Genomic DNA, 56,605 nt, shown 5'->3' on the forward strand with positions numbered 1-56,605 from the left:
TTCCAGGCGGCGATGCAAAAAACAGCCGTCATTGTAGCCGCCCAAGGCGGAGTTATCCACACGGCGCAGAGCAGATGGCCAAGTAAAATCAAAGCCTTATTGGCATTCATCAGGCTTATCAGGGCCATGTCCAAGCTTGTGGATAAGGCCCCGTGAAGTCGTTGCAAAAGCCTGGGGACAGGACAGCGGATAACCTGCCTGTGGGTAACCCGGCAGATTGCCCCCAGCCTGTGCGCAGGGAACACACAGGCCCGGCACCGTTTCCTGACAACCTTATCATCCCGGCAAGGCCACGGATGGCGGGCGCTGCGGGCAGTTCTCCACAGAAGGAAGCCGGCCTAATCATTATCAACATAGAAAAAGAGCTTTAAACCTTTCCTTCTTTCTATTCCTATTTGGCGAAAAGGCTGGTTGGAAATTGACCTGCCGCGCGGCTTTCTCTAGAATTGCCGGTCTCTTTAAACCAGGGTCATTCCGACCCTAGTCGATCACCCAGGTAACGCACCATGAAACGCACTTTCCAACCCAGCACCATCAAGCGCGCTCGTACCCACGGTTTCCGTGCCCGCATGGCCACCAAGAACGGCCGTGCCGTCCTGTCGCGTCGTCGCGCCAAGGGCCGCAAGCGTCTGACTGTCTAATTCATCCAGACAGGTGGTGAGTCGAGGCTTCGGCCGGGAAAAGCGTCTGCTGACCCCCCGGCAATTCAAGGCAGTCTTCGACTCCCCAAGCGGCAAAGCTCCGGGCAAAAGTGTCCTGCTGCTAGCGCGCGACAACCAGCTCGATCATCCCCGCCTGGGTCTGGTGATCGGCAAGAAGAGCGTCAAGCTCGCCGTCGAGCGCAACCGCATCAAGCGTCAAATCCGCGAGTCCTTCCGCCTGAACCAGGACGACCTGGTCGGCTGGGACATAGTGGTGGTCGCCCGTAAGGGCCTCGGCGATCTGGAGAATGGCGAACTCGCTCAGCAGTTCGGCAAGCTCTGGAGACGCCTGGCCCGTAGCCGGCCCAGTCGCGACGCACATGCCTCCCCCGGGACAAGCGACAATCCCCATGCGTAAAGCGGCCCTAGCCTGTATCCAGGTGTATCGCTACGCCATCAGCCCGCTGATGGCCAGTCATTGTCGCTTCTATCCCAGCTGTTCCTGCTATGCCTACGAAGCCATCGAGCAACATGGCTTCCTGCGTGGCGGCTGGCTGGCGGCTCGCCGGCTCGGTCGCTGCCACCCCTGGAATGCCGGCGGCTTCGACCCGGTGCCTCCCGTGAAAACCTCCCGTTCCCCTTCGATGGCCGAATAATCATGGATATCCAACGTTCGATCCTGATCGTCGCCCTGGCAGTCGTGTCCTACCTCATGGTCCTGCAATGGAACGAGGACTACGGCCAGGCCGCCCTGCCGGCCGAGGTACAGTCCTCGACCGCCGCGACGCCCGCCCTGCCGGACACTCCGGCCAATGCCGCAACCGCCGGCGACGACATCCCCACTGCCGTGGCCGAACCCAGCGCCGCTGCCGTTGCGCCGACTGCCGCCGCCAGCGACGAGCTGATCCGCGTAAAGACCGACGTGCTGGATCTGGCCATCGACCCGCGCGGTGGCGATATCGTGCAGCTGCGCCTGCCACAGTACCCGCGCCGCCAGGATCGCCCGGACGTGCCCTTCCAGCTGTTCGACAACGGCGGCGAACGCACCTACCTGGCGCAGAGCGGCCTGATCGGCCAGAACGCCCCGGACAAGTCCAGCGGTCGCGCCCTGTGGTCGAGCGAGAAAACCAGCTACGCGATGGCCGACGGCCAGGACAGCCTGGTGGTCGACCTGACCTACAGCGAGAACGGCGTCAACTACATCAAGCGCTACAGCTTCAAGCGCGGCCTCAACCCGCAGTGCTCGGCGCGTGAGCAGCAGCTGAAGAAACCCGGTTGCGTGGACCCCTCCGCCTATCAGGTCGACGTGCGCTACCTGATCGACAACCAGAGCGATCAGGCCTGGAGCGGCAACCTGTTCGCCCAGCTCAAGCGCGACAGCAGCGGCGATCCGTCCTCCACCACCGCCACCGGTACCGCCACCTACCTGGGCGCGGCGCTGTGGACCAGCGAGGAGCCGTACAAGAAGGTGTCGATGAAGGACATCGACAAGCAGCCCTTCAAGGAAACCGTGCAGGGCGGCTGGGTCGCCTGGCTGCAGCACTACTTCGTCACCGCCTGGGTGCCGAGCAAGGACAGCACTAACCTGGTGCAGACCCGCAAGGACAGCCAGGGCAACTACATCGTCGGCTTCACCGGCCCGGCCGTGCAGGTCGCCGCCGGCAGCCAGGGCGAGACCGGCGCCATCCTCTATGCCGGCCCCAAGCTGCAGGAGCACCTGGGTACCCTGTCCCCGGGCCTGGAGCTGACCGTCGACTACGGCTTCCTGTGGTTCCTCGCCCAGCCGATCTTCTGGCTGCTGGAAGTGATCCACGGCCTGCTGGGTAACTGGGGCTGGTCGATCATCGTGCTGACCATCATCATCAAGCTGATCTTCTTCCCGCTGTCGGCCGCCAGCTACCGCTCCATGGCCCGCATGCGCGCCGTGTCGCCCAAGCTGCAGGCGCTGAAGGAGCAGTTCGGCGACGATCGCCAGAAGATGTCCCAGGCGATGATGGAGCTGTACAAGAAGGAGAAGATCAACCCGCTGGGCGGCTGCCTGCCGATTCTGGTGCAGATGCCGGTGTTCCTCGCCCTCTACTGGGTGCTGCTGGAATCCGTGGAGATGCGTCAGGCCCCGTGGCTGCTGTGGATCACCGACCTGTCGATCAAGGATCCGTTCTTCATCCTGCCGATCATCATGGGCGCCACCATGTTCATCCAGCAGCAGCTCAACCCGACGCCGCCGGACCCCATGCAGGCGCGCGTGCTGAAGCTGATGCCGATCATCTTCACCTTCTTCTTCCTGTGGTTCCCGGCCGGTCTGGTGCTGTACTGGGTGGTCAACAACATCCTGTCCATCGCCCAGCAGTGGTACATCACCCGCAAGATCGAAGCAGCAGCGAAGATAGCTAGCGCCTGATTGGCCAAGGCTTCCCAGTTGCAAGCAGACGCCCCATGATTGGGGCGTTTTGCTGTCCACCCTCCCTGTAGGAGCGCGGGGCGCCCAGTCCCCCGCTCGCGAACCCTGGCCCCGGCCAATCACCGAGTAAATGCCATGCCCCTTGCCCGAGACACCATCGCCGCCGTCGCCACCGCCCAGGGTCGCGGCGGCGTCGGCATCGTGCGGGTGTCCGGACCGCTGGCCGGACAGCTGGCCCAGGCCATCTGCCGACGCGAGCTGAAGCCGCGCTTCGCCCACCACGGCCCGTTCTTCGGCGAGCAACAGCTACCGCTGGACGAAGGCCTGGCCATCTACTTCCCCGGGCCGAACTCCTTCACCGGCGAAGACGTGCTGGAACTGCAAGGCCATGGCGGCCCGGTGGTGCTCGACCTGCTGCTGCGCCGCTGCCTGGAGTTGGGTGCCCGCCTGGCCCGCCCCGGCGAGTTCAGCGAGCGCGCCTTCCTCAACGACAAGCTCGACCTGGCCCAGGCCGAGGCCATCGCCGACCTGATCGAGGCCAGCTCCGAGCAGGCCGCACGCAATGCGCTGCGTTCGCTGCAGGGCGAGTTCTCCAAGCGGGTGCATGCGCTGACCGAATCCCTGATCCAGCTGCGCATCTACGTCGAGGCCGCCATCGATTTTCCCGAGGAGGAGATCGATTTCCTCGCCGATGGCCATGTGCTGAGCCAGCTCGACGGCGTGCGCGCAAACTTATCCACAGTGCTGCGCGAGGCCGGCCAGGGTGCCCTGCTGCGCGACGGCATGACGGTGGTCATCGCCGGCCGGCCCAATGCCGGCAAGTCCAGCCTGCTCAATGCCCTGGCCGGACGCGAGGCGGCCATCGTCACCGAGATCGCCGGCACCACCCGCGACGTGCTGCGCGAACATATCCACATCGACGGCATGCCGCTGCATGTGGTCGACACCGCCGGCCTACGCGATACCGATGACCAGGTGGAACGCATCGGCGTGGAGCGCGCGCTCAAGGCCATCGGCGAGGCCGACCGGGTGCTGCTGGTGGTGGACTCCACCGCACCGGAAGCCGCCGATCCCTTCGCCCTGTGGCCGGAATTCCTCGAACAGCGCCCCGATCCGACGCGGGTCACCCTGATCCGCAACAAGGCCGATCTGTCCGGCGAGAGCGTGGCGCTGCAGACCTGCGCCGACGGCCACGTCACCCTCAGTCTGTCGGCCAAGTCGGCGGATGGCCTGGAGCTGCTGCGCGAGCACCTGAAGGCCTGCATGGGTTATCAACAGACCGCCGAGAGCGGTTTCAGTGCACGGCGTCGGCATCTGGAAGCACTGCACCAGGCCGAGCAGCACCTCGAGCACGGCCGCACCCAGCTGACCCTGATGGGCGCCGGCGAACTGCTCGCCGAGGACCTGCGCCTGGCCCAGCAGGCCCTGGGCGAGATCACCGGCGCCTTCAGCTCGGACGATCTGCTGGGGCGCATCTTCTCCAGCTTCTGCATCGGTAAATAGCAAGGCGCCGCTGCCCTTCGTAGGAGCGGATTCGTCCGCGGAAAGGGCGTCAAGCTTGCGAATAAAGGCCAGGGGCTCCCTTCGCTCCTGCCACTGCGCGCCTCGCGTTCATCCCTTGAACCTCGATCTCCCCCGGATTTCGTCCGGGCTACGCGCGCTCGTCTGCAACCTGGGGAGCTGTTGTCGACTTACTCAGAGCCCAATTAAACCCTGTGGAAAACCGCCCCTAAGCCCTGCCCATAACCGGCTGACAAAGCTGGGCGTAAATCACCCTGTGTATAACCTGCCATTTCATCCACAGCGGATGACCAGCTTTCCCAGTGGAACCCTGCAGGAACGGCACAGCCTTATCATTGGCTGTACCGCAGCAATGGCAAGGGCTACAGCCTGTTATCCACAGAAAGGGCGTGCGCTATACATAAACATAAAGAACAAGCTTTATAAAAAATCTCTCTTTCTTTTCTTTATAAGCTCACAGCGCTCAAAGCCAAGCGGGACCGGTGAGAGGCGATAGGCATCTGCACCCAACCGGCTGCAATCGGACTGGCTATTTTTTGTGCAGAAGGCTTCATTCAAGAGGCCGAAGTCCCTATACTTGCCGCCTTTCTAAAAGACCCCCTTTCTCAACAGGCACGAGGTGCGTGGTGGATTTCCCTTCCCGTTTTGACGTGATCGTGATCGGCGGCGGTCATGCCGGTACCGAGGCAGCCCTGGCTGCCGCACGCATGGGCGTGAAGACCCTGCTGCTCACCCACAATGTCGAGACCCTTGGCCAGATGAGCTGCAACCCGGCCATCGGCGGGATCGGCAAGAGCCACCTGGTCAAGGAAATCGATGCCCTCGGCGGGGCCATGGCCACCGCTACCGACAAGGGCGGCATCCAGTTCCGCGTGCTCAACAGCCGCAAGGGCCCGGCGGTACGCGCCACCCGCGCCCAGGCCGACCGCGTGCTGTACAAGGCGGCAGTGCGCGAGATTCTGGAGAACCAGGCCAACCTGTGGATTTTTCAACAGGCGGCCGACGACCTGATTGTGGAAAACGCCCAGGTCAAAGGCGTGGTCACCCAGATGGGGCTCAGGTTCCACGCGGATTCCGTGGTGTTGACCACAGGCACCTTCCTCGGCGGACTTATCCACATCGGTCTGCAGAACTACTCCGGCGGCCGCGCCGGCGATCCGCCTTCCATCGCCTTGGCCCAGCGTCTGCGCGAGCTGCCTCTGCGCGTCGGTCGGCTGAAGACCGGCACCCCGCCGCGCATCGATGGCAGATCAGTAGATTTTTCGCTGATGACCGAGCAACCGGGCGACACCCCAACGCCGCTGATGTCCTTCCTCGGTAAGCGCGAGCAGCAGCCCAAGCAGATCAGCTGCTGGATCACCCACACCAACGCGCGTACCCACGAGATCATCGCCGCCAACCTCGACCGTTCGCCGATGTACTCGGGCGTGATCGAAGGCGTGGGCCCGCGTTACTGCCCGTCGATCGAGGACAAGATCCACCGCTTCGCCGACAAGGACAGCCACCAGGTGTTTATCGAGCCCGAGGGCTTGACCACCCACGAGCTGTATCCCAACGGCATCTCCACCTCGCTGCCGTTCGACGTGCAACTGCAGATCGTGCGCAGCATCCGCGGCATGGAGAACGCCCATATCGTGCGTCCCGGCTACGCCATCGAATACGACTACTTCGATCCGCGCGACCTCAAGTACAGCCTGGAGACCAAGGTCATAGGCGGGCTGTTCTTCGCCGGCCAGATCAACGGCACCACCGGCTACGAAGAAGCCGGTGCCCAGGGCCTGCTGGCCGGCTGCAACGCCGCGCTGCGCGCCCAGGGCAAGGACGCCTGGTGTCCGCGTCGCGACGAGGCCTATATCGGCGTGCTGGTCGACGACCTGATCACCCTCGGCACCCAGGAGCCGTACCGCATGTTCACCTCGCGCGCCGAATACCGGCTGATCCTGCGCGAGGACAACGCCGACCTGCGCCTGACCGAGAAGGGCCGCGAGCTGGGCCTGGTGGACGACGAACGCTGGGCCGCCTTCGAGGCCAAGCGCGAAGGCATCGCCCAGGAAGAGCAGCGCCTGAAGAGCACCTGGGTGCGCCCGGGCACGCCGCAGGGCGATGCCATCGCCGCGCGCTTCGGCACGCCGCTGACGCACGAATACAACCTGCTCAACCTGCTGGCGCGTCCCGAGATCGACTACGCCACCCTGGCCGAGGTGACCGAGTCCCCGGCTGTGGATAACCAGGTGGCCGAGCAGGTCGAGATCAAGACCAAGTACGCCGGCTATATCGATCGCCAGCAGGACGAGATCGCCAAGCTGCGCGCCAGCGAGGACACCAAGCTGCCGCAGGACCTGGACTACGCCGCCATCTCCGGGCTGTCCAAGGAGATCCAGTTCAAGCTGGGCAACACCCGCCCGGCGACCCTCGGCCAGGCCTCGCGCATTCCCGGGGTCACTCCGGCGGCGATCTCCCTGCTGCTGATTCATCTGAAAAAGCGCAGCGCCGGGCAGAAGCTGGAGCACAGCGCCTGATGTCGGTCACTCAGCATCACGCCGAAGAACTGCTGCAGGGCGCCCGCGAACTGGGCATCGAGCTCAGCGAGCGGCAGCAGGAACAGCTGCTCGCCTACCTGGGCCTGCTGATCAAGTGGAACAAGGCCTACAACCTCACCGCCGTGCGCGATCCCGACGAGATGGTGTCGCGCCACCTACTCGACAGCCTGTCGGTGGTGCCCTTCGTCGCCGAGCTCGGCGACAACTGGCTGGACGTCGGCAGCGGCGGCGGCATGCCCGGCATTCCGTTGGCCATCCTGTTCCCCGAGCGGCGTTTCACCCTGCTCGACTCCAACGGCAAGAAGACCCGCTTCCTGATCCAGGTGAAGCTGGAGCTGAAACTCGCCAACCTCGAAGTTGTCCACAGCCGGGTCGAGGCGTTTCAGCCCGAGCGGCCGTTCGACGGCATCAGCTCGCGAGCCTTCAGCAGCCTGGAAGACTTCAGCACCTGGACCCGCCACCTCGGCAGCGCCGACACCCACTGGCTGGCGATGAAGGGCGTGCACCCGGACGACGAGCTGCAGGCGCTGCCGGCGGACTTCCGTCTCAGTGCCACCCATGTGCTGCGGGTTCCCGGTTGCCAAGGCCAGCGCCATCTGTTGATACTGCGTCGCTCGGTCTAAGGGGAAAGAAGATGGCCAAGGTATTCGCGATCGCCAACCAGAAAGGCGGGGTGGGCAAGACCACGACGTGCATCAACCTGGCCGCCTCGCTGGTGGCGACCAAGCGCCGGGTGCTGTTGATCGACCTCGACCCGCAGGGCAACGCGACCATGGGCAGCGGCGTCGACAAGCACGGCCTGGAGCACTCGATCTACGACGTGCTGATCGGCGAATGCGATCTCGGCCAGGCCATGCAGTTCTCCGAGCACGGCGGCTACCAGCTGCTGCCGGCCAACCGCGACCTCACCGCCGCGGAGGTCGCCCTGCTCGAGATGAAGATGAAGGAGAGCCGCCTGCGTTACGCCCTGGCGCCAATCCGCGAGAACTACGACTACGTCCTCATCGACTGCCCGCCTTCGCTGTCGATGCTGACCATCAACGCCCTGGTCGCCGCCGACGGCGTGATCATCCCCATGCAGTGCGAGTACTACGCGCTCGAGGGCCTCTCGGACCTGGTCAACAGCATCCAGCGCATCGCCCAGCTGCTCAATCCCAAGCTGCAGATCGAAGGCCTGCTGCGCACCATGTACGACCCGCGCATCAGCCTGACCAACGACGTCAGCGCCCAGCTCAAGGAACACTTCGGCGACAAGCTGTACGACGCGGTGATCCCGCGCAACGTGCGCCTGGCCGAGGCGCCGAGCTTCGGCATGCCGGCGCTGGTCTACGACAAACAATCCCGTGGCGCCATCGCCTACCTGGCGCTGGCCGGCGAACTGGTGCGCCGTCAGCGCTCCGCCGCGAAAACCGCTACCGCTTAAGGAACCCCCGCATGGCTGCGAAGAAACGAGGTCTGGGACGAGGCCTGGACGCCCTGCTCGGCGGCACCAGTGTCGCCGCCCTGCAGGAAGAGGCCGCCCAGGTCGACAATCGCGAACTGCAGTACGTGCCGCTGGAGCTGATCCAGCGCGGCAAGTACCAGCCGCGCCGCGACATGGACCAGACCGCTCTGGAAGAGCTGGCCGCTTCGATCCGCGCCCAGGGCGTGATGCAACCCATAGTCCTACGCCCCATCGGCGGCGGTCGCTTCGAGATCGTCGCCGGCGAACGGCGCTGGCGGGCCAGCCAGCTGGCCGGTCAGGACAAGATCCCGGCCATGGTCCGCGAACTGCCGGACGAAGCCGCCATCGCCATGGCGCTGATCGAGAACATCCAGCGCGAAGACCTCAACCCGATCGAGGAAGCCGTGGCCCTGCAGCGCCTGCAGCAGGAGTTCGAGCTGACCCAGCAGCAGGTCGCCGATGCCGTCGGCAAGTCGCGCGTCACCATCACCAACCTGCTGCGCCTGATCGCCCTGCCGGAGGAGATCAAGACCCTGCTGTCGCACGGCGACCTGGAGATGGGCCATGCCCGTGCGTTGCTCGGTTTACCCCTGGAACAGCAGGTGGAAGCGGCGCGACACGTTGTCGCACGCGGCCTCACCGTTCGTCAGACCGAAGCCCTGGTGCGCCAGTGGCTGACAGCCAAGCCGGCGCCGACCAAGGCCAAGGCCGATCCGGACATCAGTCGCCTCGAACAGCGCCTGGCGGAGCGTCTAGGCTCGCCTGTGCAGATAAAACACGGCAGCAAGGGCAAGGGTCAGCTGGTGATCCGCTACAACTCCCTCGACGAATTGCAGGGCGTGCTCGCCCATATCCGCTGAAACAATTGGCCACATCTGGCCATGTAGCGCACGGTCGGAAATCACTACCCGGCAGTTGAATGGGGGGGATAGGCCCCCTATACTCTGCGCGCAATTTTGTTGGCACTTTTTATGCCAATTCATTGAGTTAAAGCGGTCGAGAGTCGAGGAACCCAGTTGATGGAACGCCGTATGCCGAAGCGCCGGCCCTTCCATCGTTTACCGGTGTTCCCGGTTCTGCTGGCACAGTTGATCGTGCTGCTGTTGGCCGCATTGGTGGCGTGGCAATCGCTGGGGAGCGTTGCCGGTTATTCGGCGTTGTTGGGCGGCATGATCGCCTGGTTGCCGAATCTGTATTTCGCCCACAAGGCGTTCCGCTTCAGCGGCGCGCGGGCGGCTAGAGAGATCGTCCGTTCGTTCTATGCGGGCGAAGCGGGAAAACTGATTCTGACGTTCGTGCTGTTCGCACTGACGTTTGCGGGCGTGAAACCCCTGGAGGCACCGGTTCTGTTCGGTGTCTACCTGCTGACCCTGCTGGTCAGCTGGTTCGCCCCGTTGCTGATAACAAAATTTTCACGACCTTAAAGCGTTCGAGGCAAATAATGGCAGCAGATACCGCTTCGGGTTACATCCAGCACCACCTGACGAACCTGACCTTCGGTCAGCATCCGGTGAATGGCTGGAGTTTCGCCCACACCGCAAAGGAAGCCCAGGAAATGGGTTTCTGGGCCTTCCACGTCGATACCCTGGCGGTGTCGGTGGTGCTCGGCCTGATCTTCATTCTTCTGTTCCGCCTGGCGGCGAGGAAAGCGACGTCCGGGCAACCGGGCGGCTTGCAGAACTTCGTCGAAGTGCTGGTGGAGTTCGTCGACGGCAGCGTCAAGGACACCTTCCACGGGCGTAACCCGCTGATCGCCCCGCTGGCCCTGACCATCTTCGTCTGGGTCTTCTTGATGAACTTCATGGACCTGATCCCGGTCGACTGGCTGCCGATGCTGGCCGCCACCATCGCCGGCGACCCGCACCTGTACTTCCGCGTGGTACCGACTACCGACCCGAACGCCACCCTGGGCCTGGCCCTGTCGGTGTTCGCCCTGATCCTGTTCTACAGCGTCAAGGTCAAGGGCATCGGCGGTTTCCTCGGCGAGCTGACCATGCACCCGTTCAGCTCGAACAACATCGCCATGAAGATCCTGCTGATCCCGGTGAACTTCCTGCTCGAGTTCGTCACCCTGATCGCCAAGCCGGTGTCCCTGGCCCTGCGTCTGTTCGGCAACCTGTATGCCGGCGAACTGATCTTCATCCTGATCGCCATCATGTACAGCGGCGGCCTGCTGCTCGGCGGTCTGGGCGGTGTGCTGCAGCTGGCCTGGGCCATCTTCCACATCCTGATCATCGTGCTGCAAGCGTTCATCTTCATGATGCTGACCATCGTCTACCTGTCGATGGCGCACGAAGATAACCACTAAGCCGTAACAAGTTCCGCGGCGTCGCCCCAGGCGGCGCCTGCCAGGACAAACCCTGCGGCTACGGCCTCGGGGCAGCTGTAAACAAACGATTTCGCTTTACCGCTTCAACAAAAACCTTAACCAATACGACTGTAAGTCGGGAGGAAAAATGGAAACTGTAGTTGGTTTGACCGCTATCGCCGTTGCACTGCTGATCGGCCTGGGTGCCCTGGGTACCGCCATCGGTTTCGGTCTGCTGGGTGGCAAGTTCCTGGAAGGCGCCGCGCGTCAGCCGGAAATGGTTCCGATGCTGCAAGTGAAAATGTTCATCGTCGCCGGTCTGCTCGACGCCGTGACCATGATCGGTGTTGGTATCGCACTGTTCTTCACCTTCGCGAACCCCTTCGTTGGTCAAATCGCAGGCTGATTCACTCGCTTCCGAGTGAATTGGTGTGACGGACAACGAACGAGCGAGGTGTTGGCGTGAACATTAATGCAACCCTGATTGGCCAGTCCGTTGCCTTCTTCATCTTCGTGCTGTTCTGCATGAAGTTCGTATGGCCTCCGGTCATTACGGCTCTGCAGGAACGCCAGAAGAAGATCGCAGACGGCTTGGACGCTGCCAACCGCGCGGCTCGTGATCTGGAGCTGGCCCACGAGAAAGTGGCCCAGCAACTGCGCGACGCCAAAGGTCAGGCTGCCGAAATCATCGAGCAGGCCAAGAAGCGCGCGGCGCAGATCGTCGACGAAGCCCGTGATCAGGCCCGTGGCGAAGCTGACCGTGTGAAGGCTCAGGCTCAGGCCGAGATCGAACAGGAAATCAACGGCATCAAAGACGCCCTGCGCGCCCAAGTGGGCAGCCTGGCGGTCAGCGGTGCAGAGAAGATCCTGGGCGCATCCATCGACCAAAGCGCGCATGCGGAGCTGGTTAATAAACTGGCAGCCGAAATTTAAGCGAGGGCGCGATCATGGCAGAACTGACCACGCTGGCCCGACCTTACGCTAAGGCTGCCTTCGAGCACGCCCAGGCCCACCAGCAACTGGCCAATTGGTCAGCCATGCTCGGCCTGGCTGCAGCGGTGTCGCTCGACGACACCATGCAGCGCGTGCTCAAGGCCCCGCGTCTGACGAGTACAGAAAAGGCCACCGCCTTCATCGAGGTGTGTGGCGACAAGTTCGACGCCCAGGCACAGAACTTCATCCATGTCGTCGCCGAGAACGACCGTCTGGCCCTGTTGCCGGACATCTTCGCCCAGTTCGAGCTGTACAAGGCCGAGCAGGAGAAGTCGATCGACGTGGATGTCACCAGTGCCTTCGCATTGAGCGATGAACAGCAAGACAAACTCGCCAAGGTTCTCAGTGCACGGCTCGGCCGAGAAGTGCGTCTGCACGCCGCGGAAGATGCCACCTTGATCGGTGGTGTACTGATCCGCGCCGGCGACCTGGTTATCGATGGCTCAGTTCGCGGCAAACTCGCGAAGCTGGCCGAAGCATTGAAATCTTGAGTTTGAAGGGGCAGCAGAGCTATGCAGCAACTCAATCCTTCCGAAATTAGTGAAATCATCAAGGGGCGCATCGAGAAACTCGACGTCGCCTCCCAAGCCCGCAACGAAGGCACCATCGTTTCCGTCTCCGACGGCATCGTGCGCATTCACGGTCTCGCCGACGTCATGTACGGCGAAATGATCGAGTTCCCGGGCGGCGTCTACGGTATGGCGCTGAACCTGGAGCAAGACTCCGTCGGCGCCGTCGTGCTGGGTGCTTACACCAGCCTGGCCGAAGGCATGAGCGCCAAGTGCACCGGCCGCATCCTGGAAGTCCCGGTTGGTCCGGAACTGCTGGGCCGTGTGGTCGATGCCCTGGGCAACCCGATCGACGGCAAAGGCCCGATCAATGCTCAAGCCACCGACGCCGTCGAGAAAGTCGCTCCGGGCGTGATCTGGCGTAAGTCGGTCGACCAGCCGGTGCAGACCGGCTACAAGTCGGTTGACGCCATGATCCCGGTCGGCCGTGGCCAGCGCGAGCTGATCATCGGCGACCGTCAGATCGGCAAGACCGCCCTGGCCGTCGACGCCATCATCAACCAGAAGAACAGCGGCATCCGCTGCGTCTACGTGGCCATCGGTCAGAAGCAATCGACCATCGCCAACGTGGTGCGCAAGCTGGAAGAAGCCGGCGCCCTGGCCAACACCATCGTGGTGGCGGCTTCGGCTTCGGAATCGGCGGCCCTGCAGTTCCTCGCGCCGTACGCCGGCTGCACCATGGGCGAATACTTCCGCGACCGCGGTGAAGACGCCCTGATCGTGTACGACGACCTGTCCAAGCAGGCCGTGGCCTACCGTCAGATCTCCCTGCTGCTGCGCCGTCCGCCGGGCCGCGAAGCCTACCCGGGCGACGTGTTCTATCTCCACAGCCGTCTGCTGGAGCGCGCTTCCCGCGTTTCCGAAGAGTACGTCGAGAAGTTCACCAATGGCGCCGTGACTGGCAAGACCGGTTCGCTGACCGCTCTGCCGATCATCGAAACCCAGGCTGGCGACGTTTCCGCGTTCGTTCCGACCAACGTGATCTCCATCACCGACGGTCAGATCTTCCTGGAATCGGCCATGTTCAACTCGGGTATCCGTCCGGCGGTCAACGCCGGTATCTCGGTATCCCGTGTGGGTGGTGCCGCGCAGACCAAGATCATCAAGAAGCTCTCCGGTGGTATCCGTACCGCCCTGGCTCAGTACCGTGAACTGGCGGCCTTCGCCCAGTTCGCCTCTGACCTGGACGAAGCCACCCGCAAGCAGCTCGAGCACGGTCAGCGTGTCACCGAACTGATGAAGCAGAAGCAGTACGCGCCCATGTCGATCGCCGACATGTCCGTATCGCTGTACGCTGCCGAGCGCGGCTTCCTGACCGACGTGGAAGTGAACAAAGTTGGCGCCTTCGAAGCGGCCCTGCTGGGCTACTTCAATCGTGAGCTGGCCGATCTGATGGCCAAGATCAACGTGAAAGGTGACTTCAACGACGAAATCGACGCCGGCATCAAGGCTGGTATCGAGAAGTTCAAGGCCACCCAAACCTGGTAAGCCGCAGCGGGCGTCGCGAGACGCCCGCCTGCTAACCCGATAGGTGTCAAATGGCAGGCGCAAAAGAGATTCGCAGCAAGATTGCGAGCATCAAAAGCACGCAGAAGATCACCAGCGCCATGGAAAAGGTGGCGGTCAGCAAGATGCGCAAGGCACAACAGCGCATGGCAGCTAGCCGTCCCTACGCGGAGCGTATCCGCCAGGTGATTGGTCATCTGGCCAACGCCAACCCGGAGTACCGCCATCCCTTCATGGTCGAGCGCGAAGTAAAACGTGCCGGTTATGTGGTGGTGAGCAGTGACCGCGGTCTGTGCGGTGGTCTGAACACCAACCTGTTCAAGGCCCTGGTCAGGGACATGGCGAAAGATCGCGAGCAAGGCGTGGAGATCGATCTCTGCGTGATTGGCTCCAAGGGCGCGGCATTCTTCCGCAACTTTGGTGGCAATGTGGTTGCTGCGATCAGCCACCTCGGCGAGGAGCCGTCGATCAACGACCTGATCGGTAGCGTCAAGGTCATGCTCGATGCCTACCTCGAAGGGCGTATCGACCGTCTGTCCGTGGTCTCGAACAAGTTCATCAACACCATGACGCAGAAGCCGACGGTGGAACAGTTGATTCCGCTGGTGGCCGATCCGGATCAAGAGCTCAAGCATCACTGGGACTATCTGTACGAGCCCGATGCCAAGGAGCTGCTCGACGGTCTGATGGTTCGCTACGTCGAATCGCAGGTGTACCAGGCGGTGGTCGAGAACAACGCGGCCGAGCAGGCTGCGCGGATGATCGCGATGAAGAACGCCACCGACAACGCCGGTGAACTGATCAGCGATTTGCAGCTGATCTACAACAAGGCGCGTCAGGCAGCGATCACCCAAGAGATTTCGGAAATCGTCGGCGGCGCTGCCGCGGTTTAAGAACGGTTCAAATATTCAGAGGAACCAAAGATGAGTAGCGGACGTATCGTTCAAATCATCGGCGCCGTTATCGACGTGGAATTCCCGCGTGATCAGGTGCCAGCCGTATACGAGGCGCTGAAAGTAGTCGGCGCCGAAACCACCCTGGAAGTCCAGCAGCAGCTGGGCGACGGCGTGGTGCGTTCCATTGCGATGGGTTCGACCGAAGGCCTCAAGCGTGGCCTGGACGTCACCCGCACCCACAAGGCCATCTCGGTACCGGTCGGTAAAGCGACCCTGGGCCGAATCATGGACGTGCTGGGCAACCCGATCGACGAAGCCGGCCCGATTGGCGAAGAAGAGCAGTGGGAAATCCACCGCGCTGCGCCGAGCTATGCCGAGCAAGCCGGCGGCAACGAGCTGCTGGAAACCGGCATCAAGGTGATCGACTTGGTCTGCCCGTTCGCCAAGGGCGGTAAGGTCGGTCTGTTCGGTGGCGCCGGCGTCGGCAAGACCGTGAACATGATGGAACTGATCCGTAACATCGCCATCGAGCACAGCGGTTATTCCGTGTTCGCCGGTGTGGGCGAGCGTACCCGTGAGGGTAACGACTTCTACCACGAGATGAAGGACTCCAACGTTCTCGACAAGGTAGCCCTGGTCTACGGTCAGATGAACGAGCCGCCAGGTAACCGTCTGCGCGTGGCGCTGACCGGCCTGACCATGGCCGAGAAGTTCCGTGACGAGGGTCGTGACGTACTGCTGTTCGTCGACAACATCTACCGTTACACCCTGGCCGGTACCGAAGTATCCGCACTGCTCGGCCGTATGCCGTCGGCAGTGGGTTACCAGCCGACCCTGGCCGAAGAGATGGGCGTTCTGCAGGAGCGCATCACCTCCACCAAGAAAGGCTCGATCACCTCGATCCAGGCCGTCTACGTACCTGCGGACGACCTGACCGACCCGAGCCCGGCGACCACCTTCGCCCACTTGGACGCCACCGTCGTACTGTCCCGTGACATCGCTTCCCTGGGTATCTACCCGGCCGTTGACCCGCTGGACTCCACCAGCCGTCAGCTGGACCCGAACGTCATCGGCAACGAACACTACGAGACCGCTCGTGGCGTTCAGTACGTGCTGCAGCGTTACAAGGAACTGAAGGACATCATCGCCATCCTCGGTATGGACGAGCTGTCCGAGTCGGACAAGCAGCTGGTATCGCGCGCTCGTAAGATCCAGCGTTTCCTGTCCCAGCCGTTCTTCGTGGCCGAAGTCTTCACCGGTTCGCCGGGCAAGTACGTGTCCCTCAAGGACACCATCGCCGGCTTCAGCGGCATTCTCAAGGGCGACTACGACCACCTGCCGGAACAAGCGTTCTACATGGTTGGCGGCATCGAAGAAGCCATCGAGAAGGCGAAGAAACTGTAATCACCCTATGCGCCCGGCGACGGGCGCATCAGGTTGTGGATAAACTTGTCCACAGCCTGTCACGTGAGGCAAGCGTATGGCTATGACAGTCCATTGCGATATCGTCAGCGCGGAAGCGGAGATCTTCTCCGGCCTGGTCGAGATGGTGATTGCGCACGGCAACCTGGGTGATCTGGGTATCGCTCCGGGCCACGCGCCGCTGATCACCGACCTCAAGCCGGGTCCGATCCGCCTGATCAAGCAGGGCGGCGAAGCCGAGGTGTACTACATCTCCGGTGGCTTCCTCGAAGTGCAGCCGAACATGGTCAAGGTTCTCGCCGACACCGTGCAGCGTGCTGCCGATATCGACGAAGCCGCCGCCCAGGAGGCCCTCAAGGCTGCCGAGAAGGCCCTGCACCAGCAGGGCGCGGAATTCGACTACGGTTCCGCCGCTTCTCACCTGGCGGAGGTCGCGGCCCAGCTGCGTACCGTCCAGCAGCTGCGCAAGAAGTTCGGCGGCTAACGTCGGCGGCTTCAACCGCGTTGGGAGAAAGGGTAGCCTTGGCTACCCTTTTTCTTTGTCCGCCGTTTTTACCTTTGTCAGTCAGTAGCCCGGATGCAATCCGGGACGATCACCCCCGGACCTGATCCGGGCTACAGATAGGATCTGCTTCCATGTCGCTCGATATCGTTATCCTCGCCGCCGGTCAGGGCACGCGCATGCGTTCCGCCCTGCCCAAGGTCCTGCACCCGGTCGCCGGCCAGTCCATGCTCGGCCATGTGATCGCCACCGCCCGTCAGCTGCAGCCGCAAGGCATCCACGTGGTGATCGGCCATGGCGCCGAGCGGGTACGCGAGCGTCTGGCTGCCGACGACCTCAACTTCGTCCTGCAGGCCGAGCAGCTCGGCACCGGCCATGCCGTGGCCCAGGCGCTGCCGGCCTTGAGTGCCGAGCGCGTGCTGATCCTCTACGGCGACGTGCCGCTGATCGAAGCCGAGACCCTGCAGCGCCTGCTGGCCAAGGTAGCCGACGAGCAACTGGCCCTGCTCACCGTCGACCTGGTCGACCCCACCGGCTATGGCCGTATCGTCCGCGACGCCGCTGGCGTGGTGCAGGCCATAGTCGAGCACAAGGACGCCACCCCCGAGCAGCGGCAGATCTGCGAGGGCAATACCGGCATCCTCGCCGTGCCCGGCAAGCGCCTGGGCGACTGGCTCGGCCGCCTGTCCAACAGCAACGCCCAGGGCGAGTACTACCTCACCGACGTGATCGCCATGGCCGTGGCCGACGGCCTGCTGGTGGCCACCGAGCAGCCTCAGGACGCCATGGAAGTGCAGGGCGCCAACGACCGCATCCAGCTCGCCGAGCTGGAGCGCCACTACCAGCAGCGCGCCGCGCGGCGCTTGATGGCCCAGGGCGTGACCCTGCGCGACCCGGCGCGTTTCGACCTGCGTGGCGAGGTGACGGTGGGCCGCGACGTGCTGATCGACGTCAACGTGATTCTCGAAGGCCAGGTGCTGATCGAGGATGACGTACAGATCGGCCCGAACTGCGTGATCAAGGACTCGACCCTGCGCAAGGGCGCCATCGTCAAGGCCAACAGCCACCTGGAAGGCGCCGAGCTGGGCGAGGGCGCCGACTGCGGTCCGTTCGCCCGCCTGCGCCCTGGCGCCAGACTGGGGGCCAAGGCCCATGTCGGCAACTTCGTCGAGCTGAAGAACGCGGTGCTCGGCGAGGGCGCCAAGGCCGGCCACCTGAGCTACCTGGGCGACGCCGAGATCGGCGCGCGGACCAATATCGGCGCCGGCACCATCACCTGCAACTACGACGGCGCCAACAAGTTCCGCACGGTGATGGGCGAGGACGTGTTTATCGGCTCCAACAGCGCGCTGGTAGCGCCGGTTACCCTCGGCGACCGCGCCACCACCGGTGCCGGCTCGACCATCACCGCCGACGTGCCGGCCGACACCCTGGCCGTCGGCCGAGCCAAGCAGCGCAATATCGAAGGCTGGAAGCGGCCGACCAAGAAGACCTGACGGAGCCGGCAAGGATGCCACCAGGCAAACGCTGGATAGTGCCCGGGCTGCTGCTGCTCTGGGCCTTGCTGCCGGAATGGCCGCGGGTTCCGGTGGACGGCGCCAGCGCCCGGGACTGGAATCCGCAGACCTTCTGGTTCGAGCCCTGGGGACGCTCCGGCGTGCACAAGGGCATCGACATCTTCGCCAGGCTCGGCACGCCGGTGCGCTCCAGCAGCTACGGCCTGGTGCTGTTTCGCGGCGAGATCGAGCAGGGCGGCAAGGTGGTCGTCGCCCTGGGGCCGAAGTGGCGCATTCATTACTACGCCCACCTGCACAGCGTCGAGGTCTATCCGGGCCAGCCGCTGCTGACCGGCAGCGTGCTGGGCTCGGTCGGCGACAGTGGCAACGCCCGTGGCAAACCGGCGCATCTGCACTACTCGATCGTCAGCCTGCTGCCGCTGCCCTGGCGCGTGGACGACTCGACCCAGGGCTGGAAGAAGATGCTCTACCTCGACCCCAACGCGATCCTGCCGACTCGTTGAGCGAGCGGGCCGGGCAGGGCGCCGCCTCGTCCGGCACCCCCGGCGGACCAGTCCGCGACCTGCGCGCCCTACGTCGATTCGCGCTTGACTGGAAAGCTTCGTTAGGTTTTGATTCGCGCCATTATCTTTCGAATCGAAACTTAAGCATGTCGAAGCGCAATACGCCGCAACGTCGCCACACCATTCTCGCCTTGCTCGCCGAGCAGGGCGAGGTGAGCGTGGACGCCCTGGCGCAGCACTTCGCCACCAGCGAAGTGACCATCCGCAAGGACCTCGCTGCGCTGGAGAAGAACGGCCTGCTGCTGCGCCGCTACGGCGGCGCGGTGCCGGTGCCGCAGGAGCTGATCGGCGAGCCGACGCAACCGCTTTCCCCGCACAAGCAGGCCATCGCCCGTGCTGGCGTGACGCGCATCCGCGAGCACGCGCGGATCATCATCGACAGCGGCACCACCACCGCGGCGATGATTCCCCTGCTCGGCCACCGGCCCGGCCTGGTGGTGATGACCAACTCGCTGAACGTGGCCAACGCCCTGCGCGAACTAGAGCACGAGCCGGTGCTGCTGATGACCGGCGGCACCTGGGACCCGCACTCGGAGTCTTTCCAGGGCCAGGTGGCCGAGCAGGTGCTGCGTTCCTACGATTTCGACCAGTTGTTTATCGGCGCCGACGGCATCGACCTGGAGCGCGGCACCACCACCTTCAACGAGCTGCTCGGCCTGTCGCGGGTGATGGCCGAGGTGGCCCGCGAGGTCATCGTCATGGTCGAGAGCGACAAGATCGGCCGGCGTATCCCCAATCTCGAGCTGCCCTGGGGCAGCGTGCATACCCTGATCACCGATTCGCGCCTGGATGCCCAGGCGGCCGAACAAATACGCGCGCGCGGCATCCAGCTGATTCTCGCGCCGCTGGAAACTTGAGGAGACAAGCATGTGTGGAATCGTCGGCGCCATCGCGGAGCGCAATATCACCCCTGTTCTGGTGGAAGGCCTCAAGCGCCTGGAATACCGCGGCTATGACAGCGCCGGGGTGGCGCTGCTGACCGAGCAGGGCGCACTGGATCGCCGCCGCCGCGTGGGCAAGGTCAGCGAACTGCAGGCCGCCCTGCAGGCCGAGCCGCTGGCCGGGCGTCTGGGCATCGCCCACACCCGCTGGGCCACCCACGGCGCGCCGAGCGAGCGCAATGCCCACCCGCACTTTTCGGGTCATGAGTTGGCCGTGGTGCACAACGGCATCATCGAGAACCACGAAGAGCTGCGCGAGCGCCTCACGGGCCTGGGCTACCTGTTCAGCTCCGATACCGACACCGAAACCATCGTCCACCTGCTCGAGCACAAGCTGCAGCAACTCGGCGACCTCACCGCCGCGCTCAAGGCCGCGATTCCCGAACTGCACGGTGCCTACGGCCTGGCGGTGATCAGTGCCAAGCAGCCCGACCGTCTGCTCGCCGCCCGCAGCGGCAGCCCGCTGGTGATCGGTCTGGGCCACGGCGAGAACTTCCTCGCCTCCGATCAACTGGCGCTGCGTCAGGTCACCGACCGCTTTATCTACCTGGAAGAGGGCGACATCGCCGAGATTCGCCGCGACAGCGTGCAGCTGTGGGACGCCGCCGGTCAGCCGGTGCAGCGCGAGGCGGTGCAGTACCACGAAGGCGCCGAGGCCGCCGACAAGGGCGAATACCGCCACTTCATGCTCAAGGAAATCCACGAGCAGCCCAAGGTGGTGCAACGCACCCTGGAAGGCCGTCTGGGCAGCGACCACGTGCTGGTGCAGGCCTTCGGCCCGCAGGCCGCCGAGCTGTTCGCCAAGGTGAAGAACGTGCAGATCGTCGCCTGTGGCACCAGCTACCACGCCGGCATGGTCGCCCGTTACTGGCTGGAAGAGCTGGCCGGCATCCCCTGTCAGGTCGAAGTGGCCAGCGAGTTCCGCTACCGCAAGGTGGTGGTGCAGCCGGACACCCTGTTCGTCAGCGTGTCGCAGTCCGGCGAGACCGCCGACACCCTTGCCGCGCTGCGCAACGCCAAGGAGAAGGCGCCGGGCCAGGGCGGCTACCTGGCCAGCCTGGTGATCTGCAACGTCGGCACCAGCTCGCTGGTGCGCGAGTCCGACCTGTGCCTGCTGACCCAGGCCGGCCCGGAAATCGGCGTGGCCTCGACCAAGGCCTTCACCACCCAGCTGGTTGGCCTGATGCTGCTGACCCTGGCCCTCGGTCAGGTGCACGGCAACCTGGACAAGGCGCTGACCGCCGAGCTGGTGGAAGAGCTGCGTCGCCTGCCGACCCGCCTGGGCGAGGCGCTGGCGATGGACAAGACAGTCGAGAAGATCTCCGAGCTGTTCGCCGAGAAGCACCACAGCCTGTTCCTCGGCCGCGGCGCGCAGTACCCGGTGGCCATGGAAGGGGCGCTCAAGCTCAAGGAAATCTCCTATATCCACGCCGAGGCCTACCCGGCCGGCGAGCTCAAGCACGGGCCGCTGGCGCTGGTCGACGCCGACATGCCGGTGGTCACGGTGGCGCCGAACAACGAGCTGCTGGAAAAGCTCAAGTCCAACCTGCAGGAAGTGCGCGCCCGCGGCGGCGAGCTGATCGTCTTCGCCGACCAGCAGGCCGGCATGCGCAACGGCGAGGGCACCCACGTGGTGGCCATGCCGCATATCCACGACCTGCTCGCGCCTATCCTCTACACCGTGCCGCTGCAGCTGCTGTCCTACTACGTCGCCGTGCTCAAGGGCACCGACGTCGACCAGCCGCGCAACCTGGCCAAGAGCGTCACGGTCGAATAAGGCCGCTGGCGAAGAAAAGCCCGTCCATCTGGACGGGCTTTTGCGTTTCTATCACGCCGAAATCTTGCTCAGGTGCAGCTCTTCGGGGCGCAGCGTAAGCACGCGTACGCCGTCTCGGGTGACCGCCACGGTGTGTTCGAATTGCGCCGAGAGCTGGCCTTCGCAGGTCACCACCGTCCAGCCGTCGCGCAGGGTGCGTACATCCGCCTTGCCCTGGTTGAGCATGGGTTCGATGGTGAAGGTCATGCCTTCGCGCAGCGTCAGGCCGGTGCCGGCTTTGCCCCAGTGCAGCACTTCGGGTGGCTCGTGCATTTCCCGGCCAATGCCGTGGCCGCAGTAGTCGCGAACCACCGAATAACCGTGGGCGCGAGCGTGCCGTTCGATGGCGTGGCCGATATCCCCGAGCCGGGCGCCCGGCCTCACGGCTTCGATGCCCTTGCACATCGCTTCATAGGTAATCCGGGTGAGCTGACGAGCCTGGTCCGACACCTCACCAATCAGGTAGGTCTTGCTCGAATCGGCGATGTAGCCGTTCTTTTCCAGGGTGATGTCGAAATTCACCAGATCGCCGCTGCGCAGAATCTCGTCAGCGCTGGGTACGCCATGGCACACCACCTCGTTGCGCGACGTGTTCATGGCGTAGGCGAAACCGTACTGCCCCTTGCTTGCCGGGCGCGCCTTGAGTTCACCGACGATGTAGTTATCCACAAGGTCGTTGACCTGCAGGGTGGACATGCCGAGCAGATCCAGGCGGTCCAGATAGGCGAACACCGAGGCCAGCAACCTGCCGGATTCCGCCATCAGTGCGATCTGCTGCGGCGTCTTGCTCATGAGGCGTCCGCCATGCGCGGCGGGACCACTACGCCGGCTGCGCGCAGCTCGGCGGCCATCACCTCGTTGAAACTCAGCGTCGGGTTCATCTCGCAGAGCATGCCGATGCGAATCCAGAACCCTGCCTGGGCATTGATGGAACGGCCCGACACGCTGCTCGCCCGGCGGATCTGGTCGTGCAGCTCATCATCGATATTGACGATACCCATGCTGGTTTCCTTTATATGTTTCGTATATGAAGCATATATAAGCATGGATAGGTTTAGTCCACCAGCGCCAGTAGCAGGGCAAAGGAGGCTCACTCATCCCTTACACTAGTGCCAGGCATGCAGGCAGGCTGGGCCCCTGACTCAGGCAGGAACAGGAGAGCGGATGAAGCGCGCAGATGTGAAACGCAGAACGGCCGAGGGCGTTCTGTTCGATACCCAGATCATGGTCAACCCGGCCAATACCACGGAGTGGATCGTGTTGTTCAAGAAAGACGCGGGCCGCAGCTTCTTTCTGGTGGATGAAGACGAGCAGGTGCAGACCTTTGCCAGCCTGGATGCACTAATGCCGGAGCTGCGGGCTCTGGGTATCAAGCGGGTCGAGGTGCAGCTGTGAGCCGTTGCCCACAGTTGCCGGGGATCAACTTGTGGATATCCTCGTGATACCTGGCTAAAGCCCTGATAGATTGGGTCTTTCAGCGACTTGTACAGAAACTGCACGCCTGCATGCCCACTATCCACAGAGCACCTGGATAACAGGCTTTCTATCCTGTTGATAAGGCTCTGGAATCCAGAGATAGCAAGGCTTCCAGCGCTTTGTTCGGTTTTTCGCCAAGCTCAATCGGTGCCGGGACGGTAGAGATGACGATGCGCCGCGTCGTACAGCGCCGATTCGGCGAAGGCGCCCGGATCTAGCACGCGGCCGACCAGGATCAGCGCAGTGCGGCGAAAGTCCTTGGCGGCGACCTTGGCCTCGATATCGGCCAAGGTGCCCTGTACCCAGTCCTGATCGGGCCAGCTCGCCCTGTGGATAACCGCGATGGGGCAGTCGGCGCCATAGTGCGGCAGCAGCTCGCCGACTATGGCCGGCAGCTGACGCACGCCGAGGTGGATGGCCAGGGTCGCGCGGTGCCTGGCCAGGTCATGCAACTGCTCGCCCTTGGGCATCGGCGAGGTGGTGCCGTAGCGGGTAAGGATCAGGGTCTGCGACACGCCGGGCAGGGTCAGCTCGCTTTCCAGCAGGGCCGCGCAAGCGGCGGTGGCGGTGACGCCGGGGACTATCTCGAAGGGGATGCCGAGGGCGCGCAGCTCGCGAATCTGCTCGCCGATGGCACCGTACAGCGAAGGGTCGCCGGAATGCACGCGGGCCACGTCCTGGCCGCGCTTATGGGCCTGATGCAGCAGGTTGACGATTTCTGCGAGATTCAGCTCGGCGGTATTCACCACCCGTTCGGCGCTATGGCCCTGCAGCACCGCTTCGGGCACCAGCGAGCCGGCGTAGAGGATCACCGGGCACGAACGGATCAGGCGCTGGCCCTTGACGGTGATCAGCTCGGGGTCGCCGGGGCCGGCGCCGATAAAGTAGACGGTCATGCTGCGGGCTCTCTCTCGAAAGTGGCCAGCGCACAGGTGGCGTTGGCCGTGCGGTTTTTCTCGCCGAGCAGACGAGGCGTGGCGCCCAGGCGGGCGGCCAGGGCCAGGGCACAGGGCTCGGCCACCGCGGGGCTGCCGGTGACGGACTGGACCAGGGCGCTGCCGCCGGTGGCCGACTGCTGAGGCGCGAGTTCTTCGCTGCTGAAGAACTGCAGCCTCAGCTTCAGCTGCTCGGCCAGTTCCTGCAGTGCCGTTTCCTCGCGCTTGTGGGCGATGCTGGCCAATCCGGCCAGGTTATCCACAGTCAGCTCATGCTGGCTCAGGCTGTGGATAAGCAGGGCTTTCAGCTCGTCCAGGCTGCAGCCACGGCGGCAGCCCAGTCCGGCCACGACCTGCGGCGGCGATGCTGAGCGGCATGTGGAAGAGGCGGGCAGCATAAGCGGTATTCGGGCTGAGTGGCGGCGTAGCTCAACATGGCGCCCCCCACCGGTCAACCGCGATTGACCGAGCGCCGCGGCCTGCGTAGCCTTCTCGCGTTCGAGGTTCTTCCCGGCAGTGCCGCCGGGAAGCTAAGAGGGAACAGGGTCGATGCCCTGGCTGCCCCCGCAACTGTAAACGGTTATGCCCTTCGTTAGACCACTGCCAACCGGCGGGAAGGTGAAGGGATGCGCGCCGCGCAACCCGTGAGCCAGGAGACCTGCCTCGTTTCGTCAGCCAACTGTTCGGACGGGGTGATCCGACGCGGCCAGCACGCTCGCGCCTGCCTGCCTGTCTGCCCGTCCCCGTCCGCCGAATTTATCGTCGCCACGGGGCCATCCATGAAAACCCTCGCCAAACTGCCCGTCACCATCGTCACCGGTTTTCTCGGTGCCGGCAAAACCACCTTGTTGCGCCATCTGCTGGCTCACGCCGAGGGGCGCCGTATCGCGGTGATCGTCAACGAGTTCGGCGAGCTGGGCATCGACGGCGAGATCCTCAAGCAGTGCGCCATCGGCTGCAGCGAGGAAGAGGCCATGGGCCGCGTCTTCGAGCTGGCCAATGGCTGCCTGTGCTGCACCGTACAGGAGGAGTTCTTCCCGGTGATGCGCGAGTTGGTGGCGCGGCGTGACGATCTGGACCATATCCTGATCGAGACCAGCGGCCTGGCCCTGCCCAAGCCGCTGGTGCAGGCCTTCAACTGGCCGGAAATCCGCAACGCCTGCACCGTCGATGCGGTGATCACCGTAGTCGACAGCCCGGCTGTGCTGGCCGGCACCTTCGCCGCCTTCCCCGAGCAGGTGGACGCGCAGCGCCAGCTCGACCCCAACCTCGACCACGAATCGCCGCTGCACGAGCTGTTCGCCGATCAGCTGGCCAGCGCCGACCTGGTGATCCTCAACAAGGCCGACCTGCTCGACGCCGAGGCGCTGGCCGCGGTGCGCGCGGAGGTGGCCGAGGAATTGCCGCCAGCGATCAAGGTGATCGAGGCGCACGGCGGCGAGCTGCCGCTGGACGTGCTGCTGGGCCTGAACAGCGAAACCGAGCTGCATATCGACAGCCGCCGCACCCATCACGACGATGAAGACGACGACCACGATCACGAAGAATTCGCTTCGTTCCACGTGGAACTACCCGAAGCCGAGGAGGCGCGCCTGCTGCCCGCGCTGAAGGACGCGGTGGGCAAACACGGCATCCTGCGGGTCAAGGGCTTCGCCGCCATCCCTGGCAAACCGATGCGTCTGTTGGTCCAGGGTGTCGGCCAGCGCTTCGACCGCCACTTCGACCGCGCCTGGCAGGCCGACGAGCCGCGCCTGAGCCGCCTGGTGCTGATCGGCCAGCAGCTCGACCGCGCGGCCATCGAAGCCGAGCTGCAAGCGGCGCTGGTTTGATGGTGATCGCCGGCAAGCCGGCTCCTACACATCCCGCAGGAGCCGGCTTGCCGGCGATTTATCGGGACCTCTGATGCACCTTCTACGCACCCAGCCCGGCGCCCAGCTACCGGCCGACAGCATCGCCGACCTCGGCCAGACCCCGGCCGAGCTGGTGATCCTGTGCACCGGCGATTCGCACCTGTCCTTGCTGGCCGAGGCCGCGCGGCAGCTGCCGGACGATTACCCCAGCCTGCGCCTGGCCAGCCCGGCGCAGCTGAGCAACCACGCCTCGGTGGACTACTACGTCGAGCAGGTGCTGCAGCACGCCAAGGTCATCCTGATCTCGGTGCATGGTGGCGTCAGCTACTGGCGCTACGGCGTCGAACGCCTGGTGGAGCTGGGCGCGCGCGGCGCCAGGGTGATCATGGTGCCGGGCGACGACAAGCCCGACCCTGAGCTGAGTGCGCTCGGCAATGTCGCCGAGGAGGACAGCCAGCGCCTCTGGCAGTACCTGCGCCAGGGCGGGCTGGACAACGCCCGCCAGCTGTTTCGCTGCATCGGCAGCCGCTGGCTGGGGCGCGCCGACAGCTGGCGGGAGCCACAGCCGCTACCGCGTGTCGGCCTCTATCACCCGCAGCACAGTCCGGCCAAGCTGGCCGCCTGGCGTGCGCAGTGGCAACCCGGCGCGCCCGTGGTGGCGCTGCTGTTCTACCGCAACCATGTGCAGTCGGCGAACACCGCCTTCGTCGATACCTTCTGCCAGCATTTGCAGGCCCAGGGCCTCAACCCGCTGCCGATTGCGCTGGCCAGCCTCAAGGAGGCCGTCTGCCTGGAGCAGGTACAGGCCTGGCTGGATGAGACGGATACCGCGCTGATCATCAACACCACCGGCTTCGCATTATCCAACCCCGAGGCGCCGCAGGCGCGGGTGTTCCGTCGCGATATCCCGGTGCTGCAGGCCATCTGCGCGCTGGACAACCAGGCGCAGTGGCAGGCCAGCGCCCAGGGCCTGGGGTCGCGCGACCTGGCCATGCACGTGGTGCTGCCGGAGCTGGATGGCCGGCTGATTGGCACCGCCATCAGCTTCAAGGGCCTGGCCTGGCGCAGCGAGCGCAGCCAGAGCGATGTGCTGTGCTACCAGGCGCATGAATCGGGCATGGCCTTCGTCGCCGAGCTGGCACGTAACTGGTGCAAGTTGGCGCTTAAAAGCAACAATCAGAAGCGAATCGCGCTGATCCTGGCCAATTACCCGACCCGTGACGGCCGCATCGGCAACGGCGTCGGCCTGGATACCCCGGCCGCCGCGCTGAATGTCCTCCGCGCGCTGCAACAGCAGGGCTACCCGGTGGATAAGCTGCCGGACAGCGGCACCGCACTTGTCCACAGCCTGCTCGGTGGCGTCACCAACGATCTGTATGGCCTGGACTCGCGCCCCTGTGCGCAGAGTCTGGCACTGGATGACTATCTGCGGTTCTTCCACAGCCTGCCGGCGGCCAACCAGCAGGCGGTGCGCGAACGTTGGGGCGAGCCGCAGCAGGATCCGATGTTCCGCAGCGGGCGGATGATGGTGGCCGGCCTGCGCTTCGGTCTCACCTTCGTCGGCATCCAGCCGGCGCGCGGCTACCAGCTCGACCCGGCGGCGGTATACCACGACCCCGATCTGGTGCCGCCGCACGGCTATATCGCCTTCTACGCCTGGCTGCGCACGGCCTTCGCCGCCGATGCGCTGATCCACGTTGGCAAGCACGGCAACCTGGAATGGCTGCCGGGCAAGAGCGTCGGCCTGTCCGAGGGTTGCTGGCCGCAGGCGCTGCTCGGCCCCTTGCCGAATATCTATCCCTTTATCGTCAACGACCCGGGCGAAGGCGCGCAGGCCAAGCGTCGTACCCAGGCGGTGATCATCGATCACCTGATGCCGCCGCTGACCCGTGCCGAGAGCTACGGCCCGCTGCGCGACCTGGAGCGCCTGGCCGACGAATATTTCGAGGCCAGCCAGCTCGACCAGCGCCGCGCCGTGGAGCTGCGCGGCGAGATCCTGGCCAAGGTGCGCGAGGCCAGCCTCGACCGCGAGCTGGGCCTGCAACTCAACGACGATGCCGACAGCTGGCTGCCGCAGCTCGACGCCTACCTGTGCGACCTCAAGGAATCGCAGATCCGCGACGGCCTGCACGTGTTCGGCGAGTCGCCGGCCGGCCAGCTGCGTCGCGATACCCTGCTGGCGCTGCTGCGCATTCCCCGTGGCGATGGCCAGGGCGCCAATGCCAGCCTGCTGCGCGCGCTGGCCCGTGGCCTGGAACTGGGCCTCGATCCACTTGACTGCGATATGGGCCAGCCCTGGGACGGGCTGCGTCCACAGGCGTTGCAGGCTGTGGATAACAGCCTGTGGCGCACGGTCGGCGACACCCGCGAACGCCTGGAGTTGCTGGCGCTGAGGCTGATCGAACAGCGCCTGGCGGGGGACCGAAGCGAAGCCTTTGGCGCCGAGGTGGCGCTGATTCTCGACGGCCTGGCCGAGCATATCGCGCCGTTGCTCGATGCATGCGGCGACGCCGAGATGGGCGGCCTGCTGGCAGCGCTGGAGGGGCGTTTCGTCCCTGCAGGGCCGAGTGGTGCACCGAGCCGTGGGCGCCTGGATGTGCTGCCCACCGGGCGCAACTTCTTCACCCTCGACGTGCGCCATCTGCCCACGCCGACCGCCTGGCGCCTCGGCGTGCAGGCGGCTGATCGTCTGCTCGAACGTCATCTACAGGACGAGGGCGACCACCTGCGCCAGCTCGGCCTGTCGGTGTGGGGCACGGCGACCATGCGCACCGGCGGCGACGATATCGCCCAGGCGCTGGCGCTGATGGGCGTGCGCCCGGTATGGCAGCCGGGCAGCCAGCGCGTCGAGCGCTTCGAAGTCTTGGCCCTGGAGCAGCTCGGCCGCCCGCGAGTGGACGTGACCCTGCGCGTATCGGGCTTCTTCCGCGATGCCTTCAGCAACCTGATCCGCCTGTTCGACGAGGCCGTGCAGGCGGTGATCGAGTTGGACGAACCGGAAGACATGAACCCGCTGTCGGCGCGGGTCTGGCGTGAGTCGCTGGCGCTCGAGGACAGCGGCCTGGATGCAGCCGAAGCACGGCGCCAGGCCGGCTGGCGGGTGTTCGGCGCCAAGCCGGGGGCCTATGGTGCCGGGGTGCAGAACGCCATCGAGGAGCGCCTGTGGCAGAGCCGCGCGGATCTCGCCGAGGTGTATCTGAACTGGGGCGGCTACGCCTACGGCAGCGGCGCCAAGGGCACGCCGGCGCGGGCGCAGTTCGCCGAACGCCTGGAGCAGCTGCAGGCGGTGCTGCACAACCAGGATAACCGCGAGCACGACATCCTCGATTCCAACGACTACTACCAGTTTCAGGGCGGCATGCTGGCGGCGGTGGAAACCCTGCGCGGCCTCAAGGTGGCCAGTTACCTGGGCGACAACAGCCAGCCGGATACGCCGCGCATCCGCACCTTGAAGGAAGAACTGGGCCGCGTGGTGCGTGCTCGCGCCGCCAACCCCAAGTGGATCGCGGGCATGAAGCGCCACGGCTACAAGGGCGCCTTCGAGCTGGCCGCGACCGTCGACTACCTGTTCGCCTTCGACGCCACCAGCGAGCTGGTCGATGACCACCAGTACGCGCTGCTCACCGATGCCTACCTGCTCGACAAAGACACCCGCGACTTTATCCAGCAGCACAACCCCGGCGCCCTCAACGACATGCTCGAACGCCTGCTGGAAGCCCAGCAGCGCGGACTGTGGCAGACCCCCGGTGAGTACCGCGAGGCGCTGGAAAACCTGCTGCTCGATAGCGAGGAGTTATGACGCGAGGCATTCCCTTAGGGTGGGTTAGCCGGCTGTCGCGGTTGCGGCGTAACCCACCATTGGCGCCACACGGTATATCGCCTGGTGGGTTACGCGGCGCGCCGAGTTTTTCTGCAGATACAAGGCCGGCGTTCTGCGCCGCTAACCCACCCTACGGGGGCATGCAGCCCGTAGCCCGGATGCAACCCGGGAAATGCGCGATCAAAGGCCCCGGATTGCATCCGGGCTACGTCCAACTCCACGGATCATGTCCATGACCGAATACCACTTCCCCCTCGCCGCCGTGGTCGGCGCCGATTCGCTGAAGCTGGCGCTGTGCCTGGCGGCCATCGACCCGGCCATCGGCGGCGTGCTGATCGAAGGCCCGCGCGGCATGGCCAAGTCCACCCTGGCCCGTGGCCTGGCCGATCTGCTGGACGGTGGGCGCTTCGTCACCCTGCCGCTGGGCGCCAGCGAGGAGCGCATCGTCGGCACCCTGGATCTGGATGCGGCCCTCGGCGAGGGCCGCGCGCAGTTTTCCCCCGGCCTCTTGGCCCGGGCCGACGGCGGCGTGCTCTATGTCGATGAGGTCAACCTGCTGCCCGATCATCTGGTCGACCTGCTGCTGGATGCCGCCGCCAGCGGGGTCAATCACGTCGAGCGTGACGGCATCTCCCACCGCCATGCCGCGCGCTTCGTGCTGATCGGCACCATGAACGCCGAGGAGGGCGAGCTGCGCCCGCAACTGCTCGATCGCTTCGGCCTCAACCTGGCCCTCGATGGCCAGCCGCAGCCGGCCGCGCGCGCCGAGATCGTCCGCCGCCGCCTGGCCTTCGATGCCGACCCCGCCGCCTTCCTGCAACGCTGGCAGACCGAGCAGCACGCCCTCGCCGAACGCTGCCGCAATGCCCGCCAGCGTCTGGCCGATATCCCGCTGGATGACGCCGCCCTGGGCGAGATCAGCCAGCGCTGCTTCGCCGCCGCGGTCGATGGCCTGCGCGCCGACCTGGTCTGGTTGCGCGCCGCCCGTGCCCATGCCGCCTGGCGTGGCGCGGCGGGCATCGAGCCTGTGGATATCGAGGCGGTGGAGGACTTCGTCCTGCGCCACCGTCGTCGCCCGCCACAACCTCAGGCCAGCACGCCGCCCGAGCAGAGCCAGGCGCCGCAGCAGGCGCAGGAACAGAGCCAGGGTGAAGGTCAGTGGGGCGAGTTGCCGGCGCAGCCACAGGCCATGGGCGAACGACGGGTGCCGCCGCGCTGGGCAAAAAAGCCCTGAGCATCCGCCCGCACACAGCCACAGGCGCGGATGCCGGCAATCGGCCCGGACGACTCGGCGGCGGCCTGCGTGGCGCCGCCCGCAGCGGCGTGGCCGGTCGTATCGACTGGGCGGCGACTCTGCGCCAGGGCCGTCCGCAACGCCGCGAGCAACTGGTGCTGCGCCCGCGCAGCCGGCAGGCCGAGCAGCTGTGGCTGGTGCTGGTCGATGCCTCGGCTTCGACCCGCCGCCACGGCGCGCTGAGTCTGGCCAAGGGCGTGCTCGCCGAAGTCTTCGACAGCGCCTATCGCCAGCGCGCCCGCCTGGCCGTGCTGCAGGCCGGCGGTCGTGAGGCGCAGTGGCTGTGGCAGGGGCGCAAGGCCGGCGCCGAGCTGCATCGCTGGTTGCAGGAACTCGGCGCCGGTGGCGGCACGCCGCTGCTCGATGCGCTGCAGCAGGCCGGCGACTGGCTACAGCGTCGCCAGCGCCTGAAACCCAGTGAATGCCAGCGCCTGCTGATCCTCACCGATGGCCGTCTGCGCGACTGGCCGGCGCTGACGCCCTTGCCCTGCCCGAGCCTGCTGCTCGACACCGAGCGCGCGCCCATCCGCCTGGGCCGCGCGCGCCAGCTGGCGCAGGCGCTGCAGGCCGACTACCACCATATCGACGACCTGGCGCCCGGCATGCCCGGGCGCACCTGGAGAACCCCATGAAAACCCTGCTGCTGGTCGGCATCGGCGCCGGCGACCCGGACTACATCACCGTCCAGGCGATCAAGGCGCTGCGCCGCAGCGACCTGATCTTGCTGATGGACAAGGGCCCGGCCAAGCACAAGCTCAACGCCCTGCGCCGGGAAATCTGCGCGCGTTTCCTCGACGGCCACACGCCGCGTTTCGCCGAAGGCCTGCAGCCGGAGCGCGAACGCGACGCCGCCGACTACCGCGCCAGCGTCGACGAGCTCAACCGCGACAAGCAGGCGGTGTTCGAGCAGCTGATCGACCAGCAGCTGGCCGATGGCGAAACGGCCGCCTTGATGGTCTGGGGCGACCCCTCGCTGTACGACAGCAGCATCCGCATCGCCGAGGCCATCGCCGCCAGTCGCAGCGATTTCGCCTTTGAGGTGATCCCCGGCATCACCAGCCTGCAGGCGCTGACCGCGCGCCACCGTATCCCGCTCAACAGCATCGGCCGTGCCGTGGAGATCACCACCGGCCGCCTGCTCGCCGAAGGCTGGCCGCCGGGGGTGGACAGCGTGGCGGTGATGCTCGACGCCAAGGACAGCTACCGCCGCTTCGTCGGCCAGGGCCTTGCCATCTACTGGGGCGCCTACGTCGGCACCGCCGATGAAATCCTAATCGCCGGCCCGCTGGACGAGCTGGCCGAGCGCATCGCCAGCACCCGCGCGGCGGCGCGCGAGCGCAATGGCTGGATCATGGACAGCTATCTGCTGCGCAAAGAGGGGGCGCAGGAGTGAATTGGAGACGGTACAAGCAGCGCCTTATCCCCCTGCGCATGGTCCATGTGTCGGGTGGAAAACCGCGAAGCCTTCTCCACCATCATCCGGTCGGCTGCGTCACCCCGTCTTGCAACCCAGCAGGGTGGTCGGTCAGCCCCCAGGCACCGCTGGCCGCAGCCCGGCGGTTCAGTGGCGAGCGCCCTGTGGAAAACGCGCCGGATCGGCAAAGCAGGCGTGCAGGTGGTCGAACACCAGGCGCACGCGGGGTGATACAGGGCCTTGCTGGGGGCGGTAGATGAACAGCTGCCAGGGATCGGGCGCCTGTTCTTCCAGCACCGCCTGCAGGCGGCCGCTTTCCAGGTACGGCTGAGCCAGGTAGGCGGGCAACTGACCGTAGGCCAGGCCGGCGAGCACGGCCTCCAGCTCGGCCTCGGGGTCGTCGCACACCAGCGCCGGCGCGGGCGGATGCAGGCTGGGCCCCTGGGCGAAGGTCCAGGGCCAGGGGCGACCGTTCTTGCGGTCGATCAGCACCGACAGCGGCCGCTGTTGCAGATCGTCGAGGGTGCGCGGTGCGCCGCTGGCGGCGATCAGCTCCGGCGTGGCCACCACCTGCAACGGCACCGGCGCCAGGGCGCGGGCGACGTAGCGGCTGTCGCGCAGGAAGCCGACGCGGATGCCGATGTCGATCTGCGCCTCCACCGCGTCGGTGATCTCGTCCTCCAGGCGCAGGTTCAGCACCAGTTGCGGGTGCTGTTTGAGCAAGGGTTGCAGAAAGCCGACCAGAAAGCGCTTGCCGATGGCCTGCGGCGCGGTGATGCCGATGCGCCCGCTGATGGCCGATTCGGCCTCGGCGCGGTGGCCGCGAAACAGCGCGTCGAAATCTTCCAGCATCTGCCGGGCGCGCACCGCGTAGGCCTGGCCGAAGGCGGTGATATGCACCTGGCGGGTGTTGCGATGAAAGAGAATCTCGCCGAGCTCCTCCTCCAGCGCCTTGATCGCGCGGGTCACCGCCTGCGGGGAAACGCCGAGCCGTGTGGCCGCCTCGCGGAAATTGCTGCAGTCGGCCGCGCTGCAGAAGATGCGGATCATCTCCATGCGGTTGAGCATGTCGGGGCGCCTTTGTATTCCAGAATGTGGAATAGCCTAATCCAAACTCTTCCATTCATTGAAACTGAAATCGCCCCTAACCTGAGCCCATGTTCGGCATACGGCACGGACACTCCAACGAATCGAGAGTGAGGGCTTACCCATGAGCAACAACATTTCCGGCAAGGTCGTGGTCATCACCGGCGCCAGCAGCGGCCTGGGCGAAGCCACCGCGCGTCACCTCAGCCAACTGGGCGCCAAGCTGGTGCTGGCCGCGCGGCGCCAGGAGCGTCTCGAGCAGCTGGTCAGCGAGCTGGTCGCCGCCGGTGGCGAGGCCGTGGCCTACCAGACTGACGTGACCCGCGCCGATGAGGTCAAGGCGCTGATCCAGGGTGCGCTGGACACCTTCGGTCGTGTCGATGTGCTGGTCAACAACGCCGGGCTGATGGCCATCGCGCCACTGAGCGACGTGCGCGTCGAGGAGTGGGAGCGCATGATCGACATCAACATCAAGGGCGTGCTGTACGGCATCGCCGCGGCGCTGCCGGTGTTCCAGCAGCAGAACGCCGGGCATTTCATCAACATCGCCTCGGTGGCCGGGATCAAGGTGTTCAGCCCGGGCGGCACCGTCTACAGCGGCACCAAGTTCGCCGTGCGCGCCATTTCCGAGGGCCTGCGCCATGAGGTCGGTGGCCGCATCCGCACCACCACCATCGAGCCCGGCGCGGTGGACTCCGAGCTGAAGTTCGGCAGCTCGCACCAGCAGAGCCGCGACTTCGTCGTCGACTTCTACAAGCAGGCGATTCCGGCCGAGTCGGTGGCGCGCGCCATCGCCTACGCCATCGAGCAGCCGGCCGATGTCGACATCAACGAGATCGTCCTGCGCCCCACCGTGCAGGAATTCTGATCCACTGCCGCCGGCGCTTGCGATGCGGGTCCTCACGGGCCAGCATGCGAGCGCCTTTTCCGCTTTCAGGAGTCTGCATGAGCGCGTCCATCCGTCCCGTCGACCTGGCCAAGGCCTACCGCCTGCTCAACCATGGTCCCACCGTGCTGGTGTCCGCCCGCCACCAGGCTGTGGATAACGTCATGGCGGCGGCCTGGTGCTGCGCCCTGGATTTCGACCCGCCGAAGCTCACTGTGGTGCTGGACAAGGCCACCCGTACCCGCGCGCTGATCGAAGGCAGCGGCCTGTTCGCCATCCAGATTCCGACCGTGGCGCAGCTGCAGCTGACCCAGGCGGTGGGCAATACCAGCCTCGCCGACGAGCCGGCGAAGCTGGCCCGCGCCGGTGTCGAGTTGTTCGAAATGGACGGCCACGACCTGCCCCTGGTGGCCGGCTGTTCGGCCTGGCTGGTCTGCCGCTTGCTCGATGAGCCGCACAACCAGCAGGCCTATGACCTGTTCATCGGCGAGGTGATCGCGGCCTGGGCGGACGAGCGGGTGTTCCGCGACGGCCGCTGGCACTTCGAGACCGCCGATCCGGCTCTGCGCAGCCTGCATCATGTCGCCGGTGGTCATTACTATGCCGTTGGCGATGCGCTGCAGGCCTGAAGGCTGGGCAACGAGGAGGCTGCATGTTTTCCCATATCTATATCGGTGTGAGCGACTTCCCTCGGGCCTGGGCCTTCTACCAGCCGCTCATGGCGTTGCTGGGCATCGAGCTGCGCTTTGTCGATGAGCACAAGCCCTGGGCCGCCTGGCAATCGAAGCCGGAGCCCCGACCGTTGCTGTTGATCGGCAAGCCTTTCGACGGCGCCGCCCATCATCCCGGTAACGGGCAGATGGTGGCGCTGTTGGCGCAGAGCCGCGCCCAGGTCGACCAGGCCCATCGGCTGGCGCTCGTCCAGGGTGGACGTTGCGACGGCGCACCGGGCCTGCGCCCCGAATACCACCCCGATTACTACGGCGCCTACTTCCGCGACCCGGACGGCAACAAGCTGTGCGTGGTCTGCCACCAGGCCGAATGAGACGGCCGCTGCCCCGGCATATCGGCTAGCCCGGATGCAATTCGGGGCCTGGCCATCGGCCACTCAGTCGGGATACCAGCGTGGCGTATAGACCCACGCACCCCCCTCGGCGCGGGGGAAGCGGCGGGTCTGGCTGGAGCCGATGATCACCAGGGTGCGCATATCGACCAGCTCCGGCGTCAGCTCGCCGAGGGTCAGATTGCGCAGCGCTTCGGCGGGGCGGCCGATATCGCGGCCCAGCACCACCAGGGTTTCCGGCGCACGGTGCTGGCGCAGCAGCTCCAGGGCGCGGCCGAGCTGCCAGGGGCGGGCCCTGGAGATCGGGTTGTAGAAGGCCATGGCCAGATCCGCGGCGGCAGCATGCTGCAGGCGTTTTTCGATCACCGCCCAGGGCTTGAGGTTGTCCGACAGCGAGATCAGGCAGAAGTCGTGGCCCAGCGGCGCGCCGGCCTTGGCGGCGGTGGCCAGGGCGGCGGAGACGCCCGGCAGCACCTCCAGCTCGACACCGTGCCAGGCCTCGCTCTGCGGGCTTTCCAGCGCCTCCATCACCGCGGCAGCCATGGCGAACACGCCGGGGTCGCCCGAGGAGATCATCACCACCCGGCGGCCGCTGGCGGCCAGTTCGAAGGCGTGGGCGGCGCGCTGCAGCTCTTCGCGGTTGTCGCTGGGATGCAGGCATTGATCGGCGCGCAGCGGGCCGGCCATCTTCAGGTAGGTGTCGTAGCCGAGTAGGTCTTCGGCCTCGTCGAGGGCACGGCGCACGGCGGGGGTCATGTGTTCGGCGGCACCGGGACCGAGGCCAACCACGCTGAGGCGGCCACGGCGCTGGCCGAGGCGTTCGATATCCAGCGGCTGTTCACCCAGCAGCAGGCGCAGGCCGTCGCCTACAAGGTGCTCGGGCGGCAGCTCGGTGGTGCTGTGGATAAAGCGCAGCGGAAGGTTTAGTTCGCGTGCCGCTGCGTGCAGGTCGGCGTTGGCCATCCAGGCTTTGTCCGCGAGCAGAACGGCCAGCGCTTGCGGCGCCAGCTTGGCATCGCTCAGCGCCTGCTGCAGACGTGCCGGCAACTCGGCATCGGGGCGTTCGATCAGCGCAGCGGCGACGCGCGGGTGGATCAACAGTTCTTCCGGTTGCGCCGGGCGCGCCTGTGCAGTGATGTGGATAACCCGACTGGCGGCGTCATCCACAGGCAGCTGCGCGGCCTCCAGCCAGGGCGCCTGGCCTTCTATGCGTACCGTCTCGCCGCCGAGCAGGTCGCTGACGAAGCGCTTGCCCTGCTGCAGGTCGGCCAGGGAATAGCCGGCTGGCGGCTCCAGCAGGCAGGTGCCGAAGCGCAGTTCGCCGCTGGTGGTGATGGCCGGCGTAACCCCCAGGTGCGCGGCGATCTCGCGGGCCAGGCGATTGACCCCGGCCAGGCCGCCGAGCAGCGGCACCACGGCGCTGCCGTCCTCGGCCAGGGCCAGCACCGGTGGCTCGGCGCCCTTTTCCGCCAGCAGCGGGGCGAGGCTGCGGATGACGATGCCGGCGGCGCATAGCACCACAAGCGGCTGCCCGGCGCGATAGAGGGCACGCAGAGTCTCGCCGAAGTCCTCGTAATGGCGCTCGGCGGCCTCGGCGCGGCCGCGCAGGCCATGGATCAGCGCCTGTGGATAAAGCGCCTGGAGGCGCTGGGCGGTGGCCAGCGCGCTGGCGCCGAGGATGACGATGTTCATGCGGTAAATCCTGTGGCCCGGATGTCATCCGGGGAATGGGTTTTCCGGATTGCATCCGGGCTACGCAAATGCGCCGTAGCGTGTAGGGTGGATGACGCTTTTTTCATCCACCCTTGCGCGCAGTGGATGGGTGAAGCGTCATCCACCCTACGGATTCAGCCGCGCCATTTCTGCCCGGGCACCAGAATCATGGAGAAATAGGGCGAATCCATCGGCTCCACCTCGTCCAGCGCGACTATCTTCTGTTCGGCCATGGTCGCCCGTTCGACGTAATGGGCGCGGCCATCCAAACTCAGCTTGCGCAGCACGCGGCGCACCTTGTCGAAGTTGCGCCCGAGCTTCATCACCACGGCGGCCTCGGCGTCGCGCAGGCGCTGTTCCAGCTCGTCTTCCGCCAGCACGCCGGACAGCACGCTCAAGCTCTGGTTGCGGTACACCAGCGGCGTGCCGAGCACCGAGGCGCAGCCGAGCATGGAGCACACGCCGGGCACCACCTCCACCTCGTAGCGGTCGGCCAGACGGTCGTGCAGGTACATGTAGGAGCCGTAGAAGAACGGGTCGCCCTCGCAGATCACCGCCACGTCCTGGCCGGCGTCTAGCAGCCGGGCGATCTGCGCGGCGCAGGTGTCGTAGAAGTCGGCGATCACATCCTCGTAGGACAGCGGCGGGGCGAGCTTCTCGGTGGTCACCGGGTAGACCAGCGGCAGGCGCTGCTGCGTCTCGGTGAGATGGGCCTCGATGATGCCGAAGGCATTGCCGCCGTGACCGGCGTTGTGCTTGGCCTTGGCCACGAAGTAGGCCACCACCGGCGCCGACTGGAGCAGGCGCAGGGCCTTGAGGGTGAGCAGCTCGGGGTCGCCGGGGCCGACGCCGAGACCGAGCAGACGACCGGCCATCATTCCACCTCCGAGGCCAGGGCGTTGACCGCGGCCACCGCCATGGCGCTGCCGCCACGCCGGCCACGCACGATCACGTAGGGCACGCCGCGGCTGTCTGCGGCCAGGGCGTCCTTGGATTCCGCCGCGCCGATAAAGCCTACCGGCATGCCGATGATCAGCGCCGGCTTCGGCGCGCCGGCATCGAGCATTTCCAGCAGGTAGAACAGCGCGGTGGGGGCATTGCCGATCACCACCACGCTGCCCTCCAGGTGCTCGCGCCAGCGCTCCAGGGCTACCGCCGAGCGGGTGTTGCCCAGCTCGCGGGCCAGCTCCGGCACGCCGGCGTCGTGCAGGGTGCAGATCACTTGGTTGTTCGCCGGCAGGCGCGGGCGAGTGATGCCCTCGGCGACCATGCGCGCATCGCAGAGAATCGGCGCGGCGGCCAGCAGCGCGGCGCGGCCAGCGGTGCCGGCACCGGGGGAGAAGCGCAGATCGGAGGCGACGTCGACCATGCCGCAGGCGTGGATCACCCGTACGGCGAGTTTCTCCAGGTCGGCGGGGATGCCGTCGAGGTTGGCCTCGGCGCGGATGGTGGCGAAGGAGCGACGGTAGATTTCCTGGCCGTCGCGGATGTAATCAAGCATCGGGGGTTCCTGCGGGGTGCTGGCGGGCGAACCAGGCGCCGGCCTCGTCGATGGTCATCGCCGGCGCCAGCAGACGGCCGAAACCGGGCGTCTCGGGCGTGCGTTGGTAGAGCTGGTAGTGGTCTGGCGTGCTGGCCAGCAATGTGTAGGGCTGCACCCGCGCGCTGGCGCAGCTGCGCGGGCAGGCGCTGAGGTGTATTTGCGGGCGGGCGTGGCTTGCGCGCAGCAGCTCGGCGAGGTGCAGGGCGTGGCGCTTGCTGTCGGCCAGGCCGCGCGCGCAGGCGGCCGAACCGGTGCAGGCGACCAGGCCGAGCAGCGGCTCGTCGGCCTGGGTCAGCAGGCCCAGCTGATCCAGCGCTGCCAGCAGCTCGCGGGCGCGGGCTTCGGGGACGTTGCCCAGCAGCAGACCCTGCCAGGGTGTCAGGCGCAGCTCGCCGTCGCCATAGCGCTCGCTCAGCTCGGCCAGCGTGGTCAGTTGTTCGGCGTGCAGCCGGCCCAGCTGGGCGCCGGCGGCCACCATGCACAGGCCGGCCTGCGCCTGTGGATAAATCCCAGCCGGCGCGCGCTCGACGGCGGCGGCAGGCTGCCAGGTGGCCGGTGCCGGCTGCAGGGCAAAATCCAGGCGTGCCTGCAGGCGCTGCAGCAGTTCGTTGGCCGGAATCTGTGCCAGTAACTGGCGCATGCGCGACTGCTCGGGCGTGGCCAGCTCGAGGAACAGCAGCAGCAGCTGGCGCACCAGTTCGAGCGCCTGGCTCGCCTCGATGCGCGCCAGCGGCGTGTCCATGGGGCAGCCGGCCAGGCCCAGCAGCAGGTGGTGCTCGTCGTCGGCGGCCAGCCACAGGTCGTGGGGGTGTTCGCGCATGGCCAGGGCTTCGCCGCCGTCCAGTTGCAGGGCGAACTTGGCCGACAGCGCGTGCAGCGCCGGGCTGTCCTGCAGCAGGTCGAGCAGCTGGGCCGCCAGCGGACGCACGTCCATCCGCGCCTGCGGATCGAGGCCGGCAGCGGGGCTGAGCAGCAGGTTGCGCACATCGTCGGCGGCGGCCACGCGCGGGCCGAGGCCGGCGCTCAGCAGGGCGTCGATCAGCGCGCTTTCCTGGCCGGGCAGCACGCCGCGGATCTGCAGGTTGCTGCGATTGGTCAGCTCCAGCACACCGCTGGCGCCATGCCGCGCGGCCTCGGCAATGGCCCGCGCCTGGGCGCTGCACAGCACGCCGCCGGGCAGCTTGATGCGGCAGATGCCACCGTCCAGCGCGGGGACGATGCGCAGCAGGCCGGGGCAGGCGGAAGGGCGAACGGGCGCGAGCAAAGGGTCACCTGTGGCTAACGACGCGGCGACCGAACCAGCGAAATCCGCCCACAGGGGGACTCCATGGCATCGGTACACCCCGCCCGATGTTGGCACTCGCGACCAGCGTTCGTCGGCAGGTCTCCTGGCTGACAGGTCTTCGTCCGCCGCGCCTTCCCGGTTACCCAGTGGCCGATTGCATTGGACTCGCTGCTTACAGTTGCGGGGGCAGCCACGGTTTTACCGTGTTCCCTCTTAGGCCCGTTGCGGAGTCGTATCGACTCAAGGGCACCGACGAAGGCGCTATTATGCCCGCTTTGCCCGGAGCGCGGACAGGCGCTCCGTCGGGCTTGCGCGAGGACATTGGATGAAACCCTGGTTGACCCTGGTCGGCATCGGCGAAGACGGCTACCCCGGCCTGGGCAAGGCCGCGCGCCGCGCGCTGCTGGCGGCTACGCGCATCGTCGGCGCGCCGCGCCAGTTGGCCTTGCTGCCGCCGTGCATCGGTGGCGAGCGGGAAACCTGGCCCAGCCCCTTTGACCTGCAACCGCTGCTGGCGCGGCGTGGCGAGGCGCTGTGTGTGCTGGCCAGCGGCGACCCGATGTTCTATGGCGTCGGCGCCAGCCTGGCGCGCCAGGTGGCGGCCGACGAGCTGCTAGTGCTGCCGGCGCCGTCCTCGGTGTCGCTGGCGGCGGCACGTCTGGGCTGGCCGCTGCAGGAGGTGGAGGTGCTGTCGCTGGTCGGGCGGCCGCTGGCCACGCTCAACGCCCGGCTGTTTCCCGGCCTGCGCCTGCTGGTATTGAGCGCCGATGGCGACACGCCCGCACAGGTCGCCGCAGCGTTGCGCACCCGTGGTTTCGGTGCCAGTCGCCTGACCCTGCTGGAGCATCTGGGCGGGCCGGAGGAGCGCCGTATCGATGGCCTGGCCGCGAGCTGGAACCTGCCGCGGGGCGCCGACCTCAACCTGCTGGCGGTGGAATGCCTGGCCGACGCCGGTGCGCAACTGCTGCCGCCGACCTGCGGTCTGCCGGACGAGGCCTACCGCCACGACGGCCAGCTGACCAAGCGTGACGTGCGCGCGGTGACCCTGGCGCGCCTGGCGCCGCTGCCCGGTGAGCTGCTGTGGGACGTCGGCGCCGGCTGTGGCTCCATCGGCATCGAGTGGATGCGCGCGCACCCGGCTTGCCGCGCCATCGCCGTCGAGGCCAACGAAGGGCGTCAGGAACATATCCGCCACAACCGCGATGCCCTCGGCGTGCCTGGGCTGCAACTGGTCGCCGGGCACGCGCCCGAGGCGCTGGCCGGGCTGCCGGCACCGGATGCGATCTTTATCGGTGGCGGCGTCACGGTGCCTGGCGTGCTGGACGCCTGCTGGGCAGCACTCAAGCCGGGTGGGCGCCTGCTGGCCAATGCCGTGACCCTGCAGAGCGAGGCGGCGCTGGTCGCCTTCCGCGAGCAGCAGGGTGGCGAGCTGCTGCGGCTCACTGTGGCCCAGGCGCAGCCGCTGGGCGGCTTCGACACCTGGCGCGCGGCGCTGCCGATCACCCTGCTGGCGGTGCGCAAGGCGTGAGCGCGCGACTCCTGCTGCTCGGCGGCACCACCGAGGCCCTGCGCCTGGCCCGTCGCCTGGGGCCGGAAACCATCTACAGCCTGGCCGGCCTCGGCCGCGTGCCGGACGACCTGGCCTGCCGCGTGCGCGTCGGCGGCTTTGGCGGGGTCGAAGGCCTGGCTGCCTTTATTCTGAGCGAAGGCATCGAGCTGCTGCTGGATCTGACCCACCCCTATGCCGCGCAGATCAGCTATAACGCCGCCCGCGCCGCCGCGATCGCCGGCGTGCCATGCTGGGCGCTGCGTCGCCCTGGCTGGCAGTCGGGTCCGGGCGACGACTGGCGCGAGGTGGACGACTGGGATGAGCTGACCCGCGCGCTGGCGCCGTTCCAGCGGCCGTTCTTCACCTCCGGGCGCGAACCGCTGGCCCATCTGCACGAGATTCCCGCCCACCAGCACTGGACGGTGCGCTGCCTGCAGGCCGAACCGGCGACGCCGCGCGCCGAGATCATCGGTGCGCGCGGGCCGTTCTCGCTGGACGCGGAACGCGCGCTGTTCGCCCGCATCCGCTGCGATGTGCTGGTAAGCAAGAACAGCGGCAGTGCTTCTACCGAGCCGAAGCTGCAGGTCGCCCGTGAGCTGGGGCTGCCGGTGCTGCTGTTGCGTCGCCCCGCGTTGCCGGCGGTGACGCGGGAATTCGCCGAGCTGGAAGCCCTGTGGGAGGCGCTTCAGCGGCGACTGGACTGCTGCCGTCACGGCTAAAGACCCTCCCACGGATTTGCGTTGTGGCCCAAGAGCGGGTGCGTTGGCTTAGGGTGGATCACGCTTCATCGATCCACCGTTGTGGTGGACGTAAAAAGCGACGTCCACCCTACGGATTGCCTTCAGTGCTCGGCACGCTGCTAGACTGCCGGCCCGTTTTGGAGACCCCGATGAACCAAGCCCCCTACGCGCGCATCCTGTTTATCGGCCCCGGCCTGGGGCGTGGCGCATCGGCCGAGCGTCTGCAGCAGCGCATCGAAGCGCTGCTCGGTGAGGCGCACCTGTATGACAGCGAACAGGACGGCTGCTGGCAGGCCATCGACCAGGCGCCGCGACCGTTGCTGGTGGTGGATCTGGAGCCGCGCGCCGATGCCGCGCACCGCGACTGGCTGCGCCAGCGTATCGCCGAGCGCGGCGACGGGGCCCAGGTGTTCGTGCTCTGCACGGCGCTGGAAGACGCCTGGCTCGACGGCCTGGGCGCGCTGCTGGAGCGCCGTGCGGCGCATCTCCCCTGCAGCGAGGTGCCGCTGCTGCCGGCGCAGCACGCCTGGTCGCAGATCCCGCCGCACGCGCAGCGCCTGCTGTTGTGCAACGGCCCGCGCTGCACCCGCAAGGGCGCCCTCGGCCTGTGGAAAAGCCTGCGCCAGCGGCTCAAGGCCGCCGGCCGGCTGGAGTGCGACGGCGGTGTGCATATCACCCGCAGCCAGTGCCAGTTCCCCTGCGACCTGGGGCCGACCGCGAGCCTTTATCCACAGGGCGAGTGGTACGGCATCAAGGACGAGGCGGCGGTGATCCGCCTGGTCGACGAGCGCCTGGTAGCGGGCCGGGCGCTGCCCGAACTGCGCATCGACCGGGGCTGACCCTCGGGCCCACGGCACGGCGTGTTGCGCGGGCAATTGAACCCTTGGCCTGACAGAGGGATCATCTGGACTAGGCTGGATGTGTCTTCACGTGCATCCGCAGGAGGGTTTCGCATGCTCGCGCAACTGCCATCCGTACTCCGCGAACTCCAGCTGCCGCTGCGTCTGAAGCTGTGGGACGGCAAGCAGATCGACCTGGGGCCGCGGCCCAAGGTGACCCTGGTGGTCAAGGATCCGAGCCTGGTCAGACAGCTGGCCAGCCCCAGCCTGGACGCCCTCGGCGGCGCCTACGTCGAGGGCAAGCTCGACCTGGAAGGGCCGATCGATCAGGCCATCGCCGTGGGCGATGCGCTGAGCAGCGCGCTGCTCGGCGACGCCGCCGCGCCGGTGGAGCTGCGCACCGCCCACGACAAGCGCAGCGACGCCGAGGCCATCAGCTACCACTACGACCTGTCCAACGACTTCTACCGCCTGTGGCTGGACCGCGACATGGTCTATTCCTGCGCCTATTTCGAGACCGGCGAGGAAGACCTCGACCAGGCCCAGCAGGCCAAGCTGCGCCATCTGTGCCGCAAGCTGCGCCTGCAGGCCGGTGACAAGCTGCTCGACGTCGGCTGCGGCTGGGGTGGCCTGGCCCGCTTTGCCGCGCGCGAGTTCGGCGCCGAGGTGTTCGGCATCACCCTCAGCCAGGCGCAGCTGGAGCTGGGCCGCCAGCGCGTGGCCGAGGAGGGTCTGGGCGACAGGGTCGAGCTGCAGCTGCTGGACTACCGCGACCTGCCGCAGGACGGCCGCTTCGACAAGGTGGTCAGCGTCGGCATGTTCGAGCATGTCGGCCACGCCAACCTGGCGCTGTACTGCCAGCGCCTGTTCGCTGCGGTGAAGACCGGCGGCCTGGTGCTGAACCACGGCATCACCTCGCGCTTCACCGACGGCCGCCCGGTGGGGCGCGGCGCCGGCGAGTTCATCGACCGCTACGTGTTTCCCCAGGGCGAGCTGCCGCACCTGGTCACCATAGGCACCGCGATCAGCGAGGCCGGCCTGGAAATCGTCGACGTCGAGAGCCTGCGCCTGCACTACGCGCGCACCCTGCAGCTGTGGAGCCAGGGCCTGGAGCAGCGTCTGCAGCAGGCGGCGGCGCTGGTGCCGGAAAAGGCCCTGCGCATCTGGCGGCTGTACCTGGCCGGCTGCGCCTACGGCTTCCAGCATGGCTGGATGAACCTGCACCAGATTCTCGCGGTGAAGCCGCGCGAGGACGGCAGTCACGACCTGCCCTGGACCCGTGCCGACCTCTATCGCTGAGCAGCTGCTGGAGTAAGATGCGGCTCGACTCCGCCCTCCGAGCCGCCCATGCCGCAGCAGCACCGCTACCGCGTCGCCTTCACCGTTCTGGCCATTCTCGCCGGTCTGCTGCTCAGCGTCTGGCTGGGCGGGCGCCATGCCGAGCAGCGCGCCTGGGCCGAGCGCAGCGTCGAGGCGCGCGGCCAGCTGCAGCTCTACGCCCAGTCGATCCGCACCCTGGTCGAGCGCTTCAGCTCGGTGCCCGAGGTGCTGGCGTTGGACAGCGACATCAAGAGCCTGCTGCGCGCGCCGCAGGATCGCCAGCTGCGCCATGCCCTCAACCAGCGCCTGGAACGGCTCAACGCCGCCGCCGGTTCCACCGTGCTGTACCTGCTCGATGCCCGCGGCGAGACCCTGGTGGCGAGCAACTGGCGCGACTGGAGCAGCTTCGTCGGCAACAACTACGCCTTCCGCCCCTACTTCCAGGACGCCCTGCGCGACGAGGGCGCGCGCTACTTCGCGGTCGGCGTGACCACCGGCATCCCCGGCTACTTCCTCTCCCATGTGGTGCGCGACGACGACGGCAGCCTGCTCGGCGTGCTGGTGGTCAAGCTGGAGCTGGAAGAGCTGCAGCGCGAATGGGTCGGCCAGCCCGGCGTGCTGCTGGTGGCCGACAGCTACCAGGTGGTGATCCTCAGCAACAAGCCGGCCTGGCGCTTCCGCGCCCTGCAGGCGCTCGACGAGCAGGCGCGGGCCGAGCTGGTGGAGGTGCGCAAGTACGCCGAACAGGCGCTGCAGCCGCTGGCTCAGGAGGTCCACCGGCGCATCGACGAGGATGCCCAGTGGGTGCGGGTGGACGGCCCGGACGGCAGCCGCGACTACCTCTGGCAGCGCCTGGCCATGCCCGAGGAGGGCTGGACCCTGCACCTGCTCGGCGAGCCGTCCGGCCTGGCCGACAGCGTGCGCAGCTACCGCCTGGCCGCCGCCGGGGTGTGGATGACCTTGGCCTTCCTGCTGCTGTTCCTCGCCCAGCGGCGCAAGAACCAGCGCCTGCAGGCCGGCATCCGCGAGCGCCTGGAGCGCGAGGTGGAGCTGCGCACCGCCGAGCTGCGCCAGGCCCAGGACGGCCTGGTGCACGCCGCCAAGATGGCCGCCCTGGGGCAGATGTCGGCGGCCCTGGCGCACGAGATCAACCAGCCGCTGACCGCCCTGCAGATGCAGCTCGGCAGCCTGCGTTTGCTGCTCGACAGCGGCCGACCGGAGGCGGTGCGCGAGGGCCTGCAGCGCATCGACGGCCTGCTGCAGCGCATGGCCGCGCTCACCGGCCACCTGAAGACCTTCGCCCGCAAGACCCCGGCCGGCCTCAGCGAGCGCCTGTGCCTGGGCGACGTGCTGGAACAGGCGCTGCAGCTGCTGGCGCCGCGCATGCGCAGCGAGCAGGTGGAACTGCGCACGCGGGTGGACGACGAGGCCGAGGTGCTCGGCGACGCCATCCGCCTCGAGCAGGTGCTGCTCAACCTGCTGCACAACGCCCTAGACGCCATGGCCGACAGCGAGGCGCGCATCCTCGAGGTGCGTATCGCCCGCGACGGCGACGCCTGCCTGCTGAGCGTCGAGGACAGCGGCGGCGGCATCGCCGAGGAAACCCTGGGCCGGGTGTTCGAGCCGTTCTTCACCACCAAGCCGGTGGGCCAGGGCCTGGGCCTCGGCCTGGCGGTGTCCTACGGCATCGTCCGCGAGCTGGGCGGCAGCCTGCAGGCGCACAACGGCGAACTGGGCGCGATGTTCACCCTGCGTTTGCCGGCGGCACCGTAAACCTTGTGGCAGGGGCTTTCGGCTCGGGCATCCTGCTTCGCCCTACCTCCTGCATCCATGCAGTCGCAGCCGCGACAGCAGCGCCGATGTTTCGCGGCTAAAGCCCCGCCCACGGCCCGTGCAGGCTCCGTAGCCCGGCTGCAATCCGGAGAATTGGTAGTGCGTAGGGTGGATGGCGCTTCACCCATCCACCAGGCCATGGAAACCATGGTGGATGAAAACAGCGTCATCCACCCTACGGACCGCGTTGAATCTTGTGGGCTACACTGCCCGCCGTTTTCGAGAGGAGGTGCCATGAGCGCTCAGGTGATAGTGGTCGACGACGAGGCGGCGATTCGCGAGGCGGTGCAGCAGTGGCTGGAGCTGTCCGGTTTCACCGTGCGCAGCTGCGCCAGCGCGGCCGAGGCCCTGGCCCTGGTCGATCGCGACTACCCCGGCATAGTCGTCAGCGATGTACGCATGCCCGGCAGCGATGGCCTGCAGCTGCTCGACAAGCTGCTGGCGCTGGATGCCGACCTGCCGGTGATCCTGGTCACCGGCCACGGCGACGTGCCCATGGCGGTGCAGGCGCTGCGCCAGGGCGCCTACGACTTCATCGAGAAACCCTTCACCCCCGAGCGCCTGCTCGACAGCGTGCGCCGCGCCCTCGACAAGCGCCGCCTGGTCTGCGAGAACCGCCTGCTGCGCCAGCAGGTGGCCGACAAGGGCCGTATCGAGAGCCAGCTGATCGGCATCTCGCGGCCGATGGAGAACCTGCGCCGGCAGATCCTCGAGCTGGCCGGTACCTCGGTCAACGTGCTGATCCGCGGCGAGACCGGCAGCGGCAAGGAGCGCGTGGCGCGCTGCCTGCACGACTTCAGCCCGCGCGCCGGCAAGGCCTTCGCCGCGCTGAACTGCGCGGCGATTCCCGAGACCATCTTCGAGAGCGAGCTGTTCGGCCACGAGAGCGGCGCCTTCACCGGCGCCCAGGCCAAGCGCATCGGCCGCATCGAGCACGCCGACGGCGGCACCCTGTTCCTCGACGAGGTGGAGAGTCTGCCGCTGGCGCAGCAGGTCAAGTTGCTGCGCGTGCTGCAGGAGAAGACCCTGGAACGCCTCGGCTCGAACAAGAGCATCCAGGTCGACCTGCGGGTGATCAGCGCGGCCAAGCCGGATCTGCAGGGCGAGGTGAAGGCCGGTCGCTTTCGTGAGGACCTGCTGTACCGTCTGAACGTCGCCACCCTGCAGATTCCGCCGCTGCGCGAGCGCCGCGAGGACATTCCGCTGCTGTTCGAGCACTTCGCCCGCGCCGCCGCCGAACGCCACGGCCGCGAGGTGCCACCGCTGGCGCCCAGCGAGCTGGCGCGGCTGCTCGGCCACGACTGGCCGGGCAACGTGCGCGAGCTGATCAACGCCGCCGAGCGCCATGCCCTCGGCCTGTCCAGCCCGCCGCCGGCCGAGCGTTTCGCCGGCCAGGCGCTGGCCCAGCAGATGGAGGCCTTCGAGGCGCAATGCCTGCACAACGCCCTGCTGCAATGCCAGGGCAATATCGCCGCGGTGATGGAGATGCTGCAGCTGCCGCGCCGCACCCTCAACGAGAAGATGCAGCGCCACGGCCTGGCGCGCGGCGACTATCTGCCCGGCGGCGAGGAATAAGCCACTCCCTCTGGGAGTCCGCCTGCCGGCGATGTTGGTAACGCCGATCGCCCGCCGGCGGGCCATGGCTTTGCTGGCCTGCATCCGGGCGACCCGATAAGCGGATTTTCGCCGACTGCGTCACAGGGCTAGGCGGATTCCCGCTCAGCGACGCCCCCGTCTCTCGATAAAACCCCTCTATTGCGGGCCTTTCAGGCCCTGGCACGGCATCTGCTATGACTGTTTCAGTCGCCCGGCAGCTTGCCGCCGCGGCGACCATAACAACGACAAGAGGTCTGCCCATGAACTGCCCAGTCTTCCGCGCCATGCTGCCGTGCATGGGCCGCCTCTCGACCGCGCCCGCCGCGGCCCTTGTCCGACGCTGCACCCTGCGCCGCTGATCGCGCACCGCCGACGTCGCCTGACCGGCGTCGTCTAGAGTGAAACTCTGCATAAAGCCATAACAACGACGGAGATACTTCCATGCGACTGACCAAGAAACTCAGCCTGTTCGCCGCTGCCGCGGCCATCACTGCCAGCACCGCGGTGCTCGCCGCACCGACCTTCATCAACGTGCTGACCGGCGGCACCAGCGGCGTCTACTACCCGATCGGCGTGGCCCTGTCGCAGCTGTACAGCAACGGCATCGACGGCGCCAAGACCTCGGTGCAGGCGACCAAGGCGTCGGTGGAAAACCTCAACCTGCTGCAGGCCGGTCGCGGCGAACTGGCCTTCGCCCTCGGCGACTCGGTGGCCGATGCCTGGAACGGCGTGGAAGACGCCGGCTTCAAGGCGCCGCTGAAGAAGATCCGCGCCATCGCCGGCACCTACCCGAACTACATCCAGATCGTCGCCAACGCCGAATCCGGCATCAAGACCCTGGACGACCTCAAGGGCAAGCGCATCTCCGTCGGCGCGCCGAAGTCCGGCACCGAGCTCAACGCCCGCGCCATCTTCGAAGCCGCCGGCCTGAGCTACGAGGACATGGGCAAGGTCGAGTTCCTGCCCTACGCCGAGTCGGTCGAGCTGATCAAGAACCGCCAGCTGGACGCCACCCTGCAGTCCTCCGGGCTGGGCATGGCCGCCATCCGTGACCTGGCCTCGACCATGAAGATCAGCTTCGTCGCCATCCCGGCCGAAGTGACCGCGAAGATCGACAACGCCGCCTACCAGGCCGCCACCATCCCGGCCGGCACCTACGACGGCCAGGATAGCGACGTGCCCACCGTGGCCATCACCAACATCCTGGTCAGCCATGAAGGCGTCTCCGACGAGGTGGCCTACCAGATGACCAAGCTGATGTTCGACAACCTGGATCGTCTCGGCACCGCCCACTCCGCGGCCCAGGACATCAAGCTGGAAAGCGCCACGCAGAACCTGCCGATCCCGCTGCACCCGGGTGCCGAGCGCTTCTACAAGGAAGCCGGCGCGCTCTGATGCAGGGCGGGCCGTGGCACGGCGCCACGGCCCTGGTGGGCTGTCTCGGCAGCGTTGCAACGATCACCGGTGCGTATGGCCTCGGCGGCCACGCGACACCCTGCGGATCGCCGCCGCGACAAGGTTTCGAGGCAGCCCGCCGGCGATGGGGCTGGCCGCGTTGCGGCCGACCCATCCGACGCAGAATCGCGAATAAAACCGGCGTTCACAGGCGGTGGGTTTTGTTGGCGACTCTGTCTCCGTATCGAAGTAGTCACGAGGTTTGCACTCCATGAGTGAGCAGAATCAGGGGCTGGGCGCCAGCCCGTCCGACTGGCCGAAGGCGCTTTTTGCCGTCGCGCTGCTGTTTTCCATCTTCCAGATCGTCACCGCGGCCTTCCACCCGGTGTCGACCCAGGTGCTGCGTGCGGTGCACGTCGGCTTCCTGCTGCTGCTGGTGTTCATCAGCGTGCCGGCCTTCGGCGCCAAGCGCCCCTGGCAACCGCTGGCCTGGCTGCTGGGCCTGGCCGGCATGGCCACGGCGGGCTACCAGTGGTACTTCGAGGCGGACCTGATCCAGCGCTCGGGCGACCTGACCACGGCCGACATGCTCATCGGCCTGACCCTGATCGTGCTGGTGTTCGAAGCCGCGCGGCGGGTCATGGGCATCGCCCTGCCGATCATCTGCGCGATGTTTCTGGTCTACGGCCTGTTCGGCCAGTACCTGCCGGGCGACCTGATGCACCGCGGCTACGGCATCGACCAGATCGTCAACCAGCTGTCGTTCGGCACCGAGGGACTGTACGGCACGCCGACCTACGTCTCGGCCACCTACATCTTCCTGTTCATCCTGTTCGGCGCCTTCCTCGAGCAGGCCGGGATGATCAAGCTGTTCACCGACTTCGCCATGGGTCTGTTCGGCCACAAGGTCGGCGGCCCGGCCAAGGTGTCGGTGGTGTCCTCGGCGCTGATGGGCACCATCACCGGTTCCGGTGTGGCCAACGTGGTCACCACCGGCCAGTTCACCATCCCGCTGATGAAGCGCTTCGGCTATCGCCCGGCCTTCGCCGGCGGCGTCGAGGCGACCTCGTCGATGGGCAGCCAGATCATGCCGCCGATCATGGGCGCGGTGGCCTTCATCATGGCCGAGACCATCAACGTGCCGTTCTTCGAGGTGGCCAAGGCCGCACTGATCCCGGCGCTGCTGTACTTCGGCTCGGTGTTCTGGATGGTCCACCTGGAGGCCAAGCGCGCCAACCTGAGCGGCCTGCCCAAGGACGAATGCCCGAACCCGTGGAAGGCCGTGCGCGAGCGCTGGTTCCTGCTGATCCCGCTGCTGATCCTGATCTACCTGCTGTTCTCCGGGCGCACGCCGCTGTTCTCCGGCACCGTCGGCCTGGCCCTGACCGCCATGGTCATCCTCGGCTCGGCGATCATCCTGCGGGTGTCGTCCAAGGCCATGCGCTTCGCCTTCTGGATCGCCCTGGGCGTGCTCTGCGCCGGCTTCTTCCAGCTCGGCATCGGCGTGGTGTTCGGCGTCATCGGCCTGCTGGTGGCGGCCTGCTGGTTCGTCAAGGGCGGCCGCGACACCCTGACCCTGTGCCTGCACGCGCTGGTCGAAGGTGCGCGCCACGCGGTGCCGGTGGGTATCGCCTGCGCCCTGGTCGGGGTGATCATCGGCGTGGTGTCGCTGACCGGGGTGGCCTCCACCTTCGCCGGCTACATCCTCGCCATCGGCCAGGACAACCTGTTCCTCTCGCTGGTGCTGACCATGCTCACCTGTCTGGTGCTGGGCATGGGCATCCCGACCATCCCCAACTACATCATCACCAGCTCGATCGCCGCGCCCGCGCTGCTGGAGCTGGGCGTGCCGCTGATCGTCTCGCACATGTTCGTCTTCTACTTCGGCATCATGGCCGACCTCACCCCGCCGGTGGCGCTGGCCTGCTTCGCCGCGGCGCCGATCGCCAAGGAGCGCGGCCTGAAGATCAGCCTGTGGGCGGTGCGCATCGCCGTGGCCGGCTTCGTCGTGCCCTATATGGCGGTCTACTCGCCGGCGCTGATGCTGCAGGGCGACAGCCTGCTGGCGACCGTCTACGTGGGCCTCAAGGCCTTGCTGGCCATCGGCATCTGGGGCGCGGTGTTCACCGGCTTCCTGCAGGCCAAGCTGAGCTGGTGGGAACGTGCCCTGGGCTTCGCCGCCGGCGCCAGCCTGATCCTGGCCACGCCGATCAGCGACGAGATCGGCTTCGCCCTCAGCGCCATCTTCATCGGTCAGCACATCTGGCGCGCCCGTCGCGCCCAGGCGGCGCTGGCGTGATCGGCCTGTGCCTGGGGCTGGCCGGCGCTGTATGGGCAGAGCTGCCCGTGCCGGCCTTCACCCTGGCCTGGGATCACAGCATCGAGAAGATCCGCTGGGAAGAGGATTACCGCGTCACCGCCGAGGGCCTGGTCCTCGGCGAGGCGCGGGTCAAGGGTTCCGGCGCCGGGATGGAGATCCCCGACGGCGCCGAACTGCGCAATGGCAGCTGGCACTACCAGCGTCGGCTACCGCCTTTGCAACCCCTGCGAGTCGGGCGTACGCCCGAAGCCGGGGATTACCAACTCTGTATCGACCAGCGTTGTCGCCCGATGAGCGACTGGCTCGGCCCGCCACAAGCGAGCCAGCCGGCGTTGGAACTCTGGAGCTGCGAGCTGGGCTCCCCCGCGGCTGACGCGGGCTAGGTTCGCCAGAGCGGACCAGGCTTCCGGCGCCACAAGTGCCGGGCGGAAAAGAAGAGAACCCCCATACGGCGCGGGCCGGTGGGGGTTTTGTTCGTCTGCGGCCTGCTAGGCTTGGCTAACCACCTGCCCAGGAGACCTGTCATGCGCCCCACCTTTCGTTTCGCCCTTCCGCTCGCTCTCTGTCTGTCACCCCTGACGGCCAGCGCCCTGGATATCCGCCCCGGCGTCTGGGAAGTCAGCTCGCACAACATGCAGGTCGGCGGTCAGGCCATGCCCGGCATGGAGCAGATGCTGGCGCAGATGCAGAACCTGCCACCCGAACAGCGGCAGATGATGGAAAGCATGATGGCCGAGCGCGGCGTCAAGCTCGGCGCCGGCGGCGTGCAGATGTGCCTGACCGCCGAGCAGATCGCCGCCCAGGACATTCCCCTGCACGACCCCGAGTCCGGCTGCAGCAACGAGATTCTCGAACGCAGCGACCAGCGCTGGCGCTTCCGCTTCACCTGCCCGGATGCCCAGGGCGAAGGGGAGACCCAGTTCGTCAGCGATCGGGAGTTCACCACCAAGGTCACCGGCACCTACAACGGCCAGCCCAGCAGCATGGAAAGCCGCGCGCGCTGGGTGGGTGCGGACTGCGGCAGCCTGCGCAGGCAATGACCTTCAAATGGAGATGTAAATAATTCGTATTGACGCGGGAAACATTCTATTGCGAGAATCCTGTCGATAATTATTAGCATTTGCACCCATGGCGAATGCACTGCCAATGAGGCAGCCGGCTGCCAAGGGACGAATCGCAGCCATCGACAGCGCATTAGGAGAAGTCCCTTGTTCAGTAGAAAAAACCGCCTGGCCGTGGCGATTGCGGCCGCCTGCAGTTTCAACCAGGCCCTGGCCGCCGAGCAGGAACAGCTCGAGCTGGATGCCCAGACCGTGGTCGGTGCCGCCGAAGCGGCCGAAGTCGACAGCTACAAGTCGCAGCCCAGCAGCGCCGCGACCAAGCTGGACCTGACCCCGCGGCAGACCCCGCAGTCGATCTCCACCATCACCCGCGCCCAGCTCGACGACTTCCACCTCGACAGCGTCAACGACGCGCTGAAGATGGCCACCGGCATCCAGGTGCAGGAGGTCGAGACCGACCGCACCTACTACACCGCCCGCGGCTTCGACATCACCAACTTCCAGTACGACGGCATCGGCATTCCCTTCGTCTACGGCAACGTCGAGGGCGATATCGATACCGCGGTGTTCGAGCGCGTCGAGGTGATCCGCGGCGCCAACGGCCTGATGTCCGGCACCGGCAACCCCTCGGCCACCATCAACTTCGTGCGCAAGCGCCCGACCGCCACGCCGCAGGCGCGCATCGACCTGACCGGCGGTTCCTGGGACAAGCGCCGCATCGACGCCGACGTCTCCGGCGCGCTGACCGACGCCGGCAACATCCGCGGCCGTGCGGTCTACGCCCACGAGAACAAGAACTCCTACCTGGACATGTACTCGCGCGAGAAGAACGTGTTCCACGGCGTGCTGGAGGCCGACCTCGGCGACAAGACCCTGTTCACCATCGGCCATACCCTGCAGAAGAGCGACGCCAACTCGCCGATGTGGGGCGCCCTGCCGCTCAACTACAGCGACGGTTCGAAGACCGACTACTCGCGCTCCACCAGCACCTCGGCCGACTGGGCCTACTGGGACGTGCAGGAAAACCGCACCTTCGCCGAACTGGCCCACGACCTGGGCAACGGCTGGCAGGCCAAGGCCGTGCTGACCCATGTGAAGAAGGAGGGCGACGGCTCGCTGTTCTACGTCTACGGTACCCCGGATCGCACCACCGGCCTGGGGCTGTTCAGCTATCCCTCCGAGTACAAGGACAAGAACACCCAGGTGATCGCCGACCTGCAGCTCAGCGGCGCCTTCGCCCTGGCCGGCCGCGAGCACGATGCGGTGCTCGGCGCCAGCTGGTCGCGTTCGGAGCTGGAGGACATCTCCTGGTACGACTCCTCCACCGGCACCGCCCTGCCGCCGCTGGAAGAGTGGGACGGCAACTATCCGCAGCCGCGTAACGACGCCGGCACCGCCGGCAGCGATTTCACCGACCGCATGAAGAGCGTCTACGGTGCCGCGCGCTGGAGCCTGACCGACGACCTCAGCCTGATCACCGGTACCCGGGTGGTCGACTTGAAGAGCGACGGCACCAACTACGGCTTGGCGAAGTCCTCGAAGAACAGCGGCAAGGTGGTGCCCTATGCCGGCCTGGTCTACGACCTCACCGAGCAGTATTCGGTCTACGCCAGCTACACCGAGATCTTCGACCCGCAGACCAAGACCGATATCACCGGTTCGCGCCTGGCGCCGGTGGAAGGGGTCAACTACGAAGCCGGGATCAAGGGCGAGCTGTTCGACGACCGCGTCAATGTCTCCCTGGCGGTATTCCGCACCGAGCAGGACAACGTCGCCGAAGTGGCGGGCATGGTCGGTTCCACCACCATCTACCGCGCCGTCGAAGGCATCACCAGCGAGGGCTACGAGCTGGAGGTCTCCGGCGAACTGCTGCCGGGCCTGCAGGCGATGGCCGGCTACACCTTCGTCGACATCACCGACGCCGAGGACAAGCACGCGGTGACCTACTCGCCCAAGCATATGTTCAAGGCTTCCACCACCTACCGCATTCCCGGCCTGGAGCAGCTCAAGGTCGGCGCCAGCCTCAATTGGCAGGACAAGGTGTACAACGGCATCGCCGAGCAGGATGCCTATGCGGTGGTCAACCTGATGGCCAGCTACGATATCGATCCCAACTGGAGCGTCTCGGCCAACCTCAACAACGTTACCGACGAGAAGTACCTGACCAGCCTCTACTGGAGCCAGGCCTACTACGCGGCCCCGCGCAACGCCAGCATGAGCGTCAGCTGGAAGTACTGATCCACCACCGCATCGCCACGGGCCGGCTCACAGCCCGTGGCGACGGCGGATTTCCCCCACCAGTTCGGCCCGCTCCAGCAGGAAACGGTCGAACTCGGCAATCAGTTGCGGGCGCTTGATGCTCGACAGGTAGTAGTGATCCTCCACGTGCGCCAGCTGCGCATCGAACACCAGGGCGTCCGGAGCCAGGCGTAGCTGACGCAGGTGGTGGGCCACCACCCGCGGGTTGAGGTACACCGCGTCTACCCGGTCGCTCATGGCCATGCGCAGCAGCGAGTCGATCTGGTTGGCCTGGATCAGCTTGATGCGCCCGGCGCGAATCTCCTCCAGATAGGGCCAGGGGGTGAAGCCGTTCTGCGTGCCGAGCAGACGGATGCGCGCCTGGCCCTGGCCGAGGTGCGCCGGCTTGACCAGGATGCCGTCGATGTAGGGTGCCGCCGGCTGGCTGTAGCGGATGGCGTGGCCGGCCTTCTGGTCGGCGTTCCACTGCGGGTGGTCGGGGAACTTGAGGTCGAGCCGGCCGCCGAGGAAATCGCCGAGCAGGCGCCGTACCGGCAGCGGCGCGTAGACGAAACGGTAGCCGCGTTCGGCGGCGAAGGCGTCCAGCAGCTCGCGGGCGTAGCCGCGGTACTCGCGGTCGTGCACGTCGGAGTAGGGCTGGTAGGGCTGCAGCTCGACGCCGACGCGAATCGGCTCCTGCGCCAGGGCATCGAGGCAGAGGCAAAGGCAGAGCAGCAGGGCGAGCGGTGTCTTCATCGCGGGGTCTCGCTGACGGCAAGCAGCGGGCGGCCCCTTAACCATAGTCGCGGCTCAGAGAATCGGCGAGATCAGCCGCGCCACGCGCATGCCCAGTTGCTGCAAGCGGTGCAGGTTGCGCCGGTCGGCGTTGACCAGCTCGCGCGAGCGGCTGAAATCCTCCTCCAGCATGCTCGCCACCTGCTCGGCGAAGGCCGCATCCAGGGTCAGCAGGTTGACCTCGAAGTTCAGGCGGAACGAGCGGTTGTCCAGGTTGGCGCTGCCCAGCAGGCAGGCGCTCTGGTCGATCAGCAGCGCCTTCTGATGGAGGAAGCCCGGCTGGTAGCGGAAGATCCGCACCCCGGCGCGCAGCGCCTCGAAGGCGTACAGGCTGGAGGCGGCGTAGACCACCCGGTGATCGGGGCGTGCCGGCAGCAGGATGCGCACGTCCACCCCGCGTAGCACCGCCAGGCGCAGCGCCGCGGACACCGCCTCGTCCGGGACGAAGTAGGGGCTGCTCAGCCAGACCCGCTCCCGCGCCGCCTGGATCGCCTCGACGAACAGCAGCGAGCAGGTCTCCTGCGGGTCGGCCGGGCCGCTGGCAATCACCTGGCAGAGCACTCCCGGCTCGTCCTGCTTGTGCGGCAGCAGCAGCGGCGGCAACTGGTGGCAGGCCCAGAACCAGTCCTCGGCGAAGGCCTCCTGCAGGCTGGCCACCACCGGGCCGCGCACCTCCACGTGGGTGTCGCGCCAGGGCGCCAGTGGCGGCTTCTGCCCGAGGTACTCGACGCCGACGTTGAGCCCGCCGAGAAAGCCGATCTGGCCGTCGACCACGACGATCTTGCGGTGGTTGCGGAAATTCAGCTGGAAGCGGTTGAACAGCCCGCCGCGGGTGGGGAAGGCGTGGATTTGCACGCCGCCGGCGCGCAGCGCGTCGATATAGGGCCGCGGCAGGGCGTGGCTGCCGATGCCGTCGTAGAGCACATGCACCTTCACCCCCGCGGCGGCGCGGGCCAGCAACAGCTGCTGCAGGC

53 protein-coding genes and 2 riboswitches (1 of these 55 cut by a window edge) are annotated in these 56,605 nt (G+C 66.6%); of the genes, 42 read left to right on the top strand and 11 right to left on the bottom strand.

What is annotated here, in order from left to right; all coding sequences use genetic code 11:
- Positions 1-506 precede the first annotated feature (506 nt).
- From rpmH to glmS, 22 genes are all read left to right on the top strand, one after another.
- Positions 507-641, top strand: a complete 135-nt coding sequence (gene rpmH, locus ACW9UL_RS00005) for a 50S ribosomal protein L34 (RefSeq protein WP_003246698.1) — start codon at positions 507-509, stop codon at positions 639-641.
- Positions 642-654: 13 nt separating this feature from the next.
- Positions 655-1,059 carry a ribonuclease P protein component gene (gene rnpA, locus ACW9UL_RS00010; protein ID WP_082457793.1) on the top strand — a complete coding sequence of 135 codons (405 nt, stop codon included), beginning with the start codon at positions 655-657 and terminating at the stop codon, positions 1,057-1,059.
- Positions 1,052-1,297 (top strand): membrane protein insertion efficiency factor YidD, encoded by a 246-nt coding sequence (gene yidD, locus ACW9UL_RS00015; RefSeq protein ID WP_013717990.1) that lies wholly within the window; start codon positions 1,052-1,054, stop codon positions 1,295-1,297. Before rnpA ends, yidD begins: the two co-directional genes overlap by 8 nt.
- 2 nt (positions 1,298-1,299) lie before the next feature.
- Positions 1,300-3,042, top strand: coding sequence for a membrane protein insertase YidC (gene yidC, locus ACW9UL_RS00020; protein WP_122109585.1), 1,743 nt, complete (start codon positions 1,300-1,302; stop codon positions 3,040-3,042).
- A 135-nt stretch (positions 3,043-3,177) separates the two neighbouring features.
- The gene (gene mnmE / locus ACW9UL_RS00025; protein ID WP_457788436.1) at positions 3,178-4,545 is read left to right on the top strand and encodes a tRNA uridine-5-carboxymethylaminomethyl(34) synthesis GTPase MnmE; all 1,368 of its coding nucleotides are present in this window, start codon (positions 3,178-3,180) and stop codon (positions 4,543-4,545) included.
- A gap of 644 nt (positions 4,546-5,189) precedes the next feature.
- Entirely contained in the window at positions 5,190-7,082 is a 1,893-nt protein-coding gene (gene mnmG / locus ACW9UL_RS00030; RefSeq protein WP_457788437.1) for a tRNA uridine-5-carboxymethylaminomethyl(34) synthesis enzyme MnmG, read from the top strand.
- Entirely contained in the window at positions 7,079-7,726 is a 648-nt protein-coding gene (rsmG, locus tag ACW9UL_RS00035) for a 16S rRNA (guanine(527)-N(7))-methyltransferase RsmG (RefSeq protein ID WP_457791014.1), read from the top strand. Before mnmG ends, rsmG begins: the two co-directional genes overlap by 4 nt.
- Positions 7,727-7,737: 11 nt before the next feature.
- Positions 7,738-8,526, top strand: coding sequence for a ParA family protein (locus ACW9UL_RS00040; RefSeq protein WP_021442432.1), 789 nt, complete (start codon positions 7,738-7,740; stop codon positions 8,524-8,526).
- A gap of 11 nt (positions 8,527-8,537) precedes the next feature.
- Complete coding sequence (locus ACW9UL_RS00045; protein ID WP_021442431.1) at positions 8,538-9,407, top strand: ParB/RepB/Spo0J family partition protein; 870 nt, start codon at positions 8,538-8,540, stop codon at positions 9,405-9,407.
- A gap of 159 nt (positions 9,408-9,566) precedes the next feature.
- On the top strand, positions 9,567-9,971 hold the full coding sequence (locus ACW9UL_RS00050) for a F0F1 ATP synthase subunit I (RefSeq protein WP_031302725.1): 405 nt from the start codon (positions 9,567-9,569) through the stop codon (positions 9,969-9,971).
- A 17-nt stretch (positions 9,972-9,988) separates the two neighbouring features.
- Positions 9,989-10,855, top strand: coding sequence for a F0F1 ATP synthase subunit A (atpB, locus tag ACW9UL_RS00055; RefSeq protein WP_122109589.1), 867 nt, complete (start codon positions 9,989-9,991; stop codon positions 10,853-10,855).
- A 148-nt stretch (positions 10,856-11,003) separates the two neighbouring features.
- Positions 11,004-11,261, top strand: coding sequence for a F0F1 ATP synthase subunit C (gene atpE / locus ACW9UL_RS00060; RefSeq protein WP_003097235.1), 258 nt, complete (start codon positions 11,004-11,006; stop codon positions 11,259-11,261).
- Positions 11,262-11,317: 56 nt separating this feature from the next.
- Positions 11,318-11,788, top strand: coding sequence for a F0F1 ATP synthase subunit B (locus ACW9UL_RS00065; protein ID WP_021442428.1), 471 nt, complete (start codon positions 11,318-11,320; stop codon positions 11,786-11,788).
- Between the two features lie 14 nt (positions 11,789-11,802).
- A complete protein-coding gene (locus tag ACW9UL_RS00070; RefSeq protein ID WP_021442427.1) occupies positions 11,803-12,339 on the top strand; it encodes a F0F1 ATP synthase subunit delta in 537 nt (178 codons plus the stop codon).
- A 21-nt stretch (positions 12,340-12,360) separates the two neighbouring features.
- A complete protein-coding gene (gene atpA, locus ACW9UL_RS00075; protein ID WP_021442426.1) occupies positions 12,361-13,905 on the top strand; it encodes a F0F1 ATP synthase subunit alpha in 1,545 nt (514 codons plus the stop codon).
- 50 nt (positions 13,906-13,955) lie between these two features.
- Positions 13,956-14,816: a F0F1 ATP synthase subunit gamma gene (gene atpG, locus ACW9UL_RS00080; RefSeq protein WP_021442425.1), complete on the top strand. Its 861-nt coding sequence runs from the start codon at positions 13,956-13,958 to the stop codon at positions 14,814-14,816.
- Between the two features lie 30 nt (positions 14,817-14,846).
- Positions 14,847-16,223 (top strand): F0F1 ATP synthase subunit beta, encoded by a 1,377-nt coding sequence (gene atpD, locus ACW9UL_RS00085; RefSeq protein WP_021442424.1) that lies wholly within the window; start codon positions 14,847-14,849, stop codon positions 16,221-16,223.
- 76 nt (positions 16,224-16,299) lie between these two features.
- Positions 16,300-16,725 carry a F0F1 ATP synthase subunit epsilon gene (locus tag ACW9UL_RS00090; protein ID WP_031302723.1) on the top strand — a complete coding sequence of 142 codons (426 nt, stop codon included), beginning with the start codon at positions 16,300-16,302 and terminating at the stop codon, positions 16,723-16,725.
- Between the two features lie 152 nt (positions 16,726-16,877).
- Positions 16,878-18,239: a bifunctional UDP-N-acetylglucosamine diphosphorylase/glucosamine-1-phosphate N-acetyltransferase GlmU gene (gene glmU / locus ACW9UL_RS00095; protein ID WP_021442422.1), complete on the top strand. Its 1,362-nt coding sequence runs from the start codon at positions 16,878-16,880 to the stop codon at positions 18,237-18,239.
- Between the two features lie 14 nt (positions 18,240-18,253).
- Positions 18,254-18,763 (top strand): M23 family metallopeptidase, encoded by a 510-nt coding sequence (locus ACW9UL_RS00100; RefSeq protein WP_457788439.1) that lies wholly within the window; start codon positions 18,254-18,256, stop codon positions 18,761-18,763.
- Positions 18,764-18,909: 146 nt separating this feature from the next.
- Complete coding sequence (locus ACW9UL_RS00105) at positions 18,910-19,680, top strand: DeoR/GlpR family DNA-binding transcription regulator (protein WP_457788440.1); 771 nt, start codon at positions 18,910-18,912, stop codon at positions 19,678-19,680.
- A gap of 10 nt (positions 19,681-19,690) precedes the next feature.
- On the top strand, positions 19,691-21,541 hold the full coding sequence (gene glmS, locus ACW9UL_RS00110; RefSeq protein ID WP_457788441.1) for a glutamine--fructose-6-phosphate transaminase (isomerizing): 1,851 nt from the start codon (positions 19,691-19,693) through the stop codon (positions 21,539-21,541).
- A 51-nt stretch (positions 21,542-21,592) separates the two neighbouring features.
- On the opposite strand, the gene map is transcribed toward glmS, so the two are convergent.
- Positions 21,593-22,372, bottom strand: coding sequence for a type I methionyl aminopeptidase (map, locus tag ACW9UL_RS00115; protein WP_457788442.1), 780 nt, complete (start codon positions 22,370-22,372; stop codon positions 21,593-21,595).
- Positions 22,369-22,581 carry a ParD-like family protein gene (locus tag ACW9UL_RS00120; protein WP_021442417.1) on the bottom strand — a complete coding sequence of 71 codons (213 nt, stop codon included), beginning with the start codon at positions 22,579-22,581 and terminating at the stop codon, positions 22,369-22,371. Before ACW9UL_RS00120 ends, map begins: the two co-directional genes overlap by 4 nt.
- Positions 22,582-22,744: 163 nt before the next feature.
- Between ACW9UL_RS00120 and ACW9UL_RS00125 the strand changes: the two genes are divergently transcribed.
- A complete protein-coding gene (locus ACW9UL_RS00125) occupies positions 22,745-22,975 on the top strand; it encodes a hypothetical protein (RefSeq protein WP_457788443.1) in 231 nt (76 codons plus the stop codon).
- Between the two features lie 221 nt (positions 22,976-23,196).
- On the opposite strand, the gene cobM is transcribed toward ACW9UL_RS00125, so the two are convergent.
- Positions 23,197-23,952, bottom strand: a complete 756-nt coding sequence (cobM, locus tag ACW9UL_RS00130; RefSeq protein ID WP_457788444.1) for a precorrin-4 C(11)-methyltransferase — start codon at positions 23,950-23,952, stop codon at positions 23,197-23,199.
- A complete protein-coding gene (locus ACW9UL_RS00135) occupies positions 23,949-24,341 on the bottom strand; it encodes a cobalamin biosynthesis protein (RefSeq protein WP_457788445.1) in 393 nt (130 codons plus the stop codon). Before ACW9UL_RS00135 ends, cobM begins: the two co-directional genes overlap by 4 nt.
- Before the next feature lie 134 nt (positions 24,342-24,475).
- A riboswitch (cobalamin riboswitch) is annotated at positions 24,476-24,671 on the top strand.
- Positions 24,672-24,770: 99 nt separating this feature from the next.
- Here ACW9UL_RS00135 and cobW point away from each other — a divergent pair.
- From cobW to cobF, 5 genes are all read left to right on the top strand, one after another.
- Positions 24,771-25,820 carry a cobalamin biosynthesis protein CobW gene (gene cobW, locus ACW9UL_RS00140; protein ID WP_457788446.1) on the top strand — a complete coding sequence of 350 codons (1,050 nt, stop codon included), beginning with the start codon at positions 24,771-24,773 and terminating at the stop codon, positions 25,818-25,820.
- 73 nt (positions 25,821-25,893) lie between these two features.
- The gene (gene cobN / locus ACW9UL_RS00145) at positions 25,894-29,640 is read left to right on the top strand and encodes a cobaltochelatase subunit CobN (RefSeq protein WP_457788447.1); all 3,747 of its coding nucleotides are present in this window, start codon (positions 25,894-25,896) and stop codon (positions 29,638-29,640) included.
- Positions 29,641-29,887: 247 nt separating this feature from the next.
- Positions 29,888-30,895 (top strand): magnesium chelatase ATPase subunit I, encoded by a 1,008-nt coding sequence (locus tag ACW9UL_RS00150; protein ID WP_457788448.1) that lies wholly within the window; start codon positions 29,888-29,890, stop codon positions 30,893-30,895.
- Complete coding sequence (locus ACW9UL_RS00155; RefSeq protein WP_457790884.1) at positions 30,877-31,587, top strand: vWA domain-containing protein; 711 nt, start codon at positions 30,877-30,879, stop codon at positions 31,585-31,587. Before ACW9UL_RS00150 ends, ACW9UL_RS00155 begins: the two co-directional genes overlap by 19 nt.
- On the top strand, positions 31,584-32,348 hold the full coding sequence (gene cobF, locus ACW9UL_RS00160) for a precorrin-6A synthase (deacetylating) (RefSeq protein ID WP_457788449.1): 765 nt from the start codon (positions 31,584-31,586) through the stop codon (positions 32,346-32,348). Before ACW9UL_RS00155 ends, cobF begins: the two co-directional genes overlap by 4 nt.
- Positions 32,349-32,516: 168 nt before the next feature.
- Here the strand turns inward: cobF and ACW9UL_RS00165 are convergent, their stop codons facing one another.
- Positions 32,517-33,437: a LysR family transcriptional regulator gene (locus tag ACW9UL_RS00165; protein WP_457788450.1), complete on the bottom strand. Its 921-nt coding sequence runs from the start codon at positions 33,435-33,437 to the stop codon at positions 32,517-32,519.
- Positions 33,438-33,579: 142 nt separating this feature from the next.
- On the opposite strand from ACW9UL_RS00165, the gene ACW9UL_RS00170 reads away from it, so the two are divergent.
- From ACW9UL_RS00170 to ACW9UL_RS00180, 3 genes are all read left to right on the top strand, one after another.
- Entirely contained in the window at positions 33,580-34,323 is a 744-nt protein-coding gene (locus tag ACW9UL_RS00170) for an SDR family oxidoreductase (RefSeq protein WP_457788451.1), read from the top strand.
- 77 nt (positions 34,324-34,400) lie between these two features.
- A complete protein-coding gene (locus ACW9UL_RS00175) occupies positions 34,401-34,970 on the top strand; it encodes a flavin reductase family protein (RefSeq protein ID WP_457788452.1) in 570 nt (189 codons plus the stop codon).
- 23 nt (positions 34,971-34,993) lie between these two features.
- On the top strand, positions 34,994-35,386 hold the full coding sequence (locus tag ACW9UL_RS00180; RefSeq protein WP_122110230.1) for a VOC family protein: 393 nt from the start codon (positions 34,994-34,996) through the stop codon (positions 35,384-35,386).
- A gap of 63 nt (positions 35,387-35,449) precedes the next feature.
- Here ACW9UL_RS00180 and cobJ read toward each other — a convergent pair whose 3' ends face one another.
- The 4 genes from cobJ to cobG all read right to left on the bottom strand — a co-directional run bounded on the left by cobJ (position 35,450) and on the right by cobG (position 39,924).
- Positions 35,450-37,096 (bottom strand): precorrin-3B C(17)-methyltransferase, encoded by a 1,647-nt coding sequence (gene cobJ / locus ACW9UL_RS00185; RefSeq protein WP_457788453.1) that lies wholly within the window; start codon positions 37,094-37,096, stop codon positions 35,450-35,452.
- Positions 37,097-37,251: 155 nt separating this feature from the next.
- A complete protein-coding gene (locus tag ACW9UL_RS00190; protein ID WP_457788454.1) occupies positions 37,252-37,995 on the bottom strand; it encodes a precorrin-2 C(20)-methyltransferase in 744 nt (247 codons plus the stop codon).
- Positions 37,992-38,618 carry a precorrin-8X methylmutase gene (locus ACW9UL_RS00195; protein WP_457788455.1) on the bottom strand — a complete coding sequence of 209 codons (627 nt, stop codon included), beginning with the start codon at positions 38,616-38,618 and terminating at the stop codon, positions 37,992-37,994. Before ACW9UL_RS00195 ends, ACW9UL_RS00190 begins: the two co-directional genes overlap by 4 nt.
- Positions 38,611-39,924, bottom strand: a complete 1,314-nt coding sequence (cobG, locus tag ACW9UL_RS00200) for a precorrin-3B synthase (protein ID WP_457788456.1) — start codon at positions 39,922-39,924, stop codon at positions 38,611-38,613. Before cobG ends, ACW9UL_RS00195 begins: the two co-directional genes overlap by 8 nt.
- Before the next feature lie 97 nt (positions 39,925-40,021).
- Positions 40,022-40,214, bottom strand: a riboswitch (cobalamin riboswitch).
- A 56-nt stretch (positions 40,215-40,270) separates the two neighbouring features.
- On the opposite strand from cobG, the gene cbiE reads away from it, so the two are divergent.
- The 11 genes from cbiE (at position 40,271) to ACW9UL_RS00255 (ending at position 54,836) form a co-directional block, all read left to right on the top strand.
- A complete protein-coding gene (cbiE, locus tag ACW9UL_RS00205; protein WP_457788457.1) occupies positions 40,271-41,473 on the top strand; it encodes a precorrin-6y C5,15-methyltransferase (decarboxylating) subunit CbiE in 1,203 nt (400 codons plus the stop codon).
- Positions 41,470-42,213: a cobalt-precorrin-6A reductase gene (locus ACW9UL_RS00210; RefSeq protein ID WP_457788458.1), complete on the top strand. Its 744-nt coding sequence runs from the start codon at positions 41,470-41,472 to the stop codon at positions 42,211-42,213. Before cbiE ends, ACW9UL_RS00210 begins: the two co-directional genes overlap by 4 nt.
- Before the next feature lie 170 nt (positions 42,214-42,383).
- A complete protein-coding gene (locus tag ACW9UL_RS00215) occupies positions 42,384-43,073 on the top strand; it encodes a (2Fe-2S) ferredoxin domain-containing protein (RefSeq protein WP_457788459.1) in 690 nt (229 codons plus the stop codon).
- Positions 43,074-43,187: 114 nt separating this feature from the next.
- Positions 43,188-44,372 carry a C17 cyclopropane fatty acid synthase CfaB gene (gene cfaB / locus ACW9UL_RS00220; protein ID WP_457788460.1) on the top strand — a complete coding sequence of 395 codons (1,185 nt, stop codon included), beginning with the start codon at positions 43,188-43,190 and terminating at the stop codon, positions 44,370-44,372.
- Positions 44,373-44,420: 48 nt separating this feature from the next.
- Positions 44,421-46,166, top strand: coding sequence for a two-component system sensor histidine kinase MifS (gene mifS, locus ACW9UL_RS00225; RefSeq protein WP_457788461.1), 1,746 nt, complete (start codon positions 44,421-44,423; stop codon positions 46,164-46,166).
- Between the two features lie 294 nt (positions 46,167-46,460).
- Positions 46,461-47,801 carry a two-component system response regulator MifR gene (gene mifR / locus ACW9UL_RS00230; RefSeq protein ID WP_397498150.1) on the top strand — a complete coding sequence of 447 codons (1,341 nt, stop codon included), beginning with the start codon at positions 46,461-46,463 and terminating at the stop codon, positions 47,799-47,801.
- 462 nt (positions 47,802-48,263) lie between these two features.
- Complete coding sequence (locus tag ACW9UL_RS00235; protein WP_021442333.1) at positions 48,264-49,217, top strand: TAXI family TRAP transporter solute-binding subunit; 954 nt, start codon at positions 48,264-48,266, stop codon at positions 49,215-49,217.
- Positions 49,218-49,488: 271 nt separating this feature from the next.
- On the top strand, positions 49,489-51,516 hold the full coding sequence (locus tag ACW9UL_RS00240; protein WP_457788462.1) for a TRAP transporter permease: 2,028 nt from the start codon (positions 49,489-49,491) through the stop codon (positions 51,514-51,516).
- Positions 51,513-51,920, top strand: coding sequence for a DUF1850 domain-containing protein (locus ACW9UL_RS00245; RefSeq protein WP_021442331.1), 408 nt, complete (start codon positions 51,513-51,515; stop codon positions 51,918-51,920). Before ACW9UL_RS00240 ends, ACW9UL_RS00245 begins: the two co-directional genes overlap by 4 nt.
- A 141-nt stretch (positions 51,921-52,061) precedes the next feature.
- Positions 52,062-52,577, top strand: coding sequence for a DUF3617 domain-containing protein (locus tag ACW9UL_RS00250; RefSeq protein ID WP_457788463.1), 516 nt, complete (start codon positions 52,062-52,064; stop codon positions 52,575-52,577).
- Between the two features lie 168 nt (positions 52,578-52,745).
- The gene (locus tag ACW9UL_RS00255) at positions 52,746-54,836 is read left to right on the top strand and encodes a TonB-dependent siderophore receptor (RefSeq protein WP_457788464.1); all 2,091 of its coding nucleotides are present in this window, start codon (positions 52,746-52,748) and stop codon (positions 54,834-54,836) included.
- A gap of 27 nt (positions 54,837-54,863) precedes the next feature.
- Here ACW9UL_RS00255 and ACW9UL_RS00260 read toward each other — a convergent pair whose 3' ends face one another.
- Both ACW9UL_RS00260 and cls read right to left on the bottom strand, forming a co-directional pair.
- Positions 54,864-55,592 (bottom strand): substrate-binding periplasmic protein, encoded by a 729-nt coding sequence (locus ACW9UL_RS00260; RefSeq protein WP_457788465.1) that lies wholly within the window; start codon positions 55,590-55,592, stop codon positions 54,864-54,866.
- Positions 55,593-55,646: 54 nt separating this feature from the next.
- Positions 55,647-56,605, bottom strand: the 3' portion of a protein-coding gene (gene cls / locus ACW9UL_RS00265) for a cardiolipin synthase (RefSeq protein WP_457788466.1). 481 nt of this gene lie beyond the right edge of the window; 959 of the gene's 1,440 nt are visible here — the last part of the coding sequence; its start codon lies beyond the right edge, outside the window; the stop codon is at positions 55,647-55,649.

The sequence above is a fragment of the Pseudomonas sp. PL-6 genome (assembly GCF_054110165.1).

Excerpts from the sequence above, each read along its gene's own strand:
- rpmH (WP_003246698.1), top strand. The coding sequence starts at position 507 with ATGAAACGCACTTTCCAACCCAGCACCATCAAGCGCGCTCGTACCCAC.
- yidD (WP_013717990.1), top strand. The coding sequence starts at position 1,052 with ATGCGTAAAGCGGCCCTAGCCTGTATCCAGGTGTATCGCTACGCCATC.
- yidC (WP_122109585.1), top strand. The coding sequence starts at position 1,300 with ATGGATATCCAACGTTCGATCCTGATCGTCGCCCTGGCAGTCGTGTCC.
- mnmE (WP_457788436.1), top strand. The coding sequence starts at position 3,178 with ATGCCCCTTGCCCGAGACACCATCGCCGCCGTCGCCACCGCCCAGGGT.
- ACW9UL_RS00040 (WP_021442432.1), top strand. The coding sequence starts at position 7,738 with ATGGCCAAGGTATTCGCGATCGCCAACCAGAAAGGCGGGGTGGGCAAG.
- ACW9UL_RS00045 (WP_021442431.1), top strand. The coding sequence starts at position 8,538 with ATGGCTGCGAAGAAACGAGGTCTGGGACGAGGCCTGGACGCCCTGCTC.
- ACW9UL_RS00050 (WP_031302725.1), top strand. The coding sequence starts at position 9,567 with ATGGAACGCCGTATGCCGAAGCGCCGGCCCTTCCATCGTTTACCGGTG.
- atpB (WP_122109589.1), top strand. The coding sequence starts at position 9,989 with ATGGCAGCAGATACCGCTTCGGGTTACATCCAGCACCACCTGACGAAC.
- atpE (WP_003097235.1), top strand. The coding sequence starts at position 11,004 with ATGGAAACTGTAGTTGGTTTGACCGCTATCGCCGTTGCACTGCTGATC.
- ACW9UL_RS00070 (WP_021442427.1), top strand. The coding sequence starts at position 11,803 with ATGGCAGAACTGACCACGCTGGCCCGACCTTACGCTAAGGCTGCCTTC.
- atpA (WP_021442426.1), top strand. The coding sequence starts at position 12,361 with ATGCAGCAACTCAATCCTTCCGAAATTAGTGAAATCATCAAGGGGCGC.
- atpG (WP_021442425.1), top strand. The coding sequence starts at position 13,956 with ATGGCAGGCGCAAAAGAGATTCGCAGCAAGATTGCGAGCATCAAAAGC.
- atpD (WP_021442424.1), top strand. The coding sequence starts at position 14,847 with ATGAGTAGCGGACGTATCGTTCAAATCATCGGCGCCGTTATCGACGTG.
- ACW9UL_RS00090 (WP_031302723.1), top strand. The coding sequence starts at position 16,300 with ATGGCTATGACAGTCCATTGCGATATCGTCAGCGCGGAAGCGGAGATC.
- glmU (WP_021442422.1), top strand. The coding sequence starts at position 16,878 with ATGTCGCTCGATATCGTTATCCTCGCCGCCGGTCAGGGCACGCGCATG.
- ACW9UL_RS00100 (WP_457788439.1), top strand. The coding sequence starts at position 18,254 with ATGCCACCAGGCAAACGCTGGATAGTGCCCGGGCTGCTGCTGCTCTGG.
- ACW9UL_RS00105 (WP_457788440.1), top strand. The coding sequence starts at position 18,910 with ATGTCGAAGCGCAATACGCCGCAACGTCGCCACACCATTCTCGCCTTG.
- glmS (WP_457788441.1), top strand. The coding sequence starts at position 19,691 with ATGTGTGGAATCGTCGGCGCCATCGCGGAGCGCAATATCACCCCTGTT.
- map (WP_457788442.1), bottom strand. The coding sequence starts at position 22,372 with ATGAGCAAGACGCCGCAGCAGATCGCACTGATGGCGGAATCCGGCAGG.
- ACW9UL_RS00120 (WP_021442417.1), bottom strand. The coding sequence starts at position 22,581 with ATGGGTATCGTCAATATCGATGATGAGCTGCACGACCAGATCCGCCGG.
- ACW9UL_RS00125 (WP_457788443.1), top strand. The coding sequence starts at position 22,745 with ATGAAGCGCGCAGATGTGAAACGCAGAACGGCCGAGGGCGTTCTGTTC.
- cobM (WP_457788444.1), bottom strand. The coding sequence starts at position 23,952 with ATGACCGTCTACTTTATCGGCGCCGGCCCCGGCGACCCCGAGCTGATC.
- cobW (WP_457788446.1), top strand. The coding sequence starts at position 24,771 with ATGAAAACCCTCGCCAAACTGCCCGTCACCATCGTCACCGGTTTTCTC.
- cobN (WP_457788447.1), top strand. The coding sequence starts at position 25,894 with ATGCACCTTCTACGCACCCAGCCCGGCGCCCAGCTACCGGCCGACAGC.
- ACW9UL_RS00150 (WP_457788448.1), top strand. The coding sequence starts at position 29,888 with ATGTCCATGACCGAATACCACTTCCCCCTCGCCGCCGTGGTCGGCGCC.
- cobF (WP_457788449.1), top strand. The coding sequence starts at position 31,584 with ATGAAAACCCTGCTGCTGGTCGGCATCGGCGCCGGCGACCCGGACTAC.
- ACW9UL_RS00165 (WP_457788450.1), bottom strand. The coding sequence starts at position 33,437 with ATGCTCAACCGCATGGAGATGATCCGCATCTTCTGCAGCGCGGCCGAC.
- ACW9UL_RS00170 (WP_457788451.1), top strand. The coding sequence starts at position 33,580 with ATGAGCAACAACATTTCCGGCAAGGTCGTGGTCATCACCGGCGCCAGC.
- ACW9UL_RS00175 (WP_457788452.1), top strand. The coding sequence starts at position 34,401 with ATGAGCGCGTCCATCCGTCCCGTCGACCTGGCCAAGGCCTACCGCCTG.
- ACW9UL_RS00180 (WP_122110230.1), top strand. The coding sequence starts at position 34,994 with ATGTTTTCCCATATCTATATCGGTGTGAGCGACTTCCCTCGGGCCTGG.
- cobJ (WP_457788453.1), bottom strand. The coding sequence starts at position 37,096 with ATGAACATCGTCATCCTCGGCGCCAGCGCGCTGGCCACCGCCCAGCGC.
- ACW9UL_RS00190 (WP_457788454.1), bottom strand. The coding sequence starts at position 37,995 with ATGATGGCCGGTCGTCTGCTCGGTCTCGGCGTCGGCCCCGGCGACCCC.
- ACW9UL_RS00195 (WP_457788455.1), bottom strand. The coding sequence starts at position 38,618 with ATGCTTGATTACATCCGCGACGGCCAGGAAATCTACCGTCGCTCCTTC.
- cbiE (WP_457788457.1), top strand. The coding sequence starts at position 40,271 with ATGAAACCCTGGTTGACCCTGGTCGGCATCGGCGAAGACGGCTACCCC.
- ACW9UL_RS00215 (WP_457788459.1), top strand. The coding sequence starts at position 42,384 with ATGAACCAAGCCCCCTACGCGCGCATCCTGTTTATCGGCCCCGGCCTG.
- cfaB (WP_457788460.1), top strand. The coding sequence starts at position 43,188 with ATGCTCGCGCAACTGCCATCCGTACTCCGCGAACTCCAGCTGCCGCTG.
- mifS (WP_457788461.1), top strand. The coding sequence starts at position 44,421 with ATGCCGCAGCAGCACCGCTACCGCGTCGCCTTCACCGTTCTGGCCATT.
- mifR (WP_397498150.1), top strand. The coding sequence starts at position 46,461 with ATGAGCGCTCAGGTGATAGTGGTCGACGACGAGGCGGCGATTCGCGAG.
- ACW9UL_RS00235 (WP_021442333.1), top strand. The coding sequence starts at position 48,264 with ATGCGACTGACCAAGAAACTCAGCCTGTTCGCCGCTGCCGCGGCCATC.
- ACW9UL_RS00240 (WP_457788462.1), top strand. The coding sequence starts at position 49,489 with ATGAGTGAGCAGAATCAGGGGCTGGGCGCCAGCCCGTCCGACTGGCCG.
- ACW9UL_RS00250 (WP_457788463.1), top strand. The coding sequence starts at position 52,062 with ATGCGCCCCACCTTTCGTTTCGCCCTTCCGCTCGCTCTCTGTCTGTCA.
- ACW9UL_RS00260 (WP_457788465.1), bottom strand. The coding sequence starts at position 55,592 with ATGAAGACACCGCTCGCCCTGCTGCTCTGCCTTTGCCTCTGCCTCGAT.